Source organism: Neorhizobium sp. P12A, from assembly GCF_008365395.1.
Lineage (GTDB): Bacteria > Pseudomonadota > Alphaproteobacteria > Rhizobiales > Rhizobiaceae > Rhizobium.
Genome location: NZ_QOVX01000006.1, coordinates 111,658 through 166,047, shown reverse-complemented (window position 1 = coordinate 166,047; position 54,390 = coordinate 111,658). Strand labels below are relative to the sequence as shown.

Here is a 54,390-nt window from a genome sequence, read left to right as displayed (position 1 = left end):
AACACCGGCCAGTTCGAGCGTACGCTGATCATCGCGGAAGAGGGCGCCTACGTCTCTTACCTCGAAGGCTGCACGGCGCCGCAGCGCGACGAGAACCAGCTTCACGCTGCGGTCGTCGAGCTCGTTGCGCTTGACGATGCCGAGATCAAGTATTCGACTGTTCAGAACTGGTATCCGGGCGATGCTCAGGGCAAGGGCGGCATCTACAACTTCGTGACCAAGCGCGGCGATTGCCGCGGCGACCGTTCGAAGATTTCGTGGACGCAGGTCGAGACCGGCTCTGCGATCACCTGGAAGTATCCGTCCTGCATCCTGCGCGGTGACGACTCCAGAGGCGAGTTCTACTCGATCGCCGTTTCCAACGGCCATCAGCAGATCGATAGCGGCACCAAGATGATCCATCTCGGCAAGAATACGTCGAGCCGTATCGTCTCCAAGGGCATCGCTGCCGGCGTTTCGCAGAACACCTATCGCGGCCAGGTCTCGACCCACCGCAAGGCAACGAACGCCCGCAATTTCACCCAGTGCGACTCGCTGCTGATCGGCGACAAGTGCGGCGCGCATACCGTGCCCTACATCGAGGCGAAGAACTCGACCGCACAATTCGAGCACGAGGCGACAACGTCGAAGATCTCGGAAGACCAGCTGTTCTACTGCCTGCAGCGCGGCATCCCGACGGAAGCGGCGATCGCGCTGATCGTCAACGGCTTCGTCAAGGAAGTCCTTCAGGAACTGCCGATGGAGTTTGCCGTCGAGGCGCAGAAGCTGATCAGCATCTCGCTGGAAGGCTCAGTGGGGTAATGACGCCGGCCCGAACGATAATCCTCTTTCGGCCTGTGGGCCTGGAGGAATTGGAGCTCGTGAAGGCAAGTGGCTGGAAGGCCTTTCCGCCCCGCTTGCCGGATCAGCCGATCTTTTACCCCGTGACGAATGAGGGCTATGCCGCTCAAATCGCCCGGGATTGGAATACGAAGACCGGATCGCGGCACGGCTATGTAACGCGCTTTGAAGTGGATGCGGACTATGCCGCCCGTTTTGATCGGAAGATCGTTGGCGGACGGGAACATGAGGAACTTTGGGTGCCGGCGGAAGAACTCGATGAGTTCAATCGCCATATCGTTGGATCGATAGAGGTTACCCAAAAATTCCTGCCAGTAGACTGAACGAAGCCGGTAGGCACGCTTTAATGGCTTACGCGACACGCGAGCCAATACGCTAGGAAGTAACAAGATGCTTGAAATCAAGAACCTGCATGCCCGCATCGCCGAAGATGGCACCGAGATCATCCGTGGCCTGAACCTCACCGTGAAGGCCGGCGAAGTGGCTGCGATCATGGGTCCGAACGGCTCCGGCAAGTCGACGCTCTCCTACATCCTCTCCGGCCGCGAAGACTACGAAGTGACGGAAGGCGACATCCTTTACAACGGCGAGAGCATTCTTGAACTCGACGCTGCAGAGCGTGCCGCCAAGGGCATCTTCCTCGCCTTCCAGTATCCGGTCGAAATTCCCGGCGTTGCGACCATGCAGTTCCTGAAGGTTGCCATGAACGAGCAGCGCAAGGCACGTGGCGAGGCCGAACTGACCACGCCCGATTTCATGCGTCGCGTGAAGGATGCAGCGGGCAAGCTGCATATCAATACCGAGATGTTGAAGCGTCCGTTGAACGTCGGCTTCTCCGGCGGTGAAAAGAAGCGTGCCGAAATCCTGCAGATGGCGCTGCTTGAGCCGCAGCTTTGCGTGCTCGACGAAACCGATTCCGGACTCGACATCGATGCGCTGAAGATCGTGGCCGATGGCGTCAATGCGCTGCGTTCGCCCGACCGCGCCGTCGTCGTCATCACCCACTACCAGCGCCTTCTCGACTACATCGTCCCTGATACCGTTCACGTCCTCTACAAGGGACAGATCATCAAGTCAGGCGACAAGACGCTGGCGCATGAGCTGGAAGCCAACGGCTATGCCGACATCATCGGTGCGGCAGCCTGATCGAGGCGGAAAGGAATGGGCTCATGAATATGCAAACGACGAGCCGTTTGACCGCTGCTGAGACGGCGCTGATTGAAGCTTTCAACAACCAGTTCGGCGAACTGCCGGGCAATGGCGACGTGGTCGCCGTGCGCGACCGTCTGCTCGACGATCTCAAGACATCAGGCCTGCCGACGCGTCGCGTCGAGGCCTGGCACTATACCGACCTGAAAAACCTTTTGCGCAACGTACCGCCTGAAAAGCGCGACGGCAGCAAGGAGCTTCCGCCTGTGGTCGAAGGTTCCGACCTTCTGGCAGTTATTCAGGGGCAGACGTCAAGGGCTTCCGTGAAGGGCCTGACTGTTCGTCAATATGCAGACGATCTCGTGGACGGCGCTGCTGCAGGGGCTCTCGAAGCGCTTGGCAACGACGATGCCATCGGCCGCATCAACGGCAGCTTCGTGCGCGACGGTTACATTATCGAGATCCCGGAAGGCGCGGAACTCGAGTCTCCTCTCGAAATCCAGTTCGCCCATGCTGGCGGCCAGCTCCATACGCGCCTGCCAGTCACGATCGGTAGCGACGTCAAGGCAACCATTATCGAGCGTCACCAGGCGGTGACGGGCGACGCTGCGCTCGTGTCTGCGGTGAGCGACGTTACGATCGGCGATGGCGCCGAGGTGACATGGATCATCCTGCAGCAGCAGGGCAGCGACGATACGCATCTCGGCCAGATCCGGCTCGATCTCGGTGCGGACGTGAAGCTGAAGCTGTTCGTGATCAACGCCGGCGGCAAGCTGGTGCGTCAGGAACTGCATATAAAGGCAAGCGGCGAGGGCTCGGAGCTTGTCATCCGCGGCGTCAATCTGCTCGGCGGCGAGACGCATACCGACGTTACCATGGTTCTTGGCCATAACGTGCCGAACACGACCTCGACGGAAGTGTTCCGCAACGTCGTCTTCGATCGCGCCCGCGGTGTCTTCCAAGGCATGATCCGGGTTGCCCCGGACGCACAGAAGACCGATGCCAAGATGTCGTGCAATACGCTGCTGATGTCCGACGACGCCGAGTTCTCGGCCAAGCCGGAACTCGAGATCTTTGCCGACGACGTTCAGTGCGGCCATGGCGCGACAGTTGCCGATATCGACGAAAACCATCTCTACTATCTGATGGCGCGCGGTATCCCCAAGAACAAGGCGCGAGCGATGCTGGTCAACGCCTTCGTTGCCGAGATCGTCGAAGAACTCGATGACGAGTCCCTGGTCGAGGCGCTGGAAGGCATCATCTCGACCTGGCTCGAAAAGCACGCCTGATAGGATTGATCTGATGGACAAGATAGTTTCAGCGACGGCCTACGACGTCGAAGCCATTCGCAAGGATTTTCCGATCCTTGCGACCAAGGTCCATGGCAAGCCGCTGGTCTATCTCGACAACGGCGCATCGGCCCAGAAGCCGCAGGTGGTGATAGACGCGATCTCGAACGCTTATTCGCACGAATATGCCAACGTCCATCGCGGCCTTCACTATCTCTCGAACACCGCTACCGAGGCCTATGAAGCGGCGCGCGAAAAGGTTCGCCGCTTTCTGAACGCGCCATCCGTCGACGATATCATCTTCACCAAGAATTCCACCGAGGCGATCAATACCGTTGCCTATGGCTGGGGCATGCCCAATATCGGTGAGGGCGACGAGATCGTCGTCTCGATCATGGAGCATCACTCCAATATCGTGCCATGGCATTTCATCCGTGAGCGGCAGGGTGCCAAGCTGGTCTGGGTGCCGGTTGACGACGAAGGCGCTTTTCATATCGAGGATTTCGAGAAGAGCCTGACGGAACGCACCAAGCTCGTCGCCATCACCCACATGTCGAATGCGCTCGGCACTATCGTTCCGGTTAAGGAAGTCTGCCGCATAGCCCATGAGCGCGGCATCCCCGTCCTGATCGACGGTTCGCAAGGTGCCGTGCATCTGCCGGTCGACGTGCAGGATATCGACTGCGATTGGTACGTCATGACCGGCCACAAGCTCTATGGTCCGTCGGGCATCGGCGTCCTTTACGGCAAGAAGGATCTCCTGAAGGCGATGCGGCCCTTCCAGGGTGGCGGTGAGATGATCTTCGACGTGACGGAAGACATCGTCACTTACAATGATCCGCCGCATCGCTTCGAGGCCGGCACGCCGCCGATCGTCCAGGCGATTGGGCTCGGTTTCGCGCTCGACTACATGGATGCGGTCGGACGGGAACGGATCGCCGCCCACGAGGCCGATCTGACCAACTATGCCCGCGAGCGTCTACGTGTTGTCAACTCGCTGCGCGTTTTCGGCGATGCGCCTGGCAAGGGCGGCATCTTCTCGTTCGAGCTTGCCGGTATCCATGCCCATGACGTGTCGATGGTCATCGATCGTCAGGGCGTTGCGGTTCGCGCGGGTACGCATTGCGCGCAGCCACTCTTGAAACGCTTCGGCGTCACCTCCACATGCCGTGCATCGTTCGGGATGTATAATACGCGTGCCGAAGTCGACGCCTTGGCCGATGCGCTGGAACATGCGCGCAAGTTCTTTGCTTGAGGAATTCGCAATGAGTCTTGATGAAAGCGAACAGAAAATCGATGTGCGCGAAGGGATCGTGCATTCCAGCATCCCGGCCGAGGAGCTGGCGCGCCTGAGCGACGATGTCATTTCGGCGCTGAAAACGGTCTATGATCCGGAAATTCCGGCTGACATCTTCGAACTCGGTCTGGTCTACAAGATCGACATCGAAGACGACCGCATGGTGAAGATCATGATGACCCTGACGGCGCCCGGTTGCCCCGTCGCCGGCGAAATGCCCGGCTGGGTCGAAAACGCCGTCGGCGCCGTTGAAGGCGTCTCCGGTGTCGAGGTCGAAATGACCTTCGATCCGCCGTGGACACCCGACCGCATGTCGGAAGAGGCACAGGTGGCTGTCGGCTGGTATTGATCCGTTTACCGGCTGGCACTAAATTTGATTCATGAAGCACCGGATCTTGACCCCGGTTGCCGAAGGAGACCAAGCCCATGGGCTTTGCAGTAATGACAATGACCGACACGGCTGCCGCCCGCGTAAAGGCAATCGTCGAGAATTCCGGGCCTGATGCCAAGGGTGTTCGCGTCGGCATCAAGAAGGGTGGCTGCGCCGGGATGGAATATACCATCGACCTGGTGACGGAGCCCAATGCCAAGGACGACCTGATCGAGCTCGACGGCGCAAAAGTCTGGGTCGAGCCATCAGCTGTTCTTTACCTGCTCGGCACCCAGATGGGTTTCGAGACGACCACGCTGCGGTCGGGCTTTACCTTCACCAATCCGAATCAGACATCAGCTTGCGGCTGCGGTGAATCGGTTGAACTGAAACCTGCCGATCTCGCAGCGCTGGCTGCGCAGCGCCAGGCTGAAACCGCGGCAAGCCACTAACGAATATTAGCTGTGGTGGCTTCGCTGACAGATTTATTCCGGTTGCGTCAATCTTGTCGCTGGACCGGAAATTATTGCTCCGCTAAATAACTGCACAAGTTGCTCATTCGCCATCGATGGGCAAAATTCGGTCGGCCGGTTCTGTTTTCATGACAACGTTACAAGGCCTGTTCAAAACCCATGGGGAACCCCGGGGAAGGGAATTGGCTGGGCAATGATTCTGTTGCTGTTGAAGGGGGCTTTGCTCGGCGCAATTATCACTGCGCCGCCGGGTCCGATCGGTACGCTCTGCATCAACCGAGCGCTCGACCGCGGATTCTGGGCCGGCTTTTCCGTCGGGCTCGGAACCGCCTTGGGCGACTCGACCTATGCTCTCGTTGCGGTCGCGGGGCTTGCGATGTTCGCAAAGGCGCTTGCCACGGTGACCATTCCCCTGGCGATCGGTGGCGGTCTTTTGCTTCTCTGGCTGGGCTGGCAACGTCTCTCCACACCGCCGGTCCAGGCCGCGGATATCAGGGCCAGGGATTTCCTGCGGACCACTTTCGCGACGTTTTTTCTGACAATATCAAATCCGGCGACAATCCTGTCTTTCGGCGCCCTGTTTGCCGGCTTCGGCCTGGCGCAGGAGACGGGAGCCACGAGCGCCACGCTCATTCTTGCCGGCGTGTTTGCTGGCTCGCTTCTCTGGTGGTTCGCACTGAGCGGCGTGGTCAGCCTTGCGCGCGATCGGCTGTCGGATCAGTTCACGGCAGGCTTCGGGCGGGCGTCGGGCTATCTGCTGATCCTGTTCGGTTGCCTGGCAATCGGATCGTCAGGCTATTCGCTTCTGGCCTGAATAAACGTTTGCGCCTGGCAATCAGGCGGCAGTCTTGTCGCCGGCGTGGCCATTCCCGGGCTCCGAACGGAGCTTCAGTCCCAGCGCCTTCATGACCTTGAGGATCGTTGCAAATTCCGGGTTTCTGTCGCCACTCAGGGCCCGATAGAGCGCGGAACGACTCATGCCGACATCCCGTGCAAGCTGGCTCATGCTGCTTGCGCGCGCGACCATGCCCAATGCCTTGGTGATGGACATCGCATCTTCGGTCTCGAAGGCCGCCCTTATATATTCCTCGATCGTTTGTCCACTTTCCAGAAAATCGCCATCGTCGACGATTGATGTACCCGGCGCCATTTCAAAATCCCTTCCTAAAAATCCAATCCCCCACAATATGCGTTTCGGTCTCATGGAGACCATGACCGGTTGCCAGCACATGACTGCTGACATCCGCACCCGATTTCTTGAATTGCTCTTCCACCAGACGCGCATCCTCCGGCGCGCGCCGATCGTCGCGGTCTCCAGCAACAATCAGGATGCCTATCTCAGGCATCGGTGGAAAATCGTCGTCCGGCGCCGGCGATAGAGGCCGTAGCAGGACGGCACCCGCAGCAAGGGCATGCTGCCGATACAGGATCGAGGAAGCCATGATGGCTCCATTCGAATAGCCGATAAGAAGAGGCTGCGTCGAAATAAGACCCGTCCGAATCGCTGCCTCAATGAACGAACAGATGCGATTTGTCTGAAGCTGCAAATCCTCGTAGACAAGCGTCCGATCCGGATTGCGACAAAAGAACGCAAAGCCATTTTCCCACTCGACGCCACCGCGAAGGAAAATGCAGGGACGCTGCGGCGCGATCTCATCGGCAAAACTCATCAGGTCCAGTTCACTGCCGCTGCTGCCGTGAAACAGCAACAATGGCCGAGCATCGGCCTCGCTGCGTTTTGCAGCGTAGTGCAAGCCTTCAAGTTCTGGCATGAGGAATCCCAATCGCGCCAAAGGGTTGGGCTTCGGAATAAATCCGTTTTATAACGGCTTTATGTCCGTTTTCTCCAAAAGCACGAATTGATGCTCGGCCATTGGAAAAACTTTTTTTCGCTTTATTCGTTTCGACAACTTATCAATTTTTGTCTTATTTTATGCCCGCCATGGCTGTATTTTCCGGCCGTAGCCGAGACGAAATCCATGTCGCATTTAGGCAGACGCCCAGACTTTGGCCTGGGCGTCCGATTTCATGGCAATGTCCTGCTTACTCTGCCGCCTCGGCGTAGCTTTCCACCGGAGGGCAGGTGCAGATCAGGTTGCGGTCCCCGTAGACATTGTCGACGCGGTTGACGGGCGACCAGTACTTGTCGACCCGGAATGCTCCGGGCGGGAAGCAGGCCTGCTCGCGGCTGTAGGGGCGATCCCACTCGCCGACGAGGTCCTCGACGGTGTGCGGAGCGTTCTTCAGCGGGTTGTTGGCCTTGTCGGAGCGGCCTTCCTCAATGTCGCGGGCTTCCTGACGGATCGCCAGCATCGCTTCGCAGAAGCGATCGAGTTCGGCCTTGGTTTCCGATTCCGTCGGCTCGATCATCAGCGTGCCGGCGACCGGCCAGCTCATGGTCGGGGCATGGAAGCCGCAGTCGATCAGGCGCTTGGCGACGTCATCGACGGTCACGCCCGAGCTTTCGACCAGCGGGCGGGTATCGATGATGCATTCATGCGCCACGCGGCCAGCCTGCGACTTGTAGAGGACGTCATAGGCGCCCTTCAGGCGGGCAGCGATGTAGTTGGCATTGAGGATCGCGACCTTGGTCGCCTGCGTCAGCCCTTCGCCGCCCATCATGAGGCAATAGCTCCAGGAGATCGGCAGGATCGACGCAGAGCCGAAAGCCGCTGCGGACACGGCGCCCGAACGACCGTCGGTTTCCGGATGGCCGGGCAGGTAGGGTGCGAGGTGCGATTTGACGCCGATCGGGCCCATGCCGGGACCGCCGCCGCCGTGCGGAATGCAGAAGGTCTTGTGCAGGTTGAGGTGCGAGACGTCGGAGCCTATGTCACCAGGGCGGGACAGACCCACCATGGCGTTCATGTTGGCGCCGTCGAGATAGACCTGACCGCCATGCTTGTGCACGAGATCGCAGATCTCCTTCACCGTCTCCTCGAACACGCCGTGGGTCGAGGGATAGGTGATCATGCAGCAGGACAGGTTTTCCGAGTGCTGCTCGGCCTTGGCGCGGAAGTCGTCGAGGTCGATATCGCCGTTTTCGCGAACCTTCACGACCACAACCTTCATGCCGACCATCTGGGCGGAGGCCGGATTTGTGCCGTGCGCTGAGGTCGGGATCAAGCAGACGTCGCGGTGACCGTTGCCATTGGCGATGTGATAGTTGCGGATGGTCAGCAGGCCCGCATATTCACCCTGCGCACCGGAATTGGGCTGCATGGAGAAGGCGTCGTAGCCTGTGACAGCGCAAAGCTTTTCCGTCAGGTCGTCGATCATCTCGCGATAGCCGAGCGCCTGATCGGCCGGCACATAGGGATGGATGTCCGAGAATTCCGGCCAGGTGATCGGCAGCATTTCGGCTGTCGCGTTCAGCTTCATCGTGCAGGAGCCGAGCGGGATCATCGAGCGGTCGAGCGCCAGGTCGCGATCCGAAAGCCGGCGGATATAGCGGGTCATCTCGCTTTCAGCGCGGTTCATGTGGAAGATCGGATGCGTCAGGTATTCGCTGGTGCGCAGCAGGGTCTTCGGCAGACGATAGCCGGGCTCGAAATCGGCAAGCTTGAAGTTACCGCCGAATGCACGCCAGACAGCTTCCAGCGTTGCCGGGCGGGTGCGCTCGTCAAGGCTCATCGCAATCCCGGTTTCGCCGACCTTGCGCAGGTTGACGCCCTCGGCGACAGCCGCGCGCATGATCAGGCCCTGCATGTGGCCGACATCAACCGTGATCGTGTCGAAGAAGGCTTCAGGCTCGACCTTATAGCCGAGCTTTTCCAGACCCTTCGCCATCAAGACGGCCTTCTGGTGGACCTGCTGGGCGATCGCCTTGATGCCCTTGGGGCCATGGAAGACGGCGTACATGGAGGCCATGACGGCGAGCAGCACCTGGGCGGTGCATATGTTCGACGTCGCCTTTTCGCGGCGGATATGCTGTTCGCGCGTCTGCAACGACAGGCGATATGCGCGGTTGCCGCGGGCATCGACGGAGACGCCGACGAGGCGGCCCGGCATCGAGCGCTTGTGCGCGTCCTTGACCGACATGAAGGCCGCATGCGGGCCACCATAGCCGACCGGCACGCCGAAGCGCTGGGACGAGCCGATGGCGATGTCCGCACCCATTTCGCCCGGCGACTTCAGCAGCGTCAGTGCAAGTAGGTCGGCGGCGACGATGGCGATAGCGCCGGTCTGGTGCAGGCGGGCACAGAGGCCGGTGAAATCATGTACGTGGCCGTGTGTGCCGGGATACTGGAAGATCGCACCGAAGACATCGACAGGATCGAGATCGGTAAAGGGATTGCCGACGACGACCGTCCAGCCGAGCGGTTCGGCGCGGGTCCGGATCAGGGCAATCGTCTGTGGATGGCAATCGGCGTCGACGAAGAAGGCCTTGGCCTTGGACTTCGAGACACGCTCGGCCATCGCCATGGCTTCCGCGGCAGCCGTCGCCTCGTCAAGCAGCGAGGCATTGGCGACGTCGAGCCCGGTCAGGTCACAGACCATTGTCTGGTAGTTGAGGAGCGCTTCGAGGCGACCCTGGCTGATCTCGGGCTGGTAGGGTGTGTAGGCCGTGTACCAGGCGGGGTTTTCAAGGATGTTGCGCTGGATGACCGGCGGGGTGATCGTGCCATAGTAGCCCTGGCCGATCAGCGAGACGAGAACCTTGTTCTTGTTGGCGGTCTCGCGCAGCTTGTCGAGCGCCTCGCGCTCCGTCATCGGCGCGCCCCAGACGAGAGGCGCTTTCTGTCGGATGGATGGCGGCAAGGTCGCATCGATCAAGCCGTCGAGGCTGTTATAGCCGATGACTTTGAGCATATCGCTCATTTCGGACGGCGAGGGACCGATATGGCGTCTGTTGGCAAAATCGTAGGGCTGGTAGTCGGTAAACGTAAACTCGGTCGGCGTATTCATCAGGCGGTGAGCTCCTTGTAGGCCGCTTCGTCCAGCAGGCCATCGGCGTCGGAGGCGGTCTTCAGCTTCAATTTAAAAAACCAGCCCGCACCCATCGGATCGGAATTGACGAGGGCCGGATCGGCAACGATCGCCGGATTGACCTCGGTGATTTCGCCATCGAGCGGACAATAGACGTCGGAGGCCGCCTTGACGGATTCGACTGTCGCTGCGTTGTCGTTCTTGGAGAAGCTGGCGCCGACTTCCGGGAGTTCGACGAAGACGAGATCGCCGAGCTGCTCCACGGCGTAGGTCGTGATGCCGACCGTTGCGACGTCACCTTCGATGTTCAGCCATTCATGTTCTTCGGTAAATTTCAGCATGGATTATCCCTCTCTTTAAATTGACTGTCAGCGTTTGTAGGTCGGGGTGATGAAGGGCAGGGCGCTTACGGTCACGGGCAGATATCTGCCGCGGACTTCGGCGTAGATCCGGGTGCCCACCGCGGCGTGGGACGGCGGGACATAGCCCATGGCCACGGGTCCCTCGACGCTCGGGCCGAAGCCGCCTGAGGTCACTTCGCCGATCTCGTCCTTGCCCTGGTCATCGGCATAGAGCTTGGCATGGTCACGAACGGGCGCCTTGCCTTCCGGCTTCAGGCCCACACGGCGGCGCGTGGTGCCATCCTGGAGTTCGGCGAGAATGCGCGATGCACCGGGAAAGCCGCCGGCGCGAGCGCCTGCGTTGCGGCGCGCCTTCTGTATCGCCCATTCCAACCCGGCTTCGATCGGCGAGGTCGTCGTATCGATATCGTTGCCATAGAGGCATAGCCCGGCTTCGAGGCGCAGGCTGTCGCGGGCGCCGAGGCCGATCGGCTGGACATCGGGATGTTCCAGCAGGCGGTTGACGATATCCTCGGCATATTTGCCGGGGATCGAAATTTCAAATCCGTCCTCGCCGGAATAGCCGGAGCGGGAGACCACGCAGGAAACGTCGTGCAGCCGGCAGTGACGGGCATCCATGAATTTCATCGCTGCGACATCGGCCCAGAGTTCCGCGAGCACAGAGACGGCTCGAGGGCCTTGCAATGCGACCAGCGCGCGGTCTTCCAGCGGCATGATTTCGCAGCGATCCCCCATGTGTTTTTCGAGATGTGCGAAATCGGCGTCCTTGCAGGCGGCGTTGACGACGACGAAGAGATAGTCGTCGATATGGGTGATCATCAGATCATCCAGGATGCCGCCGTCCTCGTTGGTGAAGAAGCCGTAGCGCTGCCGTGCCTCGGGTAGGCCGAGAATATCGACAGGCACGATGCTTTCGAGCGCAAGGGCAGCGTCTTCAAACTTGCCCGATTTGGCGCGAATGATGACCTGGCCCATATGGGACACGTCGAACAGGCCGGCAGAAGTGCGGGTCTGGAGATGCTCCTTCATGACGCCGAGCGGATATTGCACTGGCATGTCGTATCCGGCGAAGGGCACCATGCGGGCGCCGAGCGACAGATGAAGGGCGTGAAGGGGCGTTTTCTTTAGGGCAGCGGTCTCGTCCAAATGACGCCTCCGGGGTTTGCGCTTGTTAAAAAAGCGCGGGCTCAAAATTCCGGCGCAGATGCATTGCGCCCTTGTCGTGAGCCCCCTCTGTCCCTTTGCCTGAGATTGTTATCCCTTCGGCGAACGCTTTTGGCGCTTCTCTCCAGAGTTCCGTCTGCCCGCTGCTGGTCCTTTTGCCTGAGAGTTTCCGGGGCGGTTGCTCCTTCGGCACCGGCTCCTCACCGGATTCTCCCAACAGGGTCATCCGCCATTATCTGGCAGGCGCCAAGCTTGGCAAGGGCAAATGTCGTCGCCAAGCAAATTTCTGTCGCGAGAGGTCGTCGCGTCTTGCCGTCTCGGGACGGTCAATCCGCTTTCTCCTTATGCGCGGGCAGGCCCTTGCGCTTGGTGGAGGCGAATTCCTCAAGCTGGTTTTCCGACATGCTGTCGACCATTTGCCTGGATGCGCCCTTGAGTTCGGATTTCTTGATTTCACCGCGCTTGGCGGCAAGTGCAGCACCTGCAGCCTTCTGCTGTGCCTTGGATTTTGCCGGCATGATCATCTCCATCCGGAGCGTTTTTCTCCTGTCCGAATGAAACCCATCGGCGCCCGGCAAGGTTCCCGGCGCATTCGACATATGGCTTTGCAATTCCTACCGAAGCGGGCTATCCCGTGGATCGGGCGGAGGGGTTTCATGAGCGGACGGCAGACAGGATGGAAAGTCGTGGTGCGCATGTTCTGCGCCGCCACGTTGCTGTTCCTCGGGCTTGCCCATCAGGCGCCCGCTGCCGCCGAAGATAACGGCTCCGGATGGTCGGCCTATCAGTTGCCTGATGGCAGCGTCCCGACACTTTGCATTTCCATCAAGGACAGCGATGGAAAGATTGTCATCAAGCCCGGCTGCGAAGTCTGCCGCCTGGCCGGATCGATTATTCTCCCTGATCCAGATGATGGCGCATGGTTGACCGTCTCGCACGCGTTCCTGCTCAACCCACTCGGCGAGGCTGGCGCGATCTTCGGCAACCGAACGATCATGCGCGCCAATTCTCGCGCGCCGCCGCTTTTCCTCTGATCCGTAATCATAACTCGATAGATCAATTGAGGCCGCCCATGCGGCAAGCCGGCTCTGGCAAGCATGATGCCAGATCGCCGGAGAGGAGATACCCCATGAAACACGAACGCATGATTGCCGTTGCCGCGCTGATTTTTTCCGCCACGCTTTCGCTGTCAGCGGTTAGTGCTGTCGCGCAGCAGGCCAACGATATGAACAACATGAGCGGCATGAAGATGCCGATGGATGCACCGAGCCCTGCGAAGGGAGCGGCAGCGAAAGCCGGTGATCTAGACATCAGCGGCGCTTACGTCCGCGCCATGCTGCCGGGGCAACCGGTCGGCGGCGGCTATCTTGTCATCCACAACGGCGGCGGCAGCAACGACACCCTCGTTTCGGTCAAGTCGCCAGGCGCCGGCAAGGTCGAACTTCATGAAATGAAGATGGAAAACAACATCATGAAGATGCGGGAGCTCAAGGATGGCGTTGCCGTCCCGGCCGGTGCAACGGTCGAGCTCTCCCCGAATGGCCTGCACATGATGTTCAAGCAGGTCAAGGCGCCGTTCAAACAGGGCGGTACTGTGCCGGTCACGCTGACTTTCGAGAAGGCCGGGTCCGTCGATCTGATATTGCCGGTTTTGCCTGTTCAGGGAAACTGAGGCTTTAAGCCCAGGCCCGCGGACCAAATTTCTGCGGGCCGGTCTTCTACAAGCTAATCTTCGAGACTATTCGTTCTCGCTGTAGGCCTTGACGACCTGCTGGAAATTGGACTTGGGTTGACGGTTTCCCTCCGTCAAAAGGTCCAGTGCTACCTCGGTCGATTGGATGGTCGGTATAGCGTTTTCGATATCGCCTTCGTCGGACGCACCACCGCGCTCCTGGCGAATTTCACGAAGCCGCGCCTCGCGCGCAACAATGCTAGCCGGCGTGCGTGCAGGCTGCTTGACAGCCTCCATTGCCCAACCCGCAGTATAGGCGGAAACGGTTACGACCTCGACCATTGTTTTCGTCCAAAACGCAAATAATACGGCGGACCCTATCCTCGGCGGCTTGGTTTTCCGCTAAAGAAATCTCTCGTATTCTAACGATCTACCCAAATTGTTCTGATTCGGACCGCTCCATTGGCACACCGATAGCAACAGGATAATTCAGAAACTATGCTCCAACTTCTCCTAGTTGCAGTTGGCGGCGCAATCGGCTCTGTCCTGCGTTATTCTGTGGGCATCTGGGCCTTGCGTATCGCCGGGCCGGCTTTTCCCTGGGGAACTCTGGCGGTCAATGTCATCGGCTGTTTTCTGATCGGCGTGCTTGCTGAATTGATTACCCGGAGATATGGCGGCTCTGTCGAATTGCGCCTGTTACTTATCACCGGCTTTCTCGGCGGGTTTACTACCTTTTCCGCCTTTTCGCTGGATACGATCGCGCTTTTCGAGCGCGGGGCACTGATGGCAGGGATCACTTACGTGGTCGCCAGCGTCGTGGTATCGCTTGCCGCGGTCGTCGCCGGTCTGGCTGTCATCAGGTCATTCGGCTAACCCCAAGCTCCTGACTGGTTGCAAAAAGCCCGGATTTGCACGATTCCGGTTTCCACTTTTGACGAAAATGCTCTAAAGCGACCTTCAAAGGCAGACTTGCCGCCGCAATCCATTGAAAGAAGAAGCATGGCCGGAATTGAACATATCAAGGTCGAGTCGGACGAATCCGGTATGCGCCTCGACCGCTGGTTCAAGATTCACTATCCGGGCCTCGGATTCGGACAGTTGCAGAAGCTGATGCGCTCCGGGCAAGTCCGCGTCGACGGTGGACGGGTGAAAACCGATGCCCGGGTCCAGCCGGGACAGATGGTGCGCGTGCCGCCGCTCGATGTCGATGCCAAGGTCAAGACCGGGCCGATCGCGGGCAAAGATCTCAAGCATTCCGACGATGGCGAGCTTCTGGCACGCATGCTGTTGCATGAAGACGAGAAGGTATTCGTGCTCAACAAGCCGGCCGGCCTTGCCGTCCAGGGCGGCTCAGGCCTCACGCGCCACGTCGACAAAATGCTGGAAGCCTGGACGAGTAAAAAGGGCGAGAAGCCACGTCTCGTGCATCGCCTCGACCGCGACACTTCGGGTGTTCTCGTTGTCGCGCGTACACGCGGCGCGGCGCAGAAGCTGACGGCCGCCTTTCGGGAGCGCGACACCAAGAAGACCTATTGGTCGCTGGTCAAGGGCGTGCCGCGCAAGCACGAGGACAAGATCTCGACCTGGCTGGTCAAGGAAGCAACCGCAGACGGCGACCGTATGCGGATTGCCAAGCACGGGGAGGAGGGCGCGGATCACGCGATCTCCTACTATCGTGTTGTCGAGACCGCAGCGCAGCGGCTCGCCTGGCTGGAAATGGAGCCCTATACCGGCCGCACCCACCAGCTTCGCGTTCATGCGCTGCATATGGGACATCCGATCATCGGCGATCCGAAATATTTCGACGACGACCCGAACTGGGATTTCCCGGGAGGCATCCAGAAGCGTCTCCACCTTCACGCCCGCCATATCGATATCCCTCATCCGAATGGGGGCCGCCTGCGCGTGACCGCACCGCTGCCGCCGCACATGGTGCAGAGCTGGAACCTCTTGGGTTTCGATCTGGCAGGGATGGAAGCGGAAGAAGACGATTGAAATCGCGGACACCTCAAACGCTGCGGCAAACTCTCAAACAGCAGAAGACGATAAGATGAAGTTGGTTCTTTTCGATTGCGACGGCACCCTGGTCGACAGTGCGCGTTTGATCCATGAAGTTATGGCCCGTACCTTCGTCGCCTTCGGCCACAGGCGGCCCGATGTGGCGACGACGAAGTCGATCATCGGCCTGACGCTGGACATCGCCATTGCCAGGATGCAGGGCAAGCCCCATGTGGATGACGAAGCGATTGCGATGACCGCGCATTACAAGTCGATCTACACCGAAGTGCGGGACGAGCCCGACATGGGCACGCCGCTCTTCGACGGTATCAAGCCGCTCATCGATGGATTGGCCCAGCGCGACGAATTGCTCATCGGCGCCGTGACCGGGAAATCCCGGCGCGGGCTCACGCAGATCCTGGAAGTGCACGGTTTCACGCCCTATTTCAGAGTTTCGAGGACTGCCGACGATTGCCCTTCGAAGCCTCATCCCGCCATGGTGACGGAATGCTGCAGCGAAACCGGCATGGATCCGCATGACACCATCGTTATCGGCGACGCGATCTACGACATGCAGATGGCAAAATCTGCCGGCGCGACCGCGATCGGCGTCTCCTGGGGCTACGCTTCAGTGGAAGACTTGCTTGCGGCTGGAGCCGATGCGATCGCCCACCATCCTAACGACCTGCTAAGCCATATTGTCTGAGGTGACGCCATGCGCGACCTGCTGAACGATCTCTCCGAAGGACTGAGCCACCCCGATCCGATAAGACGGGCCCAGATCCAGATGAAACGCCCTTTGCCGAAGCGTTTCTATAAGGAAGTAACGACCAGACAGGTCGAGGAAGGCTATGCTCTGGAACTCGATGGCAAGACGATCCGCACGCCTGCGCGCCTGCCATTGGTCGTTCCAACCCAGGCGCTGGCCACGCTCGCTGCCGCCGAGTGGCAGCAGCAGGAGGATGTAATCGATCCCGCGACCATGCCGGTCACGCGACTGCTCAACACGGCCCTGGATGGTGTTGCAACGGATACTCAGGCCGTGTTCGAGGATATTCTCCGCTTCTCCTCGACCGATCTGCTCTGCTACCGGGCCGAGGGGCCGGAAGGACTCGTGGCGCGACAATCGGAGCGCTGGGATCCCGTCATGGATTGGGCGGCCAATAGCCTTGGTGCCCGCTTCATCCTGATCGAAGGCGTTATCCATCAGGAGCAGCCGCGCGAGGCGACTGCTGCCTTTGCTGTAAACCTGCGGAAATACGATACCCCGCTCGAACTCGCGAGCCTGCATACGATCACCACGCTGACGGGTTCCGCGATCCTTGCACTTGCTTTCGCCGAGGGATTTTTGCCCTTGGACGAAGCATGGTCGCTCGCCCATCTCGATGAGGATTGGACCATTGAACATTGGGGCAGCGACGAAGAAGCGGAACAGCGACGGGCGATGCGTTTCAAGGAATTTCAGGCGGCAACAGACGTTTTTTCAGCGCTTCGAAGCTGATTGCTGTTGATTTGCAGGTGATTATGGCCAAGTCTACGGCGCGACGGGGTCATATTGGGATACGAATCATGAATGGGCTGATGCCACGCATGTGGCGAATGCTTTTAGTGTGCTTTAGCTTGACGGCTTGCAACAGCTTGTTGACCAAGGACCCGCCTGCGCCGGTCTACGATGTCCGAAGCGCCACTGTCGTGGCCGATCCGACGATCTCGCCCCAGCTTCTCTCCGCGGTTACTCAGCGTGTAAATGCCGCCATTGCGGCAACCACACGCCCGTCTCCGATGCCGCAGGTTTCGCTGAACATTCGCATTGCCAGCGTCGAAAAGGCACAGGGAATCCAGCAGGACCGCAATGTGGCGAAGGTCAATATCGATGCGACGTCGATCGAAAGCGGCTCGGTAATCGGAATTGCATCTTTTGAGACGACGACCATAGCGCCGGACCCGGCCGGTGTGGACGAAATGATGGCCGAGGACATAGCTGCGCGCGTCCGTTCCACCTTTGCGCTCAATACGCCTCCACTCGGCAGTTGAGTTTCGGCTTCCTCCGTGGGGCGAAGGGTCTTGCCTCTTCAAACCCTGCTGGTCGCATGGTAAGTCGGATCAGCGGAGAAGAGGGTCGTCATGAAGGAAATCCTGCAGGAACTTGAGCGTCGTCGTGAAATTGCCCGTAAGGGCGGCGGCGAAGCGCGCATCGATGCGCAGCACAAGCGCGGCAAGCTGACGGCGCGGGAGCGCATCGAGCTGTTTCTGGACGAGGGCTCCTTTGAAGAGTTCGATATGTTCGTCGAGCACCGTTCGACCGATTTCGGCATGGAGAACAGCAAGATTGCCGGCGACGGCGTCGTAACCGGATGGGGCACCATCAACGGCCGCACCGTTTTCGTCTTTGCCAAGGATTTCACCGTTTTCGGCGGTTCGCTTTCGGAAGCTCACGCCGAAAAGATCATCAAGGTGCAGGATATGGCGCTCAAGAACAGAGCGCCGATCATCGGCATCTACGATGCCGGTGGCGCGCGCATCCAGGAAGGGGTGGCCGCACTCGGCGGCTATGCGGAAGTCTTTCAGCGGAATGTACTGTCCTCGGGCGTCATTCCCCAGATCTCGATCATCATGGGTCCCTGCGCAGGCGGCGACGTCTACTCGCCGGCCATGACCGATTTTATCTTCATGGTGCGCGATACGTCCTACATGTTCGTGACCGGCCCGGATGTGGTCAAGACCGTCACCAACGAGACCGTCACGGCGGAGGAACTCGGCGGCGCGTTCGTGCATACCGTCAAATCATCGATCGCGGACGCGGCTTACGACAACGACCTGGACACCTTGCTGCAGGTGCGCAGGCTGATCGACTTCCTGCCGCTGTCGAACACGGCGCCGATACCCGAGATCGAATGTTACCAGTCGGTGACCGATATGGACATGTCGCTCGATACGCTCATCCCGGCCAACGCCAACAAGCCCTACGACATCAAGGAACTGATCCTGAAGACCGCCGACGAGGGCGACTTCTTCGAGATCCAGGCAAGCTTTGCGAAGAACATCGTCTGTGGCTTCGGCCGTATCGAAGGCTCGACAGTCGGCTTCGTCGCCAACCAGCCGATGGTGCTCGCCGGTGTGCTGGACAGCGATGCGTCGCGCAAGGCGGCACGTTTCGTGCGCTTCTGCGATTGCTTTAACATTCCGATCGTAACCTTTGTCGACGTACCCGGCTTCCTGCCCGGAACTGCGCAGGAATATGGCGGCCTGATCAAGCATGGTGCGAAGCTGCTCTTTGCCTATGCGGAAGCAACAGTGCCGAAGCTTACCGTCATCACGCGCAAGGCCTTCGGCGGCGCTTACGACGTCATGGCGTCTAAGCATCTGCGCGGTGACATCAACTATGCCTGGCCGACGGCGCAGATTGCGGTCATGGGCGCCAAGGGCGCCGTCGAGATCATCTTCCGCAAGGATATCGCCGATCCGGAGAAAATTTCCGCGCATACGAAAATGTATGAGGACCGCTTCCTCTCGCCCTTCGTCGCGGCTGAAAGGGGCTATGTCGACGAGGTTATCATGCCGCATTCGACACGTCGTCGTCTTGCACGTGGTCTCAGAATGTTGCGCAACAAGGATCTGTCGAACCCCTGGAAGAAGCACGACAACATTCCTCTGTGACCACAAGTCGCGGATTTTACACGAAAATTTGATGCGGTGTCAGAAGCTTTGTATTCACGAATTCTACAGTGCAGGCTAATTCGGAGGCGAAGACGCAAAAACTGGAGATTCTTATGGCACTTTTCGACGGCTTGAACAAATATCAGCCTTACGCCTTGACCGTACTTCGTATCATGACCGGTCTGCAGTATATCGAGCACGGCACGCAGAAGCTTTTCGGCTTCCCGTCCGGCGGCCCTGCAACGCTCAGCGGCCTCTATCTGACCCAGGGTATCCTCGAAGCATTTGGCGGCTTGCTGATCGCTCTCGGCCTGTTCACGCGCCCGGTCGCCTTCATCCTTTGCGGCAATATGGCGGTCGCCTATTTCATGGCCCATTTTCCGAAAAGCTTCTTCCCGGCCCTGAATGGCGGCGACGCCGCCATCCTGTTCTGCTTCGTATTCATGTACCTGTTCTTCGCCGGCCCCGGCCTGCTGGCGCTCGACAATCGCAAGAAGTAATCGCTTTCGCCGGGTTCAGGCAGCAAGCTTGAGCCCGGCGATGCCTGCAACGATCAGGCCGATGCAAACGATCCTCACCACCGTTGCGGGATCGCCCAGAAGGCAAATGCCGAGGATGACGGTGCCCACCGTGCCGATACCTGTCCACACTGCGTAAGCAGTTCCGATCGGAAGCGTCTTGACGGCCAGACCGAGCAGGACGACGCTGGCAACCATCGACAATAGCGTCAGCGTAGTGGGAAGGGGGCGGGAAAATCCGTCCGTGAATTTCAGTCCGACGGCCCAGCCGATTTCAAAAAGACCAGCCAGGAAAAGCAGAAACCAAGCCATTCTTCGCTCCGTTCAAAAGAGCGAGGCCGTCCCCGCGGTCGGTCAACGGGCCCCAAGCCCGCCGTCGCAGCCGTCTGCGATTATGGACATATGCTTCGCCCGGTTTCCATTTGCAAGATAGAGTGGCGCCGAAAGGCGCACCACCTGATCTATGCCAACCGCTCGGCGTGCCATTGCAGATGATCGTCCATGAAGGTAGACACGAAATAGTAGGAATGATCGTAGCGCTCATGCATCCGCATCATCAGCTTGATGTCTGTGCCTTTGACGGCTTCTTCGAACAGCCAGGGACGCAGGCCGGTCTCGAGATAGCCGTCGGCCTTTCCCTGGTCGATGAGGAATTCGGGAAAGCGTGCACCATCCTTGACTAGGACGCAGGCGTCGTATTGACGCCACTTCGTCTGGTCTTCGCCGAGATATTTCTCATAGGCATCCATCGACCAATCAGCGGTCATCGGCTCGACGATCGGCGCAAATGCGCTGCAGCTCTTAAAACGGTCCGGATTTTTCAGGGCGATGGTCAACGCGCCGTGACCGCCCATCGAAAAGCCGAAGATGCCCTGCCGGCTCATGTCCATCCGGAAGTGCTGGCTGACGAGAGCGGGCAGTTCCTGCGTGATGTAGCTGTACATCTGGAAATTCCGCGCCCAGGGCGTCTCGGTTGCGTCGAGATAGAACCCGGCTCCCTTGCCCATCTGCCAGTTGGTGATCTCGTCGGGCACATCGCTGCCGCGCGGGCTGGTATCGGGCGTTACGACAATGAGGCCGAGTTCCGAAGCCATGCGACGATACTCGCCCTTTTCCATGACGTTGGCGTGGGTCGAGGTAAGGCCTGACAGAAACCAGACGACGGGGCAGGGGTCGGTGATCGCCTTCGGCGGCACGTAAACGCCGAAGGTCATCTCGCAATTGCAGGTCTCAGAGGGATGGGAATAGACACCCTGCATGCCACCGTAAGCGGTATTTTGGGAAAGGACTTTCATATTTGGCCTCCAGTGGGTGGGATCATCGCTTTTGCTCGCCGGCAAAGCCGGTCGAAGGTTTCCAGAAATTGGGAGCGGTCGCGCGGCGAGAAGGCAGCATTATAGCCCTTGCTCTCACCGGTTTTCCGAAGATGCGCGCCGAGATCGCGCATGGCGGTCGCCATGCCGATATTGGCCTTGTCGAAAATCCGGCCGGTCGGCCCCGTCACCATGGCGCCTGCAGCAACGCATCGCCCGGCAAGCGGCACGTCTGCAGTCACCACGACATCACCCTCGCCAGCGCGTTCGGCGATCCAGTTATCCGCCGCATCGAAGGCGCTGGATACGATCACGTTGTGGACCATCGGATCACGGGACGGCCGCAAACCGGAATTGGCGACGAAGGTCACCTCGATACCATGGCGCTCTGCGACCTTGAGAATTTCCGGCTTTACCGGACAAGCGTCCGCATCGACAAAGATCATGAGATGGCAATCTGTTTCATGGGTAGAGCTCTGTGCGCCCGATGGAGGCACAGAGCAGTTCGGTATTCCCCAATAGCCTTGGAATCGCTTGAGGTTCAAGACACTGGTTTATTCTCTCAGCGTTCCGGCCTTCTTGGCGACCCAGGTCGAGATTGCATCCATGAGAGTCGGATTGAGGCAGTCATATGGCTCCAGGCCGAGTTCCTCGATCTTTGAGCGGACGCCCGCCATTGCGGACGGCGGCGTGCCCGTTTCGATGATCGACGACACGAAGGCCGCGAAACCGGGGGCCGGCCATCCGCCTTCCTGAAAACGCTCCGGGTGCACAAAGGAAAGGCCTGTGAAGGCGTGGTCCCGCTCGACGGGCCCGTACATGTGCACGCCGCACCCCGTGCAGGCATGGCGCTGGATCAGGGCGCTGGGATCGACAACCTTCAACTTGTCGCCGTTTTCGAGAACAGTGACCTTGTCCGTCGGTGCGACTGCGACGATGGAAAAGGCCGCGCCCTCCGGCTTCCAGCATTTCGAACAGCCGCAGGCGTGGTTATGCAACACCGTGCCTTCGACCTTAACCTTCACGGGACGATCGGCGCAGGCGCAGACCAGCGTCCCGCCGTTGAAATTCGCCTGGCCTGCCTTCACCCCGCCATTCAGGGCGGGGTGTATCGATACTTGACTTGGCATGCTCTGCTCCTCCTCCTTGGTCGCCTGCGGCCCCCAAATCAGGATCGATTTGCCAAAAGATCGCGGGCTATTTCAACGCCGCGTCGCCTTGCCGTGTTCTCCTCAATACAGCACGACGCTGCGGATGCTTTCTCCGGAATGCATCAGCTCGAAGCCCTTGTTGATCTCTTCGAGCGGCATCGTATGGGTAATCATCGGATCGATCTGGATCTTGCCTTCCATGTACCAATCGACGATCTTCGGAACGTCGGTGCGACCGCGCGCGCCGCCAAAGGCCGTGCCCATCCAGGAGCGGCCGGTCACCAGCTGGAACGGGCGGGTGGAAATTTCCTGGCCGGCACCGGCAACGCCGATAACGACGGACTTGCCCCAGCCGCGATGCGATGCCTCCAGTGCCTGGCGCATGACCTTGGTATTGCCGGTGCAGTCGAATGTGTAGTCGGCGCCGCCGATCTGGTCGGCGCCGCGCTTCGTCATGTTGACGAGGTAAGGCACGATATCGTCGCCGACTTCCTTCGGATTGACGAAATGCGTCATACCGAATCGCTCGCCCCATGGCTTCTTGTCGTTGTTGAGATCCACGCCGATGATCATATCGGCGCCGGCGAGCTTCAGGCCCTGGATGACGTTGAGGCCGATGCCGCCGAGGCCGAAGACGATGGCTGTTGCGCCCATCTCGACCTTGGCCGTGTTGATGACAGCGCCGATGCCCGTCGTCACGCCGCAGCCGATGTAGCAGATCTTGTCGAACGGCGCGTCCGGATTGACCTTGGCGACGGCAATCTCCGGCAGAACCGTGTAATTGGCAAAGGTCGAGCAGCCCATGTAGTGATGGATCTTGTCCTTACCGATCGAGAAGCGCGAGGTGCCGTCGGGCATCAGGCCCTGGCCCTGGGTCGAACGGATCGCCGTGCAGAGGTTGGTCTTGCGCGACAGGCAGGAGGGGCACTCGCGGCATTCAGGCGTGTAGAGCGGGATGACGTGGTCGCCCTTCTTCACGGAAGTAACACCTGGGCCGACATCGACCACGATGCCGGCGCCCTCGTGGCCGAGGATCGCGGGAAACAGACCTTCCGGATCGGCGCCCGAAAGCGTGAAATCGTCCGTGTGGCAGATGCCCGTCGCCTTGACTTCGATCAGCACTTCGCCGGCTTTCGGGCCTTCGAGCTGAACCGTCATGATTTCAAGCGGTTTTCCTGCCTGCACGGCAACGGCGGCGCGCACGTCCATGGTCGTCTGTCTCCCTAATGATTTGATTGTTTTGATTTTGGCATGGCGCGACTGGCCCGCTCAAGCGAAAAACGGGTGGGCCGTCATGTTTCTTTATCGCCAGCCTTGGTTGTCAGAACAGCAGATGCGCCGAGTAGATGATCGCATAGGCGTGGATCATCACGGCCGCATAGAGACCGAAGCTTATCAGCATGCGCTCGGCGCCGGTCATCTCCTCCAGTTTCTCCTTCGGCTTGACGGAGCGTGCGCCGATAAGGCTCAGCAACGTGAAGACCGCAAGGCCGGCGAGGAGTGCTGCTGATGGAACATGGATCTGCCAGCCGACCCAGAGAATGATGAATGTGATCCCGAAGCTGGCGCAGAGCAGCGAGAGGCGGCCTCTAAAGGCCTGCCTGAGGATCTGGCCGCCATCGAATCTGTACATCGGCAGCAGATTGAGGAGATTGAAGGCGCCGAGGATCAACAGGAACGTCAGGATAGGCAGCGAGAATAGCCCGGAAATAGCGCCTCTCGCAGACATGTCGTGGGCGGCGACGAGGATTGGCACGAGGAAGGCCGACATGCCCGGACCCATCAGGGCGCAAGTGGCAACCTCGAAGAGGCTGTTGTAAGGCCGCCCGCCAATGGCAATTCCGCCGAGGAGCGGTACGAATATCATTCTGACCGAGGTGTGACCGAAGGTGCGGTAGGCGGCCATGTGGCCAAGCTCGTGCAGGACAATCACCAGCGTCAGGAAGGTGGAGATCATAAGCCCGCCGATCGTCAATCCGAAGAAGGGCCAGAGAATAAGCGTCGAGATGACCGCCAGGGCAGTCTGCATCAGGGGATGCTCGAAATGGCCGTTGGGTTTTGATTTCCCGGTTTCAATCCAGCTTTCGAGCGCACGCATTTCCCGACGCAGGACGAAATAGCGAAAGAGCAGGAAGGCTAGGCCCCGGTACCGGTCGGTCTGCTCGACCAACAGCGTTGTTCCACCCTCCGATAGGCTGACTTCGCGCCGCTCTCGATAATTCCGCCAGAAGCCGGCATCGAGAGCGCTGTCATCGATAATACGCGCGCTGTAGGCGCGCCCCTCTGGCGTTGCCGCAACCGGTTCGACAGCGAGCAGACGGCGAATCGGTTCGCCGTGGCGGTCGAGATGGGCGTATGTCTGCTCGACCACGCCAGGGCGGTTTTGCAATTCCCGGCTGCTTATGACGGAATGATGCCAAGCCGCTTCCTCGCCTGCCGGATCGATTGCTCGCCAGATGGCCTCGGGTGCTGTCTGAAATGTCCGGCGAATGCGGATCGTACGCCTTCCGATAGGGGCGGCCATCAATAGCCAGAGGATGCCGAGATTGAGGCTAAGCAGCAGAAGTGCTGAAAGAAGCGGCGACATCGAAAGCTCCCGCGGATGATTTCCACCCGCATGTCCCCAATTATCGCCGATTACCCTTAAGCGAAGTCAGAAGGAATTTCGTGCAATTCTAATCGAATGCGGACCAACGGATCAGGCGAATTCCATGATGATCGCATCGACGGCAAGACTCTCACCCGGCTTTGTCTGGATCTTGCCGACGACAAGATCGCGCTCGGCCCGCAGCACGTTTTCCATCTTCATGGCTTCGACGACCGCGAGGGTCTCCCCGGCCTTGACTTCCTGTCCCTCGGCGACCGCGATCGAGACGACGAGGCCTGGCATGGGGCAGAGCAGGAGCTTCGACGTATCCGGCGGCAGCTTTACCGGCATCAGCCTGTCGAGGTCCGCCTGTCTCGGCGTGAATATCCGGGCCTTGACCGATAGTCCTTGCCAATCGATGCGCAATCCGTTCAGGAAGGGACGTATCTGTGCGGTGATCTTCCTGCCGCCGACGCGTCCGCTCCAGACCGCGTCACCAGGTCTCCAGTCAGTGACAACCGATGTAAGCGCCCCGCCAATCTCCATGTCCATCTCGAAGGGAATGGTGATCAGGCCATCGAGCAATTTGAGCGAGTGATATTCGTCGCCGAGCTTGACGACCCAATCGTCACGCAAGGGGCCCGCCGCAGGGCGCAGCCGGTCGGCATGGCGTTCGCGGCGATTGCTCTCGACCAGACTGCAGGAGAGGGCTATTGCCGCAAGCGTTGCCGCTTCATCACCGTCCGGAGACATGGGGGCGAAGCCCTCGGGATATTCCTCGGCGATAAAGCCGGTCGAGAGACGGCCTTCACGCCAGCGCGGATGTTTCATCAGCGCTGACAGGAAGGGAACATTGTGTTCGATGCCGTCTACAACGAAGCCATCCAGTGCCTCGCCCATGGCATCGATCGCCTCGATCCGCGTCGGTGCCCATGTGCAGAGCTTCGCGATCATCGGATCGTAGTACATTGAGATTTCGGCACCCTCGAAGACGCCGGTATCGTTGCGGATGATACGACCGTCGGTTTTCCCTTCCTGTGGAGGGCGATAGCGAGTGAGGCGGCCGATCGACGGCAGGAAATTGCGATAGGGGTCCTCGGCGTAGAGGCGGCTTTCGATCGCCCAGCCGTTCAGCTTGATGTCCTTCTGCGAGAAAGGAAGTTTCTCGCCGGCGGCGACGCGGATCATCTGTTCCACGAGGTCGATGCCTGTCACCAGTTCGGTGACAGGGTGTTCGACCTGAAGCCGGGTGTTCATTTCGAGGAAGTAGAAATTCCGATCCTTGTCGACGATGAACTCGACAGTGCCCGCGCTCTGGTAATCCACCGCCTTGGCGAGCGCTACCGATTGTTCGCCCATCGCCTTTCGCGTCGCCTCGTCAAGGAAGGGCGAGGGCGCCTCTTCGGCGACCTTCTGGTTTCGGCGCTGGATCGAGCATTCGCGCTCGCCGAGATAAACGGCATTGCCGTGCGCGTCCGCGAGAACCTGGATTTCGATGTGGCGCGGTTCGACGACATATTTCTCGATGAAGACGCGGTCGTCGCCGAAAGAGCTCCTAGCCTCGGAGCGGGCGCGATCGAAGCCGTCGCGCACTTCCGCCTCGCTCCAGGCGATGCGCATGCCCTTGCCGCCACCGCCGGCGGAGGCCTTGATCATCACGGGGTAGCCGATCTCTCCGGCGATCTTTTCGGCGTGATCGGCATCCTCGATAACGCCGAGATACCCGGGGACCGTCGAAACCTTCGCGGCACTCGCGAACTTCTTCGATTCGATCTTGTCTCCCATGGCGGTGATTGCCTTGGGTTTCGGACCAATGAAGATGATGCCTTCCTTCTCCAGCGCTTCGCAGAAGGAGGCGCGCTCGGATAGAAAGCCATAGCCCGGGTGGACGGCTTCGGCGCCGGTCTCCTTGCAGGCGGCAATGATCTTTTCGGCAACGAGATAGCTCTCGACTGCCGGAGCTGCGCCGATATGGACTGCTTCATCGGCCATTTCCACATGCAGGGCATCCCGATCGGCATCGGAATAGACGGCAACCGTCGCAATTCCCATACGCCGCGCAGTCTTGATCACGCGGCAAGCGATCTCGCCGCGGTTCGCGATCAGGATTTTCTTGAACATGAAAGCTCCGCCCAACTCATCTCTGGCTAACGTTTAAGCCACAAATCGATTGTCGGTTCAACGTGTCAAACCTGAGCGCGGACTTTAAAGGTCCGCGCCTCAGAGACTTTCCGTCTGCCCGCTAGATCGCGTCCTGTATCGTGAGCATCGCATCGGGCACCCGCAGCCAGCGGCTGATGGTCGGCCTGTCTTCGCTTCGAATGATGATCGCATCCAGGATATCCTCCCATCCGGGGTGATTGGAATTGCTCTTGGTTGCCGCTGCGATCCGCTCCAGCACCGCGATCTTGAGCGGCGAGAGAGCAAGGCGCCCTGCGTCGTGCTTGCTGCGCAGGATGCGGCAGATGTAGTCGAGGTCGTGCCTCGTAATGCCCGGACGCGTAATCGGGCGGGTAAGAGCGTAGGCGCCCACACCCTCTTCGATCGCTACGCGCAGCTGGTCCAGCGCAAAAGCGCCGAGCTGTGGAGGCACGTTCGAGGAAGCCTCAATCACATTCAGGATCAGCCTCAGCTCCAACGGCGAGTTCACCACGCCATCGGTCGACAGTAGTCGTACCAACCATGCGGCATTGATCTCGTCTAGCGATCCCTGTGGGTAGCTGTAGTGAACAATGAAGTCGGTCAGCGCTTCGATGAAGAAGGCGTCCCATTCGTCGCATTTTTCAGGGCAGGAATTCTGCAGTGCCATGAGAACGAGAACATCGTCGGATGTTCTGAGACCAAGGGGAAAAGTATAATTTCTCAAAAATATTACGTCATCGGCCGCCAGCCGACTCTTTCCGGCAACTAAATGCGCCGGAAAAGATTGGCGGAGTTCGCTCATCTTTTCATCTCCAGGCTTCATCATGAAGCCGGCCGTGATCTACTCGCTTCAAATTGAAGAAGCTTCAACGAGCGCAGTTAACTGCCTGCATCCGCGATCAGGAAGATTTGAGCGATTGGGACTGTACGCGCTCGCGCCAGATTATGAACAGGCCCGAACCGACGATGATGAGGATGCCGATCCATTTCGAGAGATTCGGGAAATCGCCGAAGAGCGCATAGCCGAGCACGGTTGCCGAGATGATTTCGAAATACTGGAACGGCGCCAGTAGAGACAGGGGCGCAAGGCGGAAGGCCCGCACGACCAGCATATGGGCATAGCCCGAAATCGAACCGAGAATCAGCAGCAGAACGAGGCCGAGCCAGGAAGCGGGCAGGGAGGGGACAAAGTCCGTGCCGCCCATGGCGGATCCGACCCACAGTGCCGCTGCCATGAAGATCGTGCCGCCGACACCTGCCATCGTCTGCATGGTCAGAGGCGAATCCGCCTCTCCGATCGCTCGGTTCATGAAGAGATAGACTGCGTAAAGGAAAGCACATGCGACCGGCAGCAGAGCTTTCCATCCGAAGATCTCGAAGCTCGGCTGAATCACGATCATGGCTCCGCCAAAGCCGATGATAATGGCAAGCCACCGGCGCCAGCCGACCTTGTCGCCCAGGAAGGCTGCCGAGAGTGCCGCCAGCATGAAGGGCTCGACGAAATAGATCGCGAAGACGTCGGCAAGCGGCATGTATTTGACGGCGACGAAGAAGAGCAGGCTCGCCGCCCCATGCAGTGCCCCGCGAAGGATATTCATCCAGGGACGCTTCGCGGAGAGCGCGGAAGCGCCCGCCATTGTGAAAAGCAGCGGCAGGGTGCAGACGAGCTGGAAAAAGAAGCGATAGAAGGTCACCTGTCCCGGCGACATATTTTCGAAGGTCGCCATGTATTTGGCGATAGCGTCCATGGTCGGAAGAATGATCATGGCACTTGCCATGATGGTCATGCCTTGCAGCGGATTTTGCGTGGTCTCGGCAGTAGCGATAGATGACATGATCGACCCGGTTTCCTTATGATGCCATCAAACACGGGATTGCCTTGTGATCAAGCAGGCGCGGTTCATCCAGTCAGGTTCCCGATTACGCTGGGGCAGGAGCGAAGAAATCCGCGGCTGACGGTTTCATTCCACGTCGAAGGCCGCAATGGGGTGGCGGCGTGACGCTCCGAGACCTATCTGTGCTGTCGAGATCCGATAGAAGACAATGAGACGTGCAAAGAACTGTCGGCCGTAAGCCCTGGAAGGATGCACCGAATGTTGAAGACTGAGCAGCAGATCAACGTTTTTTCCGATGAAGGCGATGATACGCTCGGCGGACGCCTGTCTTCGGCACGCGACGCCGCCGGCATCAGCATAGGTTCCCTTGCCAATCAGCTCGGCGTGCAGGAAGAGACCGTGCTTGCCTGGGAATCCGACCGGTCCGAACCGCGTCCATCCCTTCTCCTTGATCTGGCAGGCATCTTCGGCGTCTCGCCGATCTGGCTCATGACCGGTGCCGGCGAAGGGCCTGCGGAAATGACTGATGAACGCGCGCTGGAGGCCGTAAAGATCGAACTCTCGCGGCTTCAATCGGCCTACAAGGATATGGGGCGGCTCATAGAGACCACCAATCGGCAGCTGGAAAAGCTGGACTATCAGCTGAAGCTTCGCAACGTCGGTAAAGGTGTTGCGCACTAAAGCGCAACGCGATCTCTAGGATTCGCTTGCCGCACTTTAGGTCTTTGTTCTTGCATGTCTTTGTCGCAAAACCGCTGCACACTTTTGCGCGACATGTTTTGGCGACGGATGATTTAAGATCGAATCGATCGAAGGCGCGGAGGCTGCGTCCGGTTTCCTGCTCCAAGCACAGGTCTTATGCAGAACGGTCGCTAACGGTTTCGCCAAAGATCGATTCGAAGGCCTGACGCAGCCGGATATCGGCGTCCGCCATCATGATCGGCAGACCGAGATCGACGAGGCTGGTCACCCCGTATGCGGAAATTCCGCACGGCACGATTCCTGAGAAATGGCTGAGGTCGGGATCGACGTTCAGCGACAGGCCGTGAAAGGTCACCCATTTGCGAAGACGTATGCCGAGCGCCGCTACCTTACCCTCGGACATGGTGCCATCGGGCAGGAGCGGTTTTTCCGGACGGCGCACCCAGACGCCTACTCGATCCTCGCGACGCTCGCCACGGACATTCATCGATTCGAGCGTGCGAATGATCACTTCCTCGAGCGCTGCCACGAAGGCGCGGACATCCTGCCTGCGGCGTTTCAGGTCCAGCATCACATAGGCCACGCGCTGACCGGGACCGTGATAGGTGTACTGGCCGCCCCGACCGGTGGAAAAAACCGGGAAGCGTTCCTTCTCGATCAGATCGGCAGCGTCGGCACTCGTTCCCGCCGTATAGAGCGGCGGATGTTCGAGCAGCCAGACAAGCTCCTGCGCGTGGCCATCCGCTATATCAGCCACTTCCCGTTCCATGGTCGCCACGGCTTCCTCATAGGGGACAAGGCCGTCGGCGATACGCCAGCGGACCGGCGGGGAGCCGGCGAGGGGAAACATGGAATGTTCGAGATCGGTGCGTAGCATGGGAAGCCCTTTATCGGCTGATCCGACGCAGGACATTCTAAAAATCCGCACGCGCCAGACAGTTCGGTTCCTATATGGCGGCTTTTGAAGCGCAATTCAAACACCTGTGAAAACTCGTAAAAAAATCTGTCATATCGCTCTTGTGCCCCCCGAATGCTTTTGCTACATGCTGCCCCGCCGGCACAAATCGGCACCTACCACGATGCGGTCGTGGCGGAATTGGTAGACGCGCAGCGTTGAGGTCGCTGTGGGGCAACCCGTGGAAGTTCGAGTCTTCTCGACCGCACCAACTTTTCTAGCTGTTGATTACTACAGCTTTTTACGACGCGAGATGCGGTCGTTTTTTGATCATCCCGATCGATATTAAACTAGCAGTAGTAGACGCCTGCGGCGCAGCGTCGGGCCGTGCGTCGCGCGACACCGGCTACGCTGACCGGTGTCAGGGGTCGACCGATTCGCGCCTCGGCGACCGTGATGATGCCGCTCACGCCCGGGATTGCGAGTCGCTCGCCGATGTCCAATCCGACTGCGCTGATGATCGCGGCAAACAGAAGAACCCTGATTCTAGCTGAAATAGTCATTTCTTGCCCTCCACCCTGAACTGTGTTGGCAGCTCGTCGACATTGCCGAGCTTTTCGATATCCACCTGTTGCGCCGAGGTCGTATTCTTGAAGGCATAGTCGTCGGTCGTGGCATCATCTCCCGCCTTCCAGTCGGTGATCTGGATGCTGTATTGCGGGGCCTGGTCGACATCTTTTGCCGTGATCACATATCTGCACGGATAGGGATGGTCGCCCTGGGCGATCCAGATCTGCCAATCGACCTCCTTGTTGCGAAAGGCGAGGTGGTCGCATTCGGTCCCGCCGATCACGCCGCTACCGAGATCCTTGATATCCGTGACGCCGTGCATCAGTTCGCCATAGACATCGGGCAGGAGAAGATCGGCTCCGGGGAGGGGTCTATGAAGCTTGTCTCTCAATTCGTCGACCAAATGATCGATCGTTCCTGGAACGTCGACCTGCGTGTAGAGATTGGCGTCCTTGCCGAGCAGCGTCAGCGTCTTACCGTCGAAGAGGAGTTCGACATTGGCGAACCCGCCCGAGCGCGTCACGCGAATCTTGTCTGGACGATTAACCTCCATCTTGCCGGAACTGGCCAGCAGCAGCTTTTGGTGATCCTTGGTGACGACTTCAAGGTTCGTATCGTAGGAGAAGGACATTGTCTTCTGCGATGCCATATAGTCGGACATCGCCTTGAGAAGGTTCTTGGCATCGGCCTCTCCGGCCTTTGCTCCGGATGCCCCTCCGGACAGCACTGCGGCCGCTGTCAGAAGGATGGTAGCGGTCGTAAGCGCCAGTGTTTTGCGGGCTGGTTTCAGCATCGTCTATCTCCCTCAGTTTTCTATGGCCACCTATTGGCCGAAACGGACCGCTTACGCGTTACGCACGAGCGGGTCGTGCGATGAGGACATTTCAGACTAGGGACGATGCTACACTCCCAAGCGCGCACGCGCGCGTAACATACGGTATGATCTATGACGCAAGACGCGTTTGACACGACTCCCGTCCGCGCAGGTCGCGTACGCGTCGGCCACCCTGGATCGAACGGGCGTCGCGTTAACCTTCCCGGCATTTAACATTAGAAAATTGCGATATAGAGAGTATCGTAGCGAATACAACTATAAGACTAAAGGAACGGAGGAGCGCATGTCTCGTGGAGAGGACGATGTCGAATATCGGGGATCGTTGTTTTCAGCCTTTGTCGAAGATCACAAAGGATTCGGTTTATATCGTGATGAAGAGCAGCAGGATGAGGCCAAGCGTCGAAGACGCTCACAGCTTGTCCTGTCGATCATTCTTCTTATGGTTTTGGCAATCGCCGGGGGCTGGTGGCTGCATGTTCAGGCCGCACCACCGCTCGACAAGATCACCACTACCAGCGTGAGATAAATCGGCGCGGAAGAAGCGGCTCTTTCGTCTACCGATTGACAATTACAGTAGCGAGGTCAATAGTTTCCGTGTCGTCAAGCAGCGGAGGAACGAGGAATGACCAGCCGCACGATTCTACTGACAACATTTGCATCTCTTGCCGTTCTGGGTTCTCTTTCCTTTGCGACATCAGCGTCCGCGCTGAGCATGCAGGATTGCAGCGCCAAGTATAAGGCCGCCCAGGCGGCGAATACGCTGAACGGCATGAAGTGGAACGATTTCCGCAAGGCACAATGCGGAACCGATGCCGCCGCAGCCGCTCCTGCTGCTACCGCTCCGGCAACAGCTCCCGCTGCTCCGGCAAAGACAACGGCAACAAAGACAACTGCAGCGAAAACAACGGACGCAGATGAGCCGGATCCGGCAGCCGTTCCGGCCAAGGAGCCCGCAAAGCCCTCGATGGCTGCACCTGCCGGTGTAACTTTCCCGACCGCCATCTCGTCCAAATATGCCAGCGAAACGCCGGCAAAGGGCCGCTTCCACACCTGTGTCGACTCCTATCATGTCAACAAGGACAAGAACACGCTCGGCGGTCTGAAGTGGATCCAGAAGGGCGGCGGCTATTACAGTCTCTGCAATTCGAAGCTGAAAGGCTGATGGCGCAAATAGCCGTCGAAGCATATGAAAAACGGGCGCTTCGGCGCCCGTTTGCATGAGTCGGTTGCTATCAAGGTTTTCCTCAGTCGTCGTCGGGGATATTGGCGTCGACGCCGATTATGCTGAGATTGTTCCTGACCGCACGAACGCCGGCGACGGAGAGGGCGCGGGCTTCGATATGACGAGCCGTAATGGCGTCGTCCACCTCGCCTTCGATAATAATCCGGCCTCCGCGTTCAGCGCGAACATCGACCGTTTCCGGCGTCACGCCCTCGAGATCGGTCAACGCGTCCATGACGCGCTCTTCGAGATCGTCCGCATTTTCGCGACCGCCGGTTCCAGGTAGCAAGGATTCTGTCTGGGCTTCCTGCTGGCCGTCTTCATCGCTGTCGGTGACGGTGTAGCCCTTGTTCGTCTCTTCGTCGAAATTGGCCTCGGTGCCGCCGTAGGGACCGTTGCCGGGATCACGAGACTTCGCTCCGGCCTGGTCGTCATAGGGCCAGCCCTCTTCGATGTCCCGTTCCTCGTAGTCGCGATAGTCCTCCTCTCGCGTCAGTTCCTTCTTCTTGGAATCCATGATCAGGCTCCTTTTGCCGTCGGTACTAGAGAACGGCTGGCGGCGTTCTTGGTTCAATCCTAGTTTCTGATCTTTTCCCATTTCCGGATAAGCCGGTCGCGCTTCAGCTTGGACAGGCGCTGCAGCCAGAAAATGCCGTCCAGCTGGTCGACTTCGTGCTGGATACAAACGGCAAGGAAGCCATCGGCATCCTCTTCATGGACTATACCATCGAGGTTCTGATAGCGGAACCGAATGGCCTTCGGTCGAGAAACTTCTTCGGTCGCACCCGGCATGGAAACGCTGCCTTCCATTTGCCTTGATGTCCCGTCCGACGACCAGAGGATTTCCGGATTGGCGTAGACGCGAACTCCCTCCCGGCGATCCAATTCGATGACCGTCACCCGTTGCAAGACACCGATATGGGCCGCGGTTATGCCAACGCCGGGCGCCGCGCGCATCGTGTCGAGCAGGTCTGCAGCGAGCTGTTTCAGCGCTTCATCGAAAACAGTGACGGGAGCGCATACAGTTTTCAGGAGAGTATCTGGGTAGCGAATGATCGGACGAATGGACACGGATATCTCTGGTAAAATGACGACACAATCTGCGCGCAAGGATAGCTGTAACGTTTATCTGTGCAAATGGCTTTGCGTTCCGATTCCGGTTCGCATCGAGCTTACGCCAGAGCTAATTGAGCGACCAGCCTCAAGCGAGGTTTCTGCTCTATCTAATTGTTGACAATGGATTTTTTGCCGTCATTCTCGTTCTTGACGGCGGGCGCTCGCAAAGCGAATGGATACGAGGCGGCACATGATGACGACCGACGAAGACGAGCTTACCCGCACCGATACTCAGGAGCCGCACATCGATATCTACGATGAGGACGGCAATGTGCGCGCCGATTTCATCGAGCAGGTTCGCGAGGCGATCGAGGCAGGCGATTCTGCCTTTCTGCACCGAGATGTCGCCAGGCTGCATGAATCGGAAATCGGCCATCTGCTGGAATCCTTGAACGCCGACCAGCGTCTCTCGCTGGTCCGGCTGCTCGGCGACGATTTCGACATGACGGCTCTGACGCAGGTCGACGAGGCGATACGCCGCGAGATCGTCGATCAGCTGCCGAACGACCAGATCGCCGCGGCGATCGGCGAGCTCGATTCCGACGACGCCGTCTACATTCTCGAGGATCTCGACCAGGAAGATCGCGACGAGATCCTGTCGCAACTGCCCTTTACCGAGCGCGTGCGGTTGCGTCGCGCCCTGGACTATCCGGAGAGTTCGGCCGGACGCCGCATGCAGACGGAATTCGTCGCCGTACCACCGTTCTGGACGGTCGGTCAGACGATCGACTACATGCGCGATCAGGAAGACTTGCCCGAAGCCTTCACCCAGATCTTCGTCATCGATCCGACGTTCAAGCTGCTCGGCAGCGTCGATCTCGATCGCATCCTGCGCACCAAGAGGCAGGCAAAGATCGAAACCATCATGCGCGAGACGTCGCATCCCATACCTGCCGAAATGGACCAGGAGGAGGCGGCCCAACTCTTCGAGCAATATGACCTTCTGTCGGCGGCCGTGGTCGACGAGAATGATCGCTTGGTCGGCGTCCTGACCATCGACGATGTCGTCGACGTCATTCATGAGGAGGCGGACGAGGATATCAAACGTCTCGGCGGCGTCGGCGACGAAGAACTGTCGGACAATGTCATCTCGACCGTGCGCTCGCGCTTTCTGTGGCTCGCTGTCAATCTGGTGACGGCAATCCTTGCCTCGACCATCATCGGCGTTTTCGACGGGTCGATCCAGAAGATGGTGGCGCTTGCCGTCCTGATGCCGATCGTCGCCTCCATGGGCGGCAATGCCGGAACACAGACAATGACGGTGACCGTTCGCGCATTGGCCACCGGCGACCTCGACATCTACAATGCCGGGCGCATCATCCGCAGGGAGGCAAGCGTCGGCCTCATCAACGGCATCCTGTTCGCCGTCGTCATGTGCGTCATTTCACTGATCTGGTTTCACGATATCCAGCTGGGGATCGTCATCGCTGCGGCGATGGTGATCAATCTTGTCGCCGCGGCTCTCGGCGGAATATTGCTGCCGCTGCTTCTCAATCGCGTTGGTGCCGATCCGGCTATTGCATCATCGGCCTTCGTGACGACCGTAACCGATTGTACCGGTTATTTTTCGTTCCTCGGCCTCGCGACGTGGTGGTTCGTGCTGCGTTAACGCCGTCCGGCTGTCAAAATTGACTGATACGTAAAAGTCAATATTATGCGGGGTGATGTGGGCGGAGAGGGGACTGCCTTTCGGCCGAGTATTCCATGCTTTGGCTGAACCGGACCTAAGCTCGCTATACGAGGACGAAATACCGGTGAACAAGTACTATACCATTACAGAGCTTACGCGTGAATTCGGGGTTTCTACTCGTACTCTGCGCTTCTACGAGGATGAGGGGCTCATTCATCCGGAACGAAGGGGCCGTACGCGCCTGTTTCGACAGGCAGATCGTCGCCTGATAGGAGAAATCCTGCGCGGCCGCCGCATCGGTTTCACGATTGCGGAAATTCGCGAGATCATCCAGGTCTACAAGGAGCCGCCCGGCGAGGTCGGCCAACTCAAGCTTTTGATGAAGCGAGTCGAAGAGAAGCGCGAGGATCTGCGCCAGAAGCGCAAGGATATCGACGATACGCTGACCGAACTCGATCACATCGAGGAATCCTGCCTGGGCCGCCTGGCCGAAATCGGCGTTGGCACCTGAGCAGGCGAGATCAAGGCGTCGGCGTCAGCGGGCCTGGTCTGTACACTGAATGGAGATCGCCTCGAATCGCTCGTCGTCGGCCTTGATCTTTCCCGCCCGCCACGGCTCGAACAGGCTCTGCTTCTTCAGCGCATCGACGAAACATTGGCAGAAACTGTGGCAGAAAGCCTCGCCATTGGACTGGGTGCAGACCATCTGGCACTGCCGCAGAATGCCTGGGGTTGGGTCGGCAGGGGCGGCTAGCGATAGCAGATAGACCAGGCCGAACAGCAGCGGCTGGTGCACGAGGTAGAAGATCAGGCTATGACGCCCGGCACGCGCGATCAGGCTTCCGCCGGTGCCTAGCCTCGCCAATCGCTGCGGCAGATTGGTCCGTATCGCAAGGCTCGCCGCGCTGAGACCGGCAAAAAAGGCGAGCGCCCAGGGAAAGAGCGGGACGTAGTCGTTGGAGCGTGCCGGGGCTGCGGCAAGGCCGAGCCAGGCGAAATAGCGTGGATTAAGGGCTGCCCAGTCTAGCGCGCCGGGGCTGTAGAAGACGTCGACGACCCAGCAGACGGCGAGTACCGCCGTCGCGAGCAAGGTCAAAGGCATCGGCAAACGCAGAAAGACGATGCCGATCAGGGTCAGTGCCGCGATGCAGTGCAGAATCCCGAAATAGATCCATTCGTCGGTCATACCTATCAGCGTGACGATCGAGACACCGATCGCCGCAGCGGCAATCATTGCAAAGCGTTTCCAAAAAGGCCGCCAGCGAATTACCGGCCGATTGGCGAGCACAAGGCTTACGCCGGCGAGGAAGAGGAAGGTGCTTGCAATCGCTCGGGCATAGAGCTTCAGCCAGCCTGTTTCCGCCGTGCCGGGATCGAGATAGCCGAAGAATTCGAAATCCCAGGTACAGTGATAGCTCGCCATTGCGAGAAGAGCTATGCCGCGCGCCGTGTCCAGAATGCCAATGCGCGGTGTCTTTTGGGGCGCATCGATGCTCTCGGCGACAGCGGCCATCAGGAATCCTTTCAGCGGGACGAGATTAACGGCGGCGCGCCGGACGCTGCTGGAAACAGGAGGAGCGCGGCGATTTCATGGCACATCGATATCCATGATGGCCAGACGCGCATCCGAAAAAAACTGTCGCCGGATCAGGACGACATTGATGAAGATCGTCGTGATGATGAAGAAATAGGGGCTTATGAACCAGCCGAGATAGCCGATCGATAGAAAAATCGCGCGAAGACCCGCATTGAAATTGCGCGCGGCTATGATGTTCATGCGGATGACGCGTTCGGCTGCACGCTCCGTCTCGACGCGATTCGCCTCGATATCCTCGATCATCGGAATGGCGCCGAAGAGAATTGTGCAATAGTTGAACAGCCGATAAGACCAGCCGAATTTGAAGAAGGCGTAACCGAACAGGCCGGTGAGGCCCGCCACCTTGATTTCGAAGGCAACCCGACCGCCGGCATTGAAGAGAAAGGGCAGGTCAGCGAAAAAGGCATTCACCTTGTCCGTTGCGCCAAGCAGCGCGAAGCAGCCGCCCATGGCAAAAATAGACGTCGAAGCGAAGAATGCCGTCCCATTCTGAAGGCCTGCGAGAATCTGCGTGTCTATCATCTTCAGGTCACGGCGCAGCGAATTGTAAATCCATTCACGCCGGCGCTCGATCATCTCCTGCGTCAGGCTGCTCCGGTTGAAAAACCGGGAACTGTCGGTGATCCGGTTGAGGCCCAGCCAGCAAAGGATGAAGAGGGCGAGAGCGACATAGTCGGCGGTCGTCATGAGGCGTTCCCAAAATCTGTTCAGCTGTCTGCTAACGTTTGATAGCTTGAAAGCCGCAACAGCGATATCGACATATGACTTAGCTATGTTTGAGTCGGATTGTGCGGGACTGTAATGTCGCTTGCGTCCAATCCGATGTCGGTGGGTCGCCGTGCCGCTCGATCACCCTAACGTAATTTTAGTGGCATCTGACTCTGTTGCGAGGCGCCAAGGTTCCATGTTTCTTTCCGTATTCGATGTCTTCAAGATCGGCGTGGGACCGTCGAGCTCGCACACGATGGGGCCTATGTCGGCCGCCAACCGATTTCTCGAACTGATCCTGTCGAACGAGTGGCCGCGGCCATCGTCCAATGTGCATGTGGCGGCCATCAGGGTCAGCCTGCACGGCTCGCTTGCGCATACCGGTATCGGGCATGGGACGGGCAGGGCGGTGATCCTCGGCCTGATGGGTGAGCGGCCGGATGAGGTCGACCCCGACAAGATGGATGCAATCATCGACGAGGTCGAGCGTACGGGCCGTATCAACCCGCAGGGGCATCCCCCTTACGAGTTCCAGCCAAAGACCGATCTCATCTTCGACAAGAAGGTTCCCTTGCCGGGCCATGCCAACGGCATGAGCTTCTCGGCGCTGGACAAGGATGGCCGGTTGCTCGTCAAGCGCATCTATTATTCCGTCGGCGGCGGATTCGTCGTGACCGACACGGAGCTGGAGGTCATGCGCGCGAAGCGGAAGGCTGCCATGGGCAACTACAAGGTGCCCTATCCCTTTGCGACGGCAAAGCAGATGCTCGAGATGGCCGCACGCTCGGGGCTTACGATCGCGCAGATGAAGCGCGCGAACGAAGAAAGCCGTATGACGCGGGCGCAGCTCGACGAGGGCCTCGACAAGATATGGGCAGCCATGGACAGCTGCATCGATCGCGGACTGAAGACGGAAGGCATCATGCCCGGCGGCCTCAAGGTTCGCCGCCGCGCGCGGGCAATCCATGACAAGCTGCACGAGGAATGGCGCAGTAACCGGATCAATCCGCTTCTCGCAAACGACTGGCTGAGCGTCTATGCCATGGCCGTAAACGAGGAGAACGCCGCAGGTGGACGCGTGGTCACCGCGCCGACCAACGGTGCTGCAGGCGTCGTTCCGGCAACCATCCGCTACTACAAGCATTTCCATGAGGATGCTGATGAGAATGGCATTCGCGACTATTTGCTGACGGCGGCAGCCGTCGGCGGCATCATCAAGCACAACGCCTCGATCTCGGGCGCTGAAGTCGGCTGTCAGGGCGAAGTCGGTTCGGCAGCTGCTATGGCTGCAGCCGGCCTCGCCGCGGTCATGGGCGGCACGCCCGAGCAGGTCGAAAATGCTGCGGAAATCGCGCTCGAACACCACCTCGGCATGACCTGTGATCCGATTGCCGGCCTGGTGCAGGTTCCCTGTATCGAGCGCAATGCGCTGGGAGCCGTCAAGGCGGTGACCGCCGCCTCGCTGGCGATCAAGGGAGACGGCCAGCACTTCGTGCCGCTGGACGCTTGCATCGAGACCATGCGGCAGACCGGCTACGATATGAGCGAGAAATACAAGGAAACCTCGACGGGCGGTCTGGCGGTCAATGTCGTCGAATGCTGAGTTTGTGGATGCTTGGCGTTAAGGCTTGACGCTGCCGGCCAAAAGGAATTGAACGGGCAGCATGGCTTTGCATCTTATCAAATTGTGCGTGGGCGCCGACTCGATCGAGGACCTGCGTGAATGGGTATCCGAGCGGGCATTGACCGCGGTCGCCGCCGGACTCGAACCACACACGACCCACACCACCAGGATGGTGCCGAAACGCGTCGAGGAGCTGCTGGACGGCGGCTCGCTCTACTGGGTGATCAAAGGGCAGGTTCAGGCAAGGCAAAAGCTCATCGACATCAGGACCTTTACCGATGGTGAAGGCATATCCCGCTGCCAGCTCGTGCTTGGACCGGAAGTTATCGAGACGTCCGTACAGCCGAAGCGACCGTTCCAGGGATGGCGATACTACCCGCAGGACGACGTGCCGCGCGATCTCGACAGCTTGGGAGCAGGCATAACGGAAATGCCTGCAGACTTGAGACGGGAACTCTCGGAGCTGGGATTGCTCTGATCCCGGCCCGATCGGCCATTTAGCGCAGGCGCATCAGAACCGGTGTTTTTCCGGCCAAGGATGTTACGTGGAGATGGATGCGTGCTTCCGGCTGGGAATAGCGCCAGGCGCGGGCACCATGACACAGAAGCACGTTTATCAGATCCTTGGTCCGCGAACGGGAGCGATGAAGCCCAAGATCAGCGATCCGCATGGCCGCTTCGTGCAGCGGATGAAGAGCATAGCCCTTCGACCTGATCTTTGCCCCGGTATCGAGCGAGATATCCGGCATGTTCTCGTTCATTGCCATGTCATGTCCCCGTAACGCATTACTAACTCAGGGGCGGGACCGGCTTACGGCCGGTTCCGCGAGAATGGATACCCATCCCGATATCCATTGGTCCTAGACGTACAGCGGCACTTGATGCCGCCGCCCTTATTCCATGCTGGCCCAGCACTTGATGCCAGCCTTCTTCAGCGTCTTGCACGCATTCACCGCATCGCGTTGATCGTCAAAGCCGCCGAAGCGAGCACGATAGACCTGCGAGGCGCCGTCTCCGAATGCGACGGCATAGGGCTTGGCCGAGCGCAGAGCCTTGCCGCCCTTGCTCTTTGCCTGATCCAAGAGATCGTCTGCCATTTCCTTGGTCGAAGACACGCCAACCTGGATGCTCCAGCCACTCGGAACCTTCTCCGTCTTTTCAGACTTGTCTGCCTTCTCGGCCTTGGCCAGTTTGGCCGTCGACGCAGTCGTTACCGCATCGACAGGCTCCGCATCGCCTTCGCCCTGACTTTCGGCATAGGCGGGCGCTATCGAAGCAACTTCGTTGGCTGGAACATTTTGCTTATGCGGCTTGGTTACCACGAGCGGATTGTTCGACTTCGGCGTGACGGCAGCAAAGGCCGCAACGCTCGAATTCTCCTGATAACGGGCATCCGGCGTCGGGCCGCTTGCCGGCAGCTTCACCTTGGCCGCATCGGCCATGCGGACGGCGGCTGCATCGACATCAGGCGCAACGGGTACCGTCTTCGTGGGAACAGGCATTGCAGGCGCAGTCATTTCAGGCGCGGCCTGGGCGATCAATTGACCCGGGCGCCCGTCGACCGACGCCTTCGGCAGATAGGCCGCGAGCAGCTTGCGCATCTGGTTGTCGCGGGCAGGCGTGGAGGCGCCACCAAGAACGACGCCGACGATCGACTTGCCGCTATCCTGCAGCGAGGACACCAGATTGAAGCCGGCGGCGCGGGTATAGCCGGTCTTGATGCCATCGACGCCTCTTACGGAGCCGACCAGGCGATTGTGGCCGTAGATGGTGCGATTGCCGAACTGGAAGCTCTTGACCGAGAAGACGCCGTAATACTGTGGGAAATGCTCGCGGAGTGCGATGCCGAGGCGGGCCTGATCACGGGCCGTCGTCATCTGCGCCGTATTCGGCAGGCCGTTCGGATTGCGATAGGTCGTCCTGGTCATACCCAGCGCATGTGCCTTATTGTTCATCATCCGGGCGAAATTCTCCTCGGACCCACCGAGATATTCGCCAAGAGCCATGGCAGCGTCGTTTGCCGACAGCGTGACCATGCCGAGGATTGCCTGTTGGACCGTGATGACGGTGCCCGCACGAACGCCCAACTTTGTGGGCGCCTGAGCTGCAGCATGGGCAGACATGGCAATAGGAGAATCAAGCTTGATGCGTCCGGCCTCGAGCGCTTCGAACGCGAGGTATATCGTCATCATCTTTGTAAGTGAGGCGGGATAATGAAGCGCGTCGGCGTTTTCGCTGTAGAGTACGTTTCCTGTCCTGGCATCAACGACGATGCCCGCATAGCCAGGGCCGCTCGCAGCCTGAGAAGGCGAGGCTGTCGCGATTGTCATGATCGCAATTGCGAAACCCAATGTCACCGTCATCAGGAACTTGCCAAAGCGCGACGACGATGAGGAGAAAATTGACCTGGACACTACTTCACTCTTTGCTTGCATCAACATTTTCATTATCCGGCCGTCGCCTCCTGACACGTCCGTTGCAGGACAGAGTAGGGGGTCGGGGTTACCAATCGGTTTATGATGAACAGTTGGTTTCGGGATTCCGCCACATTTTAGCCGTCCGTCGCCGGCGCGCCGGTAGAGGCTGCGGGTTGCTCGGCAAGGCGGGATTCCACAAACGTTTGAATAGCGGCATCAATATGGTCCCAATCACCCAGAAGGCCGCTTGAAAAGCGGTAAAGCACAGTCAGGTCTTTACCAAGATGAACGTCACGCTGGCAGTCTCCGCTTGTAGCCTTGTCCGGAGTTGAAGGGAGCACGCAGCGGACGACATAATCAGGCTTGCCTGGCCGTGGCGCGGTTAGCAGCACTTCATTCGTATAGCCCGCATCAGCGCGCAGGCGATGGGCCGTCAGACCATGAGGACCGGCAAAGGGGTCGCCCTCGATCAAATGAGAGTAGATCGGCGCCAGCCGCCCTGACATATCGCGGGACATGGTGCTTTGCGTAAATTGCAGGAAAATCAAGGACGACGACTGTGAAACGTCGTTGAAGCTCAGACGAGCAGCTTCGTTGTAACCCTGCATCTGCGGCCAGGTCAGATAGAGATCGACGCGCTCGGTACTGCCGTCTGAGCGCTCGCTGGGAAAGCGGATCGTGTTGGCCGCAAGCCGCAGCGTATCTTCGCCGACAGTAACCGTGAAAACCTTGGTATCGTCCGTGTGTCCGCCCAGGGAGATGCGCTGGCCCAACCAACGGCCACCGATACTGATTGCGACGGTCAGGACAGCAAGAAGCGCCACGACAGCTGTCAAACGGTAAACGAACCCGTTGGAGATCAACGGGGCCTCTTCGATCGCGGGGGCAGGCGGCGGCGCGAGAACCATGCTTTTGCCTTCGTTTCCATTTCGCCGCAGAAGAGTCTTGTATCGCCTGCAGGACGGGAACTCGTGATGAGTCTCAATATGGAATGATTGGCGCCGGCATAGTTAACGCGAGGTTAAGCAAAGCTACAGCTGGAAGGCAAAAAGGGGAGAGCCGCTCCCGGGACAGCGGGAACGGCTCATGGCTCCGGTCGGGCACGGGGATGCAAACAGACCGGGCCGAGTACTAGACCGGCAAAGCTGCCGATCGTCTGGTATTACTTGACGCTGCCAACCGCGTCGGCATGGCCCGCGTCCTGGATCTTCACCCATCGCGCCGGGTCATCGGCGGACTGCCGCTTCAGGTAGGTGTATTCCGTATCGGACCAGAGCATCACCTTGTTGCGCATGTTATCGAGGATGAAATCGCCATGGTCGGTGCGAACCGTCAGGACCGCGTGGCCTTCACCATTGGGCTGAAGGACGACAGTCATCAACGTGTCCGATGGCGAGAAGCCGGAATTGATCAGATCCTTGCGCTTCAGCAACGCATAGTCCTCGCAGTCGCCAGCGGTCGTGGGGATCGCCCACTTTTCCTCGACGCCGTACAGCTCCATGTCCGTCATTGGCTTTATGGTCGTATTGACGGTGTAGTTGATCTTGAGGATCGTCTTCCAACGATCTTCCGTCAGGATCAACGGCCCGGCATCGCCACCCGCATAGGCGCATTCGCTCGGGTTTTCCTTGCAGAATTCATAGTGGCCGATCGGCGGCGCGGCATTGCCGACAATCGCCATGCTGGCCGGTGTTGCATTGGCAAGGCCGAAGAGGCCGAAGGTGAAAATTGCTGCGGTTACTCCGCTTCGCAACCAGGATTGGATAGTCATTTGTATCTCCCCGTTATGGAGATCACAATGACACGGACGTTTTTACTGCACGCAAAATTGCGAAGTAAAAATAAGCACTTAATAGATTCAAATGCAGATCTAAATAGAATAAAACAGGACTTAAATTTGCATCAAACCAAAATCTATTTTTCGTCTAATTTGAATAAAATCTGAAGTGATCACAAGCGGCGAGGAATTTTTACATCATTGTTTTCATTGTGTATTGTTCCAGGCCTACGGGAGGGTAGAAACTCTCGAATAGCTGGAAATGTGCGAAAACGGGACAGGCGTCAGCGGCAGCCGACGCATTAGAACAAGCTTCTCTCAATCAGAATTCGGCAATTTTGCTCCGTTTTGGGAAAATAGCGCCGAAAATTTATTTTGAGGATGAAACGGCGACGGCGGTAAAAAACCTGTGATCCGATAGCCGTTTGGGTGAAAATCAATCCGCACAGACGTTCATCGTGGCGACGCCGCGCTTTTTAGGCAGACTCCGCTAAGGCGGGAGTGTGGGGGATAGCTACCGATCAACCGTTACGGAACGAATCCGTGGCATCCACGATCGCTGCGGTCATCCCTGCGCTTGACGGCGAGTGAGCGGATCTCGGAACGACCACAAGCCTGGCTTCGGGCCAGGCTTGCGACAATTCCCACGCGGTGACGAGCGGAGCTTCCAGATCCATGCGGCCGTGGACCATGACGCCTCTTATCCCGGCAAGCCGACGCGCATCGTCCAGTATCTGGCTGTCCGTCAGCCACCCGCGGTGATGAAAATAATGGGCAATGATGCGGGCTCGCATCAGCAGATAGCCGGGGTCCGCCCATCGCCGCGGCAGCGTGGCGTCGGGATCAACGAGGATGGAGGCGCCTTCCCAGTCATGCCAGCTGGTGGCCGCCTTCAAGCGGAGATCGGGATCCGGGTTTTGCAGCAGGCGATAATAGGCCGTAACGAGATGTCCGTTTCGTTCCTCTTCGGGAACGCCCGCGCGGAACCGTGACCATTCCTGCGGAAACAGGACCGCCATTCCGTGGTAAAGCCAATCGATCTCGGATTGGCGCGTCATGGTGATGCCGGCGACCACAAGGCCGGCGACCCGCTCGGCATGCTGCTGAGCATAGACAAGGGCGAGGGTGCAGCCCCATGAATGGCCGAAGACAAGCCAGCGCTCGACCCCGAAGAATATGCGCAGGCGTTCCATGTCCCGAACCAGATGCCACGTGGTGTTGACGCTCATATCCGTTCGCGGATCGGCGGCATTCGGCTGGCTCATCCCGCATCCACGCTGGTCAAATTGAATGATGCGGTAATGCTGCGGATCGAAGAAACGACGCGTATTGGCTGAACTGCCGGATCCCGGCCCACCGTGAAGAACGATCGCGGATGTGCCCTTAGGATTTCCCGACAGCGCCCAATAGATGCTGTTGCCGTCGCCGACCTCAAGCATTCCGTGGTCGTAAGGTTCGATTTCCGGATAGAGACGTTTCATCTGATCATCCCGCGGGCCGCCACCGCTCTCGGGGATTTTCATGACATCGGGATGACGGGAATCAGATCAGAGGAATTCGCGAAGCGTGTCGCGCGATTGAACCGAGAGGAACTCGATCGCAACGCCTTCCATAAAATGGCGTACGACGCGGCCGCGCATATTGCCGAGGCGGACGGCCGTGCCGAGCGGCGGTCGCGCCTCCACGTCGACTGCCGCGCCTGAAAGCGACAGGTCCATGATACGGCAGACGTAGCGGGTTCCGTCCTCGAGGGTGAGTTCGCTCTGGATCGTCCGCGGCGTCAGACGGTCGTGCCGGCGGTCTTCGGGAAGTCCCAGTTCATGCTTGTTTGCAAGCCATGTCAGCTGCGCTGCAAGTTTCTCGCGTTTGCGGTCCGTCGCATTGATCGACATGGAGAAGCCGCGACCATCGATCGTCAGCACGTAGCCTTCGACGCGGCCGAGATGATCGATATAGGCGACAACGCGTTCATTGGCCCGCGGACGGCCGTCGCAGAGGACGTACATGTCGCCCGGCGACATGTCGATCACCATGCACTCGTATTCCTCGTAGTTGGCCAGCATCAAGCGGCCCTGCATATTGATCGGAACACGCTGGAAAGTGCGCTGGTCCGTGCGAGGAACATTCCGCGTCTGCTGAGCTGGCTGGAATGAGTGCATGAAAATTGCTTCTTGTATGTTATATCTCAAACGCAATCATTAGCCGCAATCTATTAACAGAAGATTGGTGGCCTCAACCGCTAAAGGCTGTGGCAAAGCAGGAATGCGGTACAACCGTCTCAAAATGAGCCGCTGCTTCTTTACGGCCCATTTTATTGAATGCGGCCGCCGGCTGATGCCCGCCAGGGCAATATGCGGCGGAAGGCCTCGCTCCATTCCGGCCCTTTGCTCGTCCGCTGCGCGCCGAACGGGGCCCTCTGACGTGTGGGCTCCCCGGCCTTTACCTGGTCATCCGTCAGGATCCGGCTGCGGTCCAAGGCCAGGAACTCCAGCGGCTCGGCACCGAACCATGCGGGATTTTGCGCCGGTGCAAGCGAACCCAGCAACCGATCACAGTTTTCGCCCTCGCGGGAAGAACGCAGCGGCATCAATACGATCTCGAAGGCAAGATGGCGCCCGGTGACACTATAGCCCGTCGCATTGATCAGGGCCGGAACGGCATGCGCCATGACGCCGTTGGCGATCTTGACGGGATCGTCAGGCTGACTGCCTGCCCAGAGCGCCGAGAATTCCTCCTCGCGCAACTCACGACCGAATATGTTGCAGATTTTCGTGCCTGCGAGACGGAAACGCGGCCTGTCGGAAGGCGTCGTCTCGAGAATAAAAAGATCGGAAAGCACATGACGTACTGCCGCCGGCTCTACTTGAGAGCGCAGGGGTGCGTCATATGGACCGCGGATATGATCCCAGTAGGTAAATATCTCGATACTGGTTTTGTGGCGCATGGCGGGTCCGTGTTCCATTCTGGTTCAAACGCCGGCGGATTGTCGGCGCTTAAGCTATCCCTTGCTTATTTCGTGCCACGGCGGGGGAGTTAAGGTTAACCGGAGGTTTCGATTGAGCGCGGGCGTTGGCCATGAGATGAATAATCATGACTTCACGAAGGGTTGACCTTCAGCACAAACTGAATCGGGCGCGGGGGATCGAATGCGATCATTCGGGGGGACGCTCGAAAAGCCGTTCGGCATTGCCGGGCGGCTTTTTTTTTGACGATCGCTCTTGTATGGCTGTCTCCTATATCAGCGATCAGAGAGTAATAACTACATGGATGATGCATCTCCGCCGCCTCCCGCGCCAGAAGACGGAGACATAGAGCCGCGTCCGCAACGGAATCCGGTCTTCAACCTGCCATCGGCGCTAGTCGCAACGCTCGCGCTGCTGATCGCGATCTTTCTCGTGCAGACATTATTGCTGCCGACCAGCGCGCTGGATTGGTATTATTACACCTTTGGCTTCATTCCGGCTCGTTATGTCACGCCCCTGTCGCAGCAGGGGTTGGAATGGTTGTGGACGCCCGTCACCTATTCGCTGCTGCATGGCGGCGTCGAGCATATCGTCTTCAACGGGCTCTGGCTGATGGCCTTTGCCGCGCCAGTCGTGCGACGGATCGGCACGGTACGATATCTGATCTTCTGGGTGCTCTCATCCGCAGCATCAGCCTTCCTTCATGCTGCGCTCAACTGGGGTGAGGTGACATTGCTGATCGGGGCATCCGGCGTCGTATCGGCTCTGATGGGCGCCGCCTGCCGTTTTGCATTCCCGCCTGACCGGCGCGGTTCTGCGCTGCCGCAGGCCCATCTCAATCCCCGACTTTCGATCACACAGTCGCTGCGGAGCCGCACGGTCTTCATGTTCGTGCTCTTCTGGTTTGTCGGAAACCTGCTGATCGCGTTTGGTATTCCCTTGATCGGAGATGGATCGCAGGCCGTTGCCTGGGATGCCCATATCGGCGGATTTCTTTTCGGCTTTCTGCTGTTCGGCCTGTTTGATAAACAGCCGGATCCGATCGAAATCTAATCAAGCGAAATTGAAGATGTTGCATTCGCGCTTTGGGGAGTGCACCATTCAATTCCATTTTCGTGTGGGTGGAGGCCGCCACGGGAGCCCGTAGACGAGAATGTTGTATGCATTTCGAGATGGGAGGATCGAATGTCAGTTTCCGTAAAATCCATACTGGACACCAAGGGCCGGAATGTCGTGACCGCGACTGCCAACACGACGCTTGCCGAGGCCGCAAAAATCCTCAATCAAAAGCGGATCGGTGCTCTCGTCGTGGTCGGGGTCGAAGGAAAGATCGCCGGAATTTTCACCGAACGTGACGTCGTCAATGCAGTCGCCAAATCGGGCAAGGATAGTCTGGATCAGCCGATTTCGTCGCTAATGACCGCAAAGGTTCATCGCTGCAAGGAAGATACGACCGTCGATGAGCTGATGGAACTGATGACGCAGCGTCGGTTCCGCCATGTGCCCGTCGAAGACAAGGGCAAGCTCTCGGGCATCATCTCGATCGGCGACGTCGTGAAGTCGCGCATCAGGGAGATCGAACTCGAGACCGAACAGATCAAAGCCTATATTGCCGGATAATCGTAGATTGCCTTCTTGGACGCAGCGGCACCTTTGGTCTGCTGCGTCCGTTCAGCGTGCGTAGGCTTCCTGCATTCGCTTGATTTCAGGAAGTCGCGCCAAGGTTTCCTCATAGCCACGCTCTATCGCTTCACCGGCGCGATGAAATTCGGATAGGCCGATATCGCTGAGCCGCGGATGCAGGGCGAGATCCGGCGGATCGCCGGCAAGGCGCGAGCGCGAAATCCTGTCCTGGATGATGTTGAAGGCCTGCACCAAGGCTCCGGTCATGCCGAGCTTCGCATAGGGAGCTTCCGCCTGACGCTGAATTTCCGTCGCGGTCAGCACGGCATTGTGTTTGACGACGGCGGATCGTCCATAGAGATCGTAGTGCAGGTTCACGGCGACGACGAGCGGCTGCTCGTATGAACGGCAAACCGAGACGGGAACGGGATTGACGAGCGCGCCATCGACCAGCGTTCGATTGTTGCTGCGCACCGGCTCGAAGATGCCGGGCAGGGCGTAGGACGCGCGCAAGGCGATGATCAGCGAACCGTTGCCGATCCAGACCTCGTGGCCGGTATTGACCTCGGCTGCGACGGCAACGAAGGGACGGTCGAGATCCTCGATCGTCAGACCCTCCAGATGCTCCTGCATGCGCTTGGTCAGGCGCATGCCTCCGAACAGGCCGCTGCCGCCGATGGTCAGATCCAGTAAGCTGGCAATGCGGCGCATGGTGAGCGATCGGGAGAACTCTTCCAACTCATCCAGTTTTCCGGCGAGATAGCAGCCGCCGACTAGCGCACCGATCGAGGTGCCGGCAATCATCCCTACCTCGATGCCCGCCTCGTCAAGCGCGCGCAGCACACCAATATGAGCCCAACCGCGAGCAGCGCCCCCGCCGAGCGCAAGGGCGATCTTCACTTTCTTGGGGGAGGGCGGAAGGAGTGGGGGGCCGGCGGTACCGTCGTGTGAACCAGCCGTGCTTGAATCTACCAAGGACTGGCCGGCACCGGTACGATTCAAACCCCAGTTCAGCATGCTACGCCTTTCCCAGGGCTTGATATGCCCTTCTCGTTAAGTAGCGTCCCTTTTCGTTTCTAAATGGTATATTTTATTAGCTAATTGTTCAATTAGAAGGCATCTGCCCAATTTCCAGACCCGGATCTCAATGACCGTAAACCTGGTCGGGATCGAAATGCCTGCGATCGTCCGCGATTTTCACAAACGCCTTGCCATCCTCCAGTTCCACCGTTCTGTAGAAGCAGGAGCGGCGTCCGGTGTGGCAGGTCGCGTCGTGACCGGCAACCTCGACCATCAGCCAAATGGCATCCTGATCACAATCGGTGCGGATCTCTTTCACTGTTTGAAGATTGCCGGAGGTTTCGCCTTTTTTCCAGATTTTTCCGCGTGATCGGCTGAAATAATGTGCCGTTCCGGTCTGGAGTGTCAGCGCCAATGCCTCGGCGTTCATATGCGCGACCATCAGCAGCGCACCGTCGCGGATATCCGTGACGACAGCGGTGATCAGGCCGCGGTCGTCGAAGCGGGGGGTAAAATCCCCCGCATCTTCCAGTTCGGATTTATCGGTGGAAGGCTCTTTGAATGTCAGTGTCATCTCGGCTCTCTGTTGGAGCCGGTCAGCGGCTCCGGACCATCGTCATGAAGCGGGCCTGTTCGGCGGGATCAGCCTTGAACGAACCGGTAAAGGTGGTCGTCAGCGTCGATGAGCCCTGCTTCTGCACACCGCGCATCGCCATGCACATATGCTCGGCCTCCATCATGATGGCTACGCCACGCGGTCGAAGGCTTTCGTCTATGGCGTGGGCGATCTGCGCCGTCATGGCTTCCTGTGTCTGCAGGCGGCGGCCGAATATCTCGACCGTGCGGGCGATCTTCGACAGACCGAGAACACGGCCGTTCGGGAGATAGGCGACATGGGCCTTCCCGATAATCGGGACCATGTGATGTTCGCAATGGGAGAAGAATGGAATGTCGCGCACGAGAACGAGGTCATCATAGCCGCTGACCTCTTCGAAGGTGCGGCCGAGGACATCCTCGGGGCTCATGTCATAGCCGGCAAACAGTTCGCGATAGGCGTTCGCCACGCGCTTCGGCGTATCGAGCAGGCCTTCGCGCGTCGGATCATCACCTGCCCAACGAAGCAGGACCCGAACGGCGTCCTCTGCTTCCTTCTGGGTGGGGCGATCTGATGTCTGCTCGTTTTGCGGAAAATTCTTTACGATGGCGTCCATATGTTTCAAGTCTCCTGATCCGCGTTGCGGATCGTCTTTCGGACTCGCCACTGGTATCCCTTGTCAGGAATGTTGCACCTTTGGCAGGCTCCGGGGCTTTCGGGGCGGCTTATAGCCCTTCCGGCACGGTTTCCCAATCAAACTTAACCGAGGCCATTGCATTTTCATGGCCTTCGAACGACATACATATAGGAAGACGGCGCCTTCATGTAAGTGCGCTATCGTGAGACGGTGTGTTTTTTGTTTACGCAACAACAGCCGCCGAATTGAGCCGATCCGCAATGATCTGGAGCGGAATTTGTCATGGACGATATCTACAATAGCAAAATTCTCGAATTCGCAGGCAATATTCCCCGGATCGGAAGCCTGATCGATGCCGACGCAAGCGCGCAGGCGCATTCGAAGCTTTGCGGCTCCAAAGTCAAAATCTGGCTGAAGATGGACGGCGATACCGTTACGGATTTCGCCCACGACGTGAAAGCCTGCGCGCTCGGGCAGGCCTCGTCTTCCGTCATGGCAAGGCATGTGGTCGGCGCGACCGCTGATGAATTGAGGAAAGCTCGCGCGGATATGCTGGCGATGCTCAAGGCGGACGGCGAGGGACCGGAAGGCCGCTTCGAGGATATGCGTTATCTGCGGCCGGTCAGGGACTACAAGGCGCGCCATGCTTCGACCATGCTGACCTTCGATGCTGTCGTCGACGCCATCGGCCAGATCGAGGCGAGACGCGCAGAAACGGCAGAGGCGGTCTGAACAGGCCATGTGTCATCTCTGCTCCCTTGAAGAAGACGAAGACGAGGGCGGCGCTGCCGCGCACCCGCGATCTCGCAGGTTGCGTGGAACAGGATTTGACAAAGACAACGGGGTTGTCAGGCAGTCTTATTCCGGGCGCAACTATAACGGCCCTTTCCGCAAGACACTCGATCGCCTCCTCGGCATGGGTTTTATCCGGCTTTACCAACTGACCTTGTCCGGCTTCATCGGCAATTCCTGCCGGCACCTGCCGACATGCTCGGAGTACGGATACGAATCGATAGCGCGGCATGGGCTATGGGCCGGCGGCTGGATGGCATTTTTCCGGGTTGCACGCTGCGGCCCCGGCGGCACGAGCGGCTTCGATCCCGTGCCTGAGACGCTCGGCGAGCGCTTCCGCTGGTTCGCGCCCTGGCGGTATTTTTCGATCGGGCGGAAGATCAAGACTTCGAATTAGCGTTGTGAACTCCCTCTCTCGGACAAATCGCTCCGAGGTGCCCCAGAACGCAAGACCAAAAGATGCGCTCAGGCACGACGGTCATCAACGCGTGGCACGACCGTGGTTTGTTGGGCAAGGCTCGATTAGCGGCCGCTCAAAGTCTCTGATGTCGATTTTGAATAGCGCTTCAGCGGAGCTGTAATTCCTGCTGCGCCCATAAAGTGTCGACATGTATTACGAGGGTATATACCTGTGTCTTTGTTCAAAGAGAACGCCGCGATCCTGCAAAAATTCGAATCTGACGGAAGAGACCTTAGCTCTCCTCGATCTATCGATTTCTGCCACATCTTCCCTGGCAAAGTATCGGCCGACGCCTTCGCCAGGGCAGCTGAAACGGAAGGATTTGCCGTCGCAGTGCACGACGTCGAACGAGAGGTAGACCCCTGGGACGTTATTGCGTCCAAGGAAATTATGCTAACCTGCGAAGCCATCACCGACACAGAGGAGTACCTCGACGCGTTGGCGCGATCTTATCGCGGTCAAGCAGATGGCTGGGGCTTCTTCACCGTCTGAGGCCGGCGACTTATAGGTTCACGATCTAGCCTGCTTGGAATCGTGTAGAAAAATGCACTTGCAGTTGCATAATTTCAGGATATCACTAGCGTCGTAGCGATTTTTTCTCGAAAATGTCTTTGATATGAAGCCCTTTTTTCTAGCTCTGGTATTTTTCACCATATTCGCTTCGACCGCAGGCGCAGCCGACGTATCGGGCAACGAGAAAACGTCCGCCGATGAGTGCAGAACGCTCGCGGGAGACAACGTGTCGCCCTACGACCTCACATACTGGCGGCATGCACTTAATGTCTGCGATGCCTATCGCCAGTCCGATCCGCAGTCGGTGGAAGCGCGCTATTTCTATTATTCCAGCCTCTTCAATACGGGAGACTACGCGCCGGCGGTCGCGGGATTAGAGGAATTGGCGACCGCAAATTCCTATGCGCCAGCGATGAGCTATCTTGCAGCGGCCTATATCTACGGCCAAGGACGCGACCGCAATTTTCCGGCTGCGCTGATATGGATACGGAAAGCGGCGCTAATGGGCGATGCAACAGCCGATTATCTGTTCGGCCGCATGTATCTTAACGGCTGGGGCGTGCAGCAGGATTTCGTCATGGCACGCTCTTATTTCGAGCTGGCAGACGGGCTGGGCTATCACTACGCCGGTACTGCACTGGCTCACATGTATCTCGAGGGCGTCGGGCTCGCCCCCGATCCGGAAAAGGCATTCCAGATCTACAGCAAGACGGCGAAGGCCGGCAGTGAAAATGCGACTGTCTGGCTCGCCTATCTATATCGGTACGGCCGCGGCGTAGCCAAGGACAAGGCGCATGCGGTCGAATTGCTGAAGGCGTCGGCAGCGCGAGGTTATACTCGCGCATTGATTGATCTTGCAGACATCGATCTCTACGACGACGATCTCCGCAATGCGCCGGAAGCCACAAGGCTTCTTAATCGGGCGATTACCCTGGGGGATGCGGATGCATCGGTAGAGCTCGGTATCGCCTATCTCTACGGCGGCAGCCTAGAAAAAGACCTGCCCCGTGCCAAGACCTTGATTCAGCAGGCAATCGACCTGCACTCGTCTTGGGCATATCGATCCATGGCGCAGTTCTATCGGTATGGAGACAAGAAAAATTATCCCCTCGCCATGTCCTTCGAAAAAGAAGCAGCCGACCGCGGGGTTGTCAGTGCGCTTCGTGACATCGGCCTCTTGTACCGCTGGGGCGACGGCGTGCCGAAGGATCCGCAACTTGCCAGGGAGTGGCTCTCAAAGGCCGCGGCGCTCGGCGATGAGGATGCGCGCTACTATCTGGGCAGGATCTACTACAACGGCGAGGGTATTCAACGCGATACTGCGCAGGGAATCGAATTGCTGACGCTGTCCGCTGAAGCGGGCAACGGGGAGGCCATGGATTCTCTCGGTAATGCCTATTCGGTCGGAGACGGTGTGCAACGCGATGACAAAAAGGCCATGTCCTGGTTTCGCAAGGCGGCTGATGTCGGAAACGGCTTTGCGATGGACGACATCGGCAACCTTTATTTCTCCGGATACGGTGTCAAGGCAGACAAGGCGGAGGCGCTGCGTTGGTACAAGCGCAGTGCTGCTAAGGGCACCGCGCTTGGAATGTACCATCTCGGCATCGTGTACGAGCAAGGGCAGGGCACAGATCCCGATATCCGCCTGGCAGTCCAATGGTTGAAGAAAGCAGCGGCGGCCGGCGACACCAAGGCCATGGTGGAGCTCGGTGGGATTTATCGCGGCGATGTCGGCTTGCCCCGCGATGACGGGCAGTCCCTACAATTCTACAGCAAGGCCGCCGGAGCCGGAGATATCAAAGCCGTGATTCTGTTGGGCAGAGCGTACGAAAGCGGCGACGGCGTCAAGCAGAATTTCGACGAGGCCATCAAATGGTATGGCAAGGCGGCCGACAGCGGTTCAGCCGAAGGCATGTATCGGCTCGGCCGGCTTTACTACGGC

63 protein-coding genes, 1 tRNA gene and 1 riboswitch (2 of these 65 cut by a window edge) are annotated in these 54,390 nt (G+C 58.8%); of the genes, 31 read left to right on the top strand and 33 right to left on the bottom strand.

The window, feature by feature from the left end; translation table 11 throughout:
- From sufB to DTW90_RS18925, 8 genes are all read left to right on the top strand, one after another.
- Positions 1 to 801 carry the 3' portion of a Fe-S cluster assembly protein SufB gene (gene sufB, locus DTW90_RS18960; protein WP_132524725.1) on the top strand. Its footprint begins 669 nt before the window's first position, so only the last 801 of its 1,470 coding nucleotides appear in the window; its start codon lies off the left edge, out of view; it ends in the stop codon at positions 799 to 801.
- A 59-nt stretch (positions 802 to 860) separates the two neighbouring features.
- Positions 861 to 1,163 carry a hypothetical protein gene (locus DTW90_RS18955; protein WP_348633750.1) on the top strand — a complete coding sequence of 101 codons (303 nt, stop codon included), beginning with the start codon at positions 861 to 863 and terminating at the stop codon, positions 1,161 to 1,163.
- 67 nt (positions 1,164 to 1,230) lie between these two features.
- Positions 1,231 to 1,986 carry a Fe-S cluster assembly ATPase SufC gene (sufC, locus tag DTW90_RS18950; RefSeq protein ID WP_149340171.1) on the top strand — a complete coding sequence of 252 codons (756 nt, stop codon included), beginning with the start codon at positions 1,231 to 1,233 and terminating at the stop codon, positions 1,984 to 1,986.
- 23 nt (positions 1,987 to 2,009) lie between these two features.
- Complete coding sequence (sufD, locus tag DTW90_RS18945) at positions 2,010 to 3,278, top strand: Fe-S cluster assembly protein SufD (protein ID WP_149340169.1); 1,269 nt, start codon at positions 2,010 to 2,012, stop codon at positions 3,276 to 3,278.
- A 13-nt stretch (positions 3,279 to 3,291) separates the two neighbouring features.
- Positions 3,292 to 4,533, top strand: coding sequence for a cysteine desulfurase (locus DTW90_RS18940; protein ID WP_149340167.1), 1,242 nt, complete (start codon positions 3,292 to 3,294; stop codon positions 4,531 to 4,533).
- 10 nt (positions 4,534 to 4,543) lie between these two features.
- Positions 4,544 to 4,924 carry an SUF system Fe-S cluster assembly protein gene (locus DTW90_RS18935; RefSeq protein ID WP_132524735.1) on the top strand — a complete coding sequence of 127 codons (381 nt, stop codon included), beginning with the start codon at positions 4,544 to 4,546 and terminating at the stop codon, positions 4,922 to 4,924.
- 77 nt (positions 4,925 to 5,001) lie between these two features.
- Positions 5,002 to 5,397 (top strand): Fe-S cluster assembly scaffold SufA, encoded by a 396-nt coding sequence (gene sufA, locus DTW90_RS18930; RefSeq protein ID WP_149340165.1) that lies wholly within the window; start codon positions 5,002 to 5,004, stop codon positions 5,395 to 5,397.
- A gap of 214 nt (positions 5,398 to 5,611) precedes the next feature.
- Positions 5,612 to 6,232, top strand: coding sequence for a LysE family transporter (locus tag DTW90_RS18925; RefSeq protein WP_149340163.1), 621 nt, complete (start codon positions 5,612 to 5,614; stop codon positions 6,230 to 6,232).
- Between the two features lie 21 nt (positions 6,233 to 6,253).
- Here DTW90_RS18925 and DTW90_RS18920 read toward each other — a convergent pair whose 3' ends face one another.
- From DTW90_RS18920 to DTW90_RS18895, 6 genes are all read right to left on the bottom strand, one after another.
- Complete coding sequence (locus tag DTW90_RS18920) at positions 6,254 to 6,568, bottom strand: addiction module antidote protein (protein WP_132524741.1); 315 nt, start codon at positions 6,566 to 6,568, stop codon at positions 6,254 to 6,256.
- A gap of 1 nt (position 6,569) precedes the next feature.
- The gene (locus tag DTW90_RS18915) at positions 6,570 to 7,190 is read right to left on the bottom strand and encodes an esterase (protein ID WP_149340161.1); all 621 of its coding nucleotides are present in this window, start codon (positions 7,188 to 7,190) and stop codon (positions 6,570 to 6,572) included.
- Positions 7,191 to 7,461: 271 nt separating this feature from the next.
- Positions 7,462 to 10,326 carry an aminomethyl-transferring glycine dehydrogenase gene (gcvP, locus tag DTW90_RS18910; protein WP_149340159.1) on the bottom strand — a complete coding sequence of 955 codons (2,865 nt, stop codon included), beginning with the start codon at positions 10,324 to 10,326 and terminating at the stop codon, positions 7,462 to 7,464.
- On the bottom strand, positions 10,326 to 10,688 hold the full coding sequence (gene gcvH / locus DTW90_RS18905; protein WP_149340157.1) for a glycine cleavage system protein GcvH: 363 nt from the start codon (positions 10,686 to 10,688) through the stop codon (positions 10,326 to 10,328). Before gcvH ends, gcvP begins: the two co-directional genes overlap by 1 nt.
- 27 nt (positions 10,689 to 10,715) lie before the next feature.
- Positions 10,716 to 11,855 carry a glycine cleavage system aminomethyltransferase GcvT gene (gene gcvT, locus DTW90_RS18900; protein ID WP_149340155.1) on the bottom strand — a complete coding sequence of 380 codons (1,140 nt, stop codon included), beginning with the start codon at positions 11,853 to 11,855 and terminating at the stop codon, positions 10,716 to 10,718.
- Between the two features lie 155 nt (positions 11,856 to 12,010).
- A riboswitch (glycine riboswitch) is annotated at positions 12,011 to 12,099 on the bottom strand.
- Positions 12,100 to 12,199: 100 nt separating this feature from the next.
- The gene (locus DTW90_RS18895; protein WP_132524751.1) at positions 12,200 to 12,391 is read right to left on the bottom strand and encodes a DUF3008 family protein; all 192 of its coding nucleotides are present in this window, start codon (positions 12,389 to 12,391) and stop codon (positions 12,200 to 12,202) included.
- A gap of 138 nt (positions 12,392 to 12,529) precedes the next feature.
- Between DTW90_RS18895 and DTW90_RS18890 the strand changes: the two genes are divergently transcribed.
- Complete coding sequence (locus DTW90_RS18890; protein WP_149340153.1) at positions 12,530 to 12,907, top strand: hypothetical protein; 378 nt, start codon at positions 12,530 to 12,532, stop codon at positions 12,905 to 12,907.
- A gap of 95 nt (positions 12,908 to 13,002) precedes the next feature.
- Positions 13,003 to 13,545: a copper chaperone PCu(A)C gene (locus DTW90_RS18885; protein WP_149340151.1), complete on the top strand. Its 543-nt coding sequence runs from the start codon at positions 13,003 to 13,005 to the stop codon at positions 13,543 to 13,545.
- 66 nt (positions 13,546 to 13,611) lie between these two features.
- On the opposite strand, the gene DTW90_RS18880 is transcribed toward DTW90_RS18885, so the two are convergent.
- Complete coding sequence (locus DTW90_RS18880; protein ID WP_132524757.1) at positions 13,612 to 13,887, bottom strand: hypothetical protein; 276 nt, start codon at positions 13,885 to 13,887, stop codon at positions 13,612 to 13,614.
- A 156-nt stretch (positions 13,888 to 14,043) separates the two neighbouring features.
- On the opposite strand from DTW90_RS18880, the gene crcB reads away from it, so the two are divergent.
- The 7 genes from crcB (at position 14,044) to DTW90_RS18845 (ending at position 19,703) form a co-directional block, all read left to right on the top strand.
- Positions 14,044 to 14,421 carry a fluoride efflux transporter CrcB gene (gene crcB / locus DTW90_RS18875; protein WP_149340149.1) on the top strand — a complete coding sequence of 126 codons (378 nt, stop codon included), beginning with the start codon at positions 14,044 to 14,046 and terminating at the stop codon, positions 14,419 to 14,421.
- A gap of 126 nt (positions 14,422 to 14,547) precedes the next feature.
- Positions 14,548 to 15,543 (top strand): RluA family pseudouridine synthase, encoded by a 996-nt coding sequence (locus tag DTW90_RS18870; RefSeq protein WP_149340147.1) that lies wholly within the window; start codon positions 14,548 to 14,550, stop codon positions 15,541 to 15,543.
- A 55-nt stretch (positions 15,544 to 15,598) separates the two neighbouring features.
- Entirely contained in the window at positions 15,599 to 16,252 is a 654-nt protein-coding gene (locus DTW90_RS18865) for an HAD-IA family hydrolase (RefSeq protein WP_132524763.1), read from the top strand.
- Positions 16,253 to 16,261: 9 nt separating this feature from the next.
- On the top strand, positions 16,262 to 17,047 hold the full coding sequence (locus DTW90_RS18860; RefSeq protein WP_149340146.1) for an ATP12 family chaperone protein: 786 nt from the start codon (positions 16,262 to 16,264) through the stop codon (positions 17,045 to 17,047).
- Between the two features lie 140 nt (positions 17,048 to 17,187).
- Entirely contained in the window at positions 17,188 to 17,580 is a 393-nt protein-coding gene (locus DTW90_RS18855; protein WP_348633751.1) for a hypothetical protein, read from the top strand.
- Positions 17,581 to 17,670: 90 nt separating this feature from the next.
- Entirely contained in the window at positions 17,671 to 19,203 is a 1,533-nt protein-coding gene (locus DTW90_RS18850) for an acyl-CoA carboxylase subunit beta (RefSeq protein WP_149340144.1), read from the top strand.
- Positions 19,204 to 19,316: 113 nt separating this feature from the next.
- Positions 19,317 to 19,703 carry a DoxX family protein gene (locus DTW90_RS18845; RefSeq protein WP_132524770.1) on the top strand — a complete coding sequence of 129 codons (387 nt, stop codon included), beginning with the start codon at positions 19,317 to 19,319 and terminating at the stop codon, positions 19,701 to 19,703.
- 15 nt (positions 19,704 to 19,718) lie between these two features.
- Here DTW90_RS18845 and sugE read toward each other — a convergent pair whose 3' ends face one another.
- The 9 genes from sugE to DTW90_RS18800 form a co-directional block, all read right to left on the bottom strand.
- Positions 19,719 to 20,033, bottom strand: a complete 315-nt coding sequence (gene sugE / locus DTW90_RS18840; RefSeq protein WP_149340142.1) for a quaternary ammonium compound efflux SMR transporter SugE — start codon at positions 20,031 to 20,033, stop codon at positions 19,719 to 19,721.
- Between the two features lie 149 nt (positions 20,034 to 20,182).
- Positions 20,183 to 21,016, bottom strand: coding sequence for an S-formylglutathione hydrolase (gene fghA / locus DTW90_RS18835; RefSeq protein WP_149340140.1), 834 nt, complete (start codon positions 21,014 to 21,016; stop codon positions 20,183 to 20,185).
- Positions 21,013 to 21,480: a YaiI/YqxD family protein gene (locus DTW90_RS18830; RefSeq protein ID WP_149340138.1), complete on the bottom strand. Its 468-nt coding sequence runs from the start codon at positions 21,478 to 21,480 to the stop codon at positions 21,013 to 21,015. The genes fghA and DTW90_RS18830 overlap by 4 nt, the downstream gene beginning before the upstream one ends.
- Before the next feature lie 108 nt (positions 21,481 to 21,588).
- Positions 21,589 to 22,164, bottom strand: a complete 576-nt coding sequence (gene gfa / locus DTW90_RS18825; protein ID WP_149340136.1) for an S-(hydroxymethyl)glutathione synthase — start codon at positions 22,162 to 22,164, stop codon at positions 21,589 to 21,591.
- A gap of 102 nt (positions 22,165 to 22,266) precedes the next feature.
- Positions 22,267 to 23,394: an S-(hydroxymethyl)glutathione dehydrogenase/class III alcohol dehydrogenase gene (locus tag DTW90_RS18820; RefSeq protein ID WP_149340134.1), complete on the bottom strand. Its 1,128-nt coding sequence runs from the start codon at positions 23,392 to 23,394 to the stop codon at positions 22,267 to 22,269.
- A gap of 112 nt (positions 23,395 to 23,506) precedes the next feature.
- Positions 23,507 to 24,772: a hypothetical protein gene (locus DTW90_RS18815; protein ID WP_149340132.1), complete on the bottom strand. Its 1,266-nt coding sequence runs from the start codon at positions 24,770 to 24,772 to the stop codon at positions 23,507 to 23,509.
- 111 nt (positions 24,773 to 24,883) lie between these two features.
- Positions 24,884 to 26,893 carry an acetyl/propionyl/methylcrotonyl-CoA carboxylase subunit alpha gene (locus DTW90_RS18810; protein WP_149340130.1) on the bottom strand — a complete coding sequence of 670 codons (2,010 nt, stop codon included), beginning with the start codon at positions 26,891 to 26,893 and terminating at the stop codon, positions 24,884 to 24,886.
- Positions 26,894 to 27,014: 121 nt separating this feature from the next.
- The gene (locus DTW90_RS18805; protein WP_149340128.1) at positions 27,015 to 27,716 is read right to left on the bottom strand and encodes a hypothetical protein; all 702 of its coding nucleotides are present in this window, start codon (positions 27,714 to 27,716) and stop codon (positions 27,015 to 27,017) included.
- Between the two features lie 97 nt (positions 27,717 to 27,813).
- Positions 27,814 to 28,749, bottom strand: coding sequence for a DMT family transporter (locus tag DTW90_RS18800; RefSeq protein WP_149340126.1), 936 nt, complete (start codon positions 28,747 to 28,749; stop codon positions 27,814 to 27,816).
- Positions 28,750 to 29,007: 258 nt separating this feature from the next.
- Between DTW90_RS18800 and DTW90_RS18795 the strand changes: the two genes are divergently transcribed.
- Complete coding sequence (locus tag DTW90_RS18795) at positions 29,008 to 29,430, top strand: helix-turn-helix transcriptional regulator (protein ID WP_149340124.1); 423 nt, start codon at positions 29,008 to 29,010, stop codon at positions 29,428 to 29,430.
- A 175-nt stretch (positions 29,431 to 29,605) separates the two neighbouring features.
- Here DTW90_RS18795 and lipB read toward each other — a convergent pair whose 3' ends face one another.
- Positions 29,606 to 30,328: a lipoyl(octanoyl) transferase LipB gene (lipB, locus tag DTW90_RS18790; RefSeq protein WP_149340123.1), complete on the bottom strand. Its 723-nt coding sequence runs from the start codon at positions 30,326 to 30,328 to the stop codon at positions 29,606 to 29,608.
- 204 nt (positions 30,329 to 30,532) lie between these two features.
- Here lipB and DTW90_RS18785 point away from each other — a divergent pair.
- Positions 30,533 to 30,617, top strand: a tRNA-Leu gene (locus DTW90_RS18785).
- A 79-nt stretch (positions 30,618 to 30,696) separates the two neighbouring features.
- On the opposite strand, the gene DTW90_RS18780 is transcribed toward DTW90_RS18785, so the two are convergent.
- Positions 30,697 to 30,909, bottom strand: a complete 213-nt coding sequence (locus DTW90_RS18780) for a hypothetical protein (protein WP_149340121.1) — start codon at positions 30,907 to 30,909, stop codon at positions 30,697 to 30,699.
- Positions 30,906 to 31,709 (bottom strand): DUF2092 domain-containing protein, encoded by an 804-nt coding sequence (locus tag DTW90_RS18775; protein ID WP_149340119.1) that lies wholly within the window; start codon positions 31,707 to 31,709, stop codon positions 30,906 to 30,908. Before DTW90_RS18775 ends, DTW90_RS18780 begins: the two co-directional genes overlap by 4 nt.
- A gap of 325 nt (positions 31,710 to 32,034) precedes the next feature.
- On the opposite strand from DTW90_RS18775, the gene DTW90_RS18770 reads away from it, so the two are divergent.
- Together DTW90_RS18770 and DTW90_RS18765 are read left to right on the top strand one after the other, a co-directional pair.
- Positions 32,035 to 32,277 carry a hypothetical protein gene (locus DTW90_RS18770; RefSeq protein WP_149340117.1) on the top strand — a complete coding sequence of 81 codons (243 nt, stop codon included), beginning with the start codon at positions 32,035 to 32,037 and terminating at the stop codon, positions 32,275 to 32,277.
- Positions 32,278 to 32,373: 96 nt separating this feature from the next.
- Positions 32,374 to 32,913, top strand: a complete 540-nt coding sequence (locus tag DTW90_RS18765) for a hypothetical protein (RefSeq protein ID WP_149340115.1) — start codon at positions 32,374 to 32,376, stop codon at positions 32,911 to 32,913.
- Between the two features lie 82 nt (positions 32,914 to 32,995).
- Here DTW90_RS18765 and DTW90_RS18760 read toward each other — a convergent pair whose 3' ends face one another.
- Positions 32,996 to 33,490, bottom strand: coding sequence for a BON domain-containing protein (locus DTW90_RS18760; RefSeq protein ID WP_149340113.1), 495 nt, complete (start codon positions 33,488 to 33,490; stop codon positions 32,996 to 32,998).
- A 59-nt stretch (positions 33,491 to 33,549) separates the two neighbouring features.
- Positions 33,550 to 34,044, bottom strand: a complete 495-nt coding sequence (locus DTW90_RS18755) for a peptide deformylase (RefSeq protein ID WP_149340111.1) — start codon at positions 34,042 to 34,044, stop codon at positions 33,550 to 33,552.
- A gap of 235 nt (positions 34,045 to 34,279) precedes the next feature.
- Between DTW90_RS18755 and mgtE the strand changes: the two genes are divergently transcribed.
- Positions 34,280 to 35,698 (top strand): magnesium transporter, encoded by a 1,419-nt coding sequence (gene mgtE, locus DTW90_RS18750; protein ID WP_149340109.1) that lies wholly within the window; start codon positions 34,280 to 34,282, stop codon positions 35,696 to 35,698.
- Positions 35,699 to 35,837: 139 nt separating this feature from the next.
- A complete protein-coding gene (locus DTW90_RS18745) occupies positions 35,838 to 36,230 on the top strand; it encodes a MerR family DNA-binding transcriptional regulator (RefSeq protein ID WP_165927891.1) in 393 nt (130 codons plus the stop codon).
- Positions 36,231 to 36,254: 24 nt separating this feature from the next.
- On the opposite strand, the gene DTW90_RS18740 is transcribed toward DTW90_RS18745, so the two are convergent.
- Entirely contained in the window at positions 36,255 to 37,232 is a 978-nt protein-coding gene (locus tag DTW90_RS18740; RefSeq protein ID WP_149340107.1) for a heparan-alpha-glucosaminide N-acetyltransferase, read from the bottom strand.
- A 75-nt stretch (positions 37,233 to 37,307) separates the two neighbouring features.
- Positions 37,308 to 38,003, bottom strand: a complete 696-nt coding sequence (locus DTW90_RS18735; RefSeq protein ID WP_132524812.1) for a DUF599 family protein — start codon at positions 38,001 to 38,003, stop codon at positions 37,308 to 37,310.
- 217 nt (positions 38,004 to 38,220) lie between these two features.
- On the opposite strand from DTW90_RS18735, the gene DTW90_RS18730 reads away from it, so the two are divergent.
- On the top strand, positions 38,221 to 39,627 hold the full coding sequence (locus DTW90_RS18730) for an L-serine ammonia-lyase (protein WP_132524814.1): 1,407 nt from the start codon (positions 38,221 to 38,223) through the stop codon (positions 39,625 to 39,627).
- Between the two features lie 61 nt (positions 39,628 to 39,688).
- Complete coding sequence (locus tag DTW90_RS18725) at positions 39,689 to 40,126, top strand: DUF1489 family protein (RefSeq protein ID WP_132524816.1); 438 nt, start codon at positions 39,689 to 39,691, stop codon at positions 40,124 to 40,126.
- 19 nt (positions 40,127 to 40,145) lie between these two features.
- On the opposite strand, the gene DTW90_RS18720 is transcribed toward DTW90_RS18725, so the two are convergent.
- From DTW90_RS18720 to DTW90_RS18690, 7 genes are all read right to left on the bottom strand, one after another.
- Positions 40,146 to 40,415: a hypothetical protein gene (locus tag DTW90_RS18720; RefSeq protein ID WP_132524818.1), complete on the bottom strand. Its 270-nt coding sequence runs from the start codon at positions 40,413 to 40,415 to the stop codon at positions 40,146 to 40,148.
- 126 nt (positions 40,416 to 40,541) lie between these two features.
- The gene (locus tag DTW90_RS18715) at positions 40,542 to 42,083 is read right to left on the bottom strand and encodes a serine hydrolase (protein ID WP_149340446.1); all 1,542 of its coding nucleotides are present in this window, start codon (positions 42,081 to 42,083) and stop codon (positions 40,542 to 40,544) included.
- A 116-nt stretch (positions 42,084 to 42,199) separates the two neighbouring features.
- Complete coding sequence (locus DTW90_RS18710) at positions 42,200 to 42,973, bottom strand: hypothetical protein (protein ID WP_149340105.1); 774 nt, start codon at positions 42,971 to 42,973, stop codon at positions 42,200 to 42,202.
- A 254-nt stretch (positions 42,974 to 43,227) separates the two neighbouring features.
- On the bottom strand, positions 43,228 to 43,836 hold the full coding sequence (locus tag DTW90_RS18705; protein ID WP_132524822.1) for a transglutaminase-like cysteine peptidase: 609 nt from the start codon (positions 43,834 to 43,836) through the stop codon (positions 43,228 to 43,230).
- Between the two features lie 527 nt (positions 43,837 to 44,363).
- On the bottom strand, positions 44,364 to 45,323 hold the full coding sequence (gene pip, locus DTW90_RS18700; RefSeq protein WP_149340103.1) for a prolyl aminopeptidase: 960 nt from the start codon (positions 45,321 to 45,323) through the stop codon (positions 44,364 to 44,366).
- Positions 45,324 to 45,389: 66 nt separating this feature from the next.
- Positions 45,390 to 46,001, bottom strand: coding sequence for a PilZ domain-containing protein (locus DTW90_RS18695; RefSeq protein ID WP_132524826.1), 612 nt, complete (start codon positions 45,999 to 46,001; stop codon positions 45,390 to 45,392).
- Between the two features lie 152 nt (positions 46,002 to 46,153).
- Positions 46,154 to 46,786 carry a PAS domain-containing protein gene (locus DTW90_RS18690; protein WP_149340101.1) on the bottom strand — a complete coding sequence of 211 codons (633 nt, stop codon included), beginning with the start codon at positions 46,784 to 46,786 and terminating at the stop codon, positions 46,154 to 46,156.
- Positions 46,787 to 47,105: 319 nt separating this feature from the next.
- On the opposite strand from DTW90_RS18690, the gene DTW90_RS18685 reads away from it, so the two are divergent.
- A complete protein-coding gene (locus DTW90_RS18685; protein ID WP_149340099.1) occupies positions 47,106 to 47,858 on the top strand; it encodes a rhomboid family intramembrane serine protease in 753 nt (250 codons plus the stop codon).
- 132 nt (positions 47,859 to 47,990) lie between these two features.
- Positions 47,991 to 48,425: a CBS domain-containing protein gene (locus tag DTW90_RS18680; RefSeq protein WP_132524830.1), complete on the top strand. Its 435-nt coding sequence runs from the start codon at positions 47,991 to 47,993 to the stop codon at positions 48,423 to 48,425.
- 51 nt (positions 48,426 to 48,476) lie between these two features.
- On the opposite strand, the gene DTW90_RS18675 is transcribed toward DTW90_RS18680, so the two are convergent.
- The 3 genes from DTW90_RS18675 to folE form a co-directional block, all read right to left on the bottom strand.
- Entirely contained in the window at positions 48,477 to 49,445 is a 969-nt protein-coding gene (locus DTW90_RS18675; protein WP_132524832.1) for a patatin-like phospholipase family protein, read from the bottom strand.
- A 127-nt stretch (positions 49,446 to 49,572) separates the two neighbouring features.
- Positions 49,573 to 50,022 carry a phosphoribosyl-AMP cyclohydrolase gene (gene hisI, locus DTW90_RS18670; RefSeq protein WP_149340097.1) on the bottom strand — a complete coding sequence of 150 codons (450 nt, stop codon included), beginning with the start codon at positions 50,020 to 50,022 and terminating at the stop codon, positions 49,573 to 49,575.
- Positions 50,023 to 50,044: 22 nt separating this feature from the next.
- Entirely contained in the window at positions 50,045 to 50,659 is a 615-nt protein-coding gene (gene folE, locus DTW90_RS18665) for a GTP cyclohydrolase I FolE (protein ID WP_132524836.1), read from the bottom strand.
- 303 nt (positions 50,660 to 50,962) lie between these two features.
- Here folE and DTW90_RS18660 point away from each other — a divergent pair, with 303 nt between their 5' ends.
- The 4 genes from DTW90_RS18660 to DTW90_RS18645 all read left to right on the top strand — a co-directional run.
- A complete protein-coding gene (locus DTW90_RS18660) occupies positions 50,963 to 51,412 on the top strand; it encodes an iron-sulfur cluster assembly scaffold protein (RefSeq protein WP_149340095.1) in 450 nt (149 codons plus the stop codon).
- 7 nt (positions 51,413 to 51,419) lie between these two features.
- Entirely contained in the window at positions 51,420 to 51,869 is a 450-nt protein-coding gene (gene yidD / locus DTW90_RS18655; RefSeq protein ID WP_149340093.1) for a membrane protein insertion efficiency factor YidD, read from the top strand.
- Positions 51,870 to 52,103: 234 nt separating this feature from the next.
- The gene (locus DTW90_RS18650) at positions 52,104 to 52,424 is read left to right on the top strand and encodes a ribonuclease E inhibitor RraB (RefSeq protein WP_188079982.1); all 321 of its coding nucleotides are present in this window, start codon (positions 52,104 to 52,106) and stop codon (positions 52,422 to 52,424) included.
- 247 nt (positions 52,425 to 52,671) lie between these two features.
- Positions 52,672 to 54,390, top strand: partial view of an SEL1-like repeat protein gene (locus DTW90_RS18645; RefSeq protein ID WP_188079981.1) — the 5' portion only. Its footprint extends 759 nt past the window's final position; only the first 1,719 of its 2,478 coding nucleotides appear in the window; it begins with the start codon at positions 52,672 to 52,674; its stop codon lies beyond the right edge, outside the window.

Excerpts from the sequence above, each read along its gene's own strand:
- DTW90_RS18795 (WP_149340124.1), top strand. The coding sequence starts at position 29,008 with ATGTTGAAGACTGAGCAGCAGATCAACGTTTTTTCCGATGAAGGCGAT.
- DTW90_RS18920 (WP_132524741.1), bottom strand. The coding sequence starts at position 6,568 with ATGGCGCCGGGTACATCAATCGTCGACGATGGCGATTTTCTGGAAAGT.
- DTW90_RS18690 (WP_149340101.1), bottom strand. The coding sequence starts at position 46,786 with ATGCGCCACAAAACCAGTATCGAGATATTTACCTACTGGGATCATATC.
- DTW90_RS18705 (WP_132524822.1), bottom strand. The coding sequence starts at position 43,836 with ATGACTATCCAATCCTGGTTGCGAAGCGGAGTAACCGCAGCAATTTTC.
- DTW90_RS18720 (WP_132524818.1), bottom strand. The coding sequence starts at position 40,415 with ATGGCAATGAACGAGAACATGCCGGATATCTCGCTCGATACCGGGGCA.
- DTW90_RS18685 (WP_149340099.1), top strand. The coding sequence starts at position 47,106 with ATGGATGATGCATCTCCGCCGCCTCCCGCGCCAGAAGACGGAGACATA.
- DTW90_RS18725 (WP_132524816.1), top strand. The coding sequence starts at position 39,689 with ATGGCTTTGCATCTTATCAAATTGTGCGTGGGCGCCGACTCGATCGAG.
- hisI (WP_149340097.1), bottom strand. The coding sequence starts at position 50,022 with ATGACACTGACATTCAAAGAGCCTTCCACCGATAAATCCGAACTGGAA.
- DTW90_RS18710 (WP_149340105.1), bottom strand. The coding sequence starts at position 42,973 with ATGGTTCTCGCGCCGCCGCCTGCCCCCGCGATCGAAGAGGCCCCGTTG.
- DTW90_RS18940 (WP_149340167.1), top strand. The coding sequence starts at position 3,292 with ATGGACAAGATAGTTTCAGCGACGGCCTACGACGTCGAAGCCATTCGC.
- DTW90_RS18815 (WP_149340132.1), bottom strand. The coding sequence starts at position 24,772 with ATGTCGCCGCTTCTTTCAGCACTTCTGCTGCTTAGCCTCAATCTCGGC.
- DTW90_RS18845 (WP_132524770.1), top strand. The coding sequence starts at position 19,317 with ATGGCACTTTTCGACGGCTTGAACAAATATCAGCCTTACGCCTTGACC.
- DTW90_RS18935 (WP_132524735.1), top strand. The coding sequence starts at position 4,544 with ATGAGTCTTGATGAAAGCGAACAGAAAATCGATGTGCGCGAAGGGATC.
- DTW90_RS18760 (WP_149340113.1), bottom strand. The coding sequence starts at position 33,490 with ATGGATTCCAAGAAGAAGGAACTGACGCGAGAGGAGGACTATCGCGAC.
- DTW90_RS18780 (WP_149340121.1), bottom strand. The coding sequence starts at position 30,909 with ATGACTATTTCAGCTAGAATCAGGGTTCTTCTGTTTGCCGCGATCATC.
- DTW90_RS18805 (WP_149340128.1), bottom strand. The coding sequence starts at position 27,716 with ATGAGCGAACTCCGCCAATCTTTTCCGGCGCATTTAGTTGCCGGAAAG.
- DTW90_RS18890 (WP_149340153.1), top strand. The coding sequence starts at position 12,530 with ATGAGCGGACGGCAGACAGGATGGAAAGTCGTGGTGCGCATGTTCTGC.
- DTW90_RS18880 (WP_132524757.1), bottom strand. The coding sequence starts at position 13,887 with ATGGTCGAGGTCGTAACCGTTTCCGCCTATACTGCGGGTTGGGCAATG.
- folE (WP_132524836.1), bottom strand. The coding sequence starts at position 50,659 with ATGGACGCCATCGTAAAGAATTTTCCGCAAAACGAGCAGACATCAGAT.
- DTW90_RS18820 (WP_149340134.1), bottom strand. The coding sequence starts at position 23,394 with ATGGACGTGCGCGCCGCCGTTGCCGTGCAGGCAGGAAAACCGCTTGAA.
- gfa (WP_149340136.1), bottom strand. The coding sequence starts at position 22,164 with ATGCCAAGTCAAGTATCGATACACCCCGCCCTGAATGGCGGGGTGAAG.
- DTW90_RS18715 (WP_149340446.1), bottom strand. The coding sequence starts at position 42,083 with ATGCAAGCAAAGAGTGAAGTAGTGTCCAGGTCAATTTTCTCCTCATCG.
- DTW90_RS18865 (WP_132524763.1), top strand. The coding sequence starts at position 15,599 with ATGAAGTTGGTTCTTTTCGATTGCGACGGCACCCTGGTCGACAGTGCG.
- DTW90_RS18735 (WP_132524812.1), bottom strand. The coding sequence starts at position 38,003 with ATGACGACCGCCGACTATGTCGCTCTCGCCCTCTTCATCCTTTGCTGG.
- gcvP (WP_149340159.1), bottom strand. The coding sequence starts at position 10,326 with ATGAATACGCCGACCGAGTTTACGTTTACCGACTACCAGCCCTACGAT.
- gcvH (WP_149340157.1), bottom strand. The coding sequence starts at position 10,688 with ATGCTGAAATTTACCGAAGAACATGAATGGCTGAACATCGAAGGTGAC.
- DTW90_RS18870 (WP_149340147.1), top strand. The coding sequence starts at position 14,548 with ATGGCCGGAATTGAACATATCAAGGTCGAGTCGGACGAATCCGGTATG.
- sufA (WP_149340165.1), top strand. The coding sequence starts at position 5,002 with ATGGGCTTTGCAGTAATGACAATGACCGACACGGCTGCCGCCCGCGTA.
- DTW90_RS18660 (WP_149340095.1), top strand. The coding sequence starts at position 50,963 with ATGGACGATATCTACAATAGCAAAATTCTCGAATTCGCAGGCAATATT.
- lipB (WP_149340123.1), bottom strand. The coding sequence starts at position 30,328 with ATGCTACGCACCGATCTCGAACATTCCATGTTTCCCCTCGCCGGCTCC.
- DTW90_RS18775 (WP_149340119.1), bottom strand. The coding sequence starts at position 31,709 with ATGCTGAAACCAGCCCGCAAAACACTGGCGCTTACGACCGCTACCATC.
- DTW90_RS18850 (WP_149340144.1), top strand. The coding sequence starts at position 17,671 with ATGAAGGAAATCCTGCAGGAACTTGAGCGTCGTCGTGAAATTGCCCGT.
- sufD (WP_149340169.1), top strand. The coding sequence starts at position 2,010 with ATGAATATGCAAACGACGAGCCGTTTGACCGCTGCTGAGACGGCGCTG.
- DTW90_RS18675 (WP_132524832.1), bottom strand. The coding sequence starts at position 49,445 with ATGCTGAACTGGGGTTTGAATCGTACCGGTGCCGGCCAGTCCTTGGTA.
- DTW90_RS18740 (WP_149340107.1), bottom strand. The coding sequence starts at position 37,232 with ATGGCCGCTGTCGCCGAGAGCATCGATGCGCCCCAAAAGACACCGCGC.
- DTW90_RS18885 (WP_149340151.1), top strand. The coding sequence starts at position 13,003 with ATGAAACACGAACGCATGATTGCCGTTGCCGCGCTGATTTTTTCCGCC.
- sugE (WP_149340142.1), bottom strand. The coding sequence starts at position 20,033 with ATGGCTTGGTTTCTGCTTTTCCTGGCTGGTCTTTTTGAAATCGGCTGG.
- DTW90_RS18695 (WP_132524826.1), bottom strand. The coding sequence starts at position 46,001 with ATGCACTCATTCCAGCCAGCTCAGCAGACGCGGAATGTTCCTCGCACG.
- fghA (WP_149340140.1), bottom strand. The coding sequence starts at position 21,016 with ATGAAAGTCCTTTCCCAAAATACCGCTTACGGTGGCATGCAGGGTGTC.
- DTW90_RS18925 (WP_149340163.1), top strand. The coding sequence starts at position 5,612 with ATGATTCTGTTGCTGTTGAAGGGGGCTTTGCTCGGCGCAATTATCACT.
- DTW90_RS18730 (WP_132524814.1), top strand. The coding sequence starts at position 38,221 with ATGTTTCTTTCCGTATTCGATGTCTTCAAGATCGGCGTGGGACCGTCG.
- DTW90_RS18800 (WP_149340126.1), bottom strand. The coding sequence starts at position 28,749 with ATGTCATCTATCGCTACTGCCGAGACCACGCAAAATCCGCTGCAAGGC.
- DTW90_RS18860 (WP_149340146.1), top strand. The coding sequence starts at position 16,262 with ATGCGCGACCTGCTGAACGATCTCTCCGAAGGACTGAGCCACCCCGAT.
- yidD (WP_149340093.1), top strand. The coding sequence starts at position 51,420 with ATGTGTCATCTCTGCTCCCTTGAAGAAGACGAAGACGAGGGCGGCGCT.
- sufC (WP_149340171.1), top strand. The coding sequence starts at position 1,231 with ATGCTTGAAATCAAGAACCTGCATGCCCGCATCGCCGAAGATGGCACC.
- mgtE (WP_149340109.1), top strand. The coding sequence starts at position 34,280 with ATGATGACGACCGACGAAGACGAGCTTACCCGCACCGATACTCAGGAG.
- DTW90_RS18830 (WP_149340138.1), bottom strand. The coding sequence starts at position 21,480 with ATGATCTTTGTCGATGCGGACGCTTGTCCGGTAAAGCCGGAAATTCTC.
- crcB (WP_149340149.1), top strand. The coding sequence starts at position 14,044 with ATGCTCCAACTTCTCCTAGTTGCAGTTGGCGGCGCAATCGGCTCTGTC.
- DTW90_RS18895 (WP_132524751.1), bottom strand. The coding sequence starts at position 12,391 with ATGCCGGCAAAATCCAAGGCACAGCAGAAGGCTGCAGGTGCTGCACTT.
- DTW90_RS18770 (WP_149340117.1), top strand. The coding sequence starts at position 32,035 with ATGTCTCGTGGAGAGGACGATGTCGAATATCGGGGATCGTTGTTTTCA.
- pip (WP_149340103.1), bottom strand. The coding sequence starts at position 45,323 with ATGAAACGTCTCTATCCGGAAATCGAACCTTACGACCACGGAATGCTT.
- DTW90_RS18810 (WP_149340130.1), bottom strand. The coding sequence starts at position 26,893 with ATGTTCAAGAAAATCCTGATCGCGAACCGCGGCGAGATCGCTTGCCGC.
- DTW90_RS18765 (WP_149340115.1), top strand. The coding sequence starts at position 32,374 with ATGACCAGCCGCACGATTCTACTGACAACATTTGCATCTCTTGCCGTT.
- DTW90_RS18680 (WP_132524830.1), top strand. The coding sequence starts at position 47,991 with ATGTCAGTTTCCGTAAAATCCATACTGGACACCAAGGGCCGGAATGTC.
- DTW90_RS18915 (WP_149340161.1), bottom strand. The coding sequence starts at position 7,190 with ATGCCAGAACTTGAAGGCTTGCACTACGCTGCAAAACGCAGCGAGGCC.